At 31.0% G+C, this 57,671-nt stretch carries 64 protein-coding genes (1 of these 64 running past the window's edge); 11 read left to right on the top strand and 53 right to left on the bottom strand.

What is annotated here, in order from left to right:
* The 8 genes from L3B98_RS00320 to argF form a co-directional block, all read left to right on the top strand.
* Positions 1-322, top strand: partial view of a DUF4363 family protein gene (locus L3B98_RS00320; protein WP_015390905.1) — the 3' portion only. The gene continues 59 nt to the left of window position 1, outside the view; 322 of the gene's 381 nt are visible here — the last part of the coding sequence; the start codon falls outside the window, past its left edge; the stop codon is at positions 320-322.
* 287 nt (positions 323-609) lie between these two features.
* Positions 610-1,833 carry an argininosuccinate synthase gene (locus L3B98_RS00315; protein WP_015390904.1) on the top strand — a complete coding sequence of 408 codons (1,224 nt, stop codon included), beginning with the start codon at positions 610-612 and terminating at the stop codon, positions 1,831-1,833.
* Positions 1,833-3,227, top strand: a complete 1,395-nt coding sequence (gene argH / locus L3B98_RS00310) for an argininosuccinate lyase (RefSeq protein WP_238915118.1) — start codon at positions 1,833-1,835, stop codon at positions 3,225-3,227. The genes L3B98_RS00315 and argH overlap by 1 nt, the downstream gene beginning before the upstream one ends.
* A gap of 309 nt (positions 3,228-3,536) precedes the next feature.
* Positions 3,537-4,571, top strand: a complete 1,035-nt coding sequence (argC, locus tag L3B98_RS00305; protein ID WP_238915117.1) for an N-acetyl-gamma-glutamyl-phosphate reductase — start codon at positions 3,537-3,539, stop codon at positions 4,569-4,571.
* A 36-nt stretch (positions 4,572-4,607) separates the two neighbouring features.
* Positions 4,608-5,831, top strand: a complete 1,224-nt coding sequence (argJ, locus tag L3B98_RS00300; protein WP_238915116.1) for a bifunctional glutamate N-acetyltransferase/amino-acid acetyltransferase ArgJ — start codon at positions 4,608-4,610, stop codon at positions 5,829-5,831.
* 114 nt (positions 5,832-5,945) lie between these two features.
* Positions 5,946-6,800, top strand: a complete 855-nt coding sequence (argB, locus tag L3B98_RS00295; protein ID WP_077360600.1) for an acetylglutamate kinase — start codon at positions 5,946-5,948, stop codon at positions 6,798-6,800.
* Positions 6,801-7,000: 200 nt separating this feature from the next.
* Positions 7,001-8,185: an aspartate aminotransferase family protein gene (locus tag L3B98_RS00290; protein WP_238915115.1), complete on the top strand. Its 1,185-nt coding sequence runs from the start codon at positions 7,001-7,003 to the stop codon at positions 8,183-8,185.
* A gap of 22 nt (positions 8,186-8,207) precedes the next feature.
* Positions 8,208-9,128, top strand: coding sequence for an ornithine carbamoyltransferase (gene argF, locus L3B98_RS00285; protein WP_238915114.1), 921 nt, complete (start codon positions 8,208-8,210; stop codon positions 9,126-9,128).
* A gap of 427 nt (positions 9,129-9,555) precedes the next feature.
* Here argF and L3B98_RS00280 read toward each other — a convergent pair whose 3' ends face one another.
* The 53 genes from L3B98_RS00280 to L3B98_RS00020 form a co-directional block, all read right to left on the bottom strand.
* Entirely contained in the window at positions 9,556-10,590 is a 1,035-nt protein-coding gene (locus tag L3B98_RS00280) for a GH25 family lysozyme (RefSeq protein WP_238915113.1), read from the bottom strand.
* Between the two features lie 191 nt (positions 10,591-10,781).
* Complete coding sequence (locus L3B98_RS00275) at positions 10,782-11,192, bottom strand: hypothetical protein (RefSeq protein WP_238915112.1); 411 nt, start codon at positions 11,190-11,192, stop codon at positions 10,782-10,784.
* A 90-nt stretch (positions 11,193-11,282) separates the two neighbouring features.
* A complete protein-coding gene (locus L3B98_RS00270; protein ID WP_077360590.1) occupies positions 11,283-11,513 on the bottom strand; it encodes a hemolysin XhlA family protein in 231 nt (76 codons plus the stop codon).
* Between the two features lie 149 nt (positions 11,514-11,662).
* Positions 11,663-12,898 (bottom strand): hypothetical protein, encoded by a 1,236-nt coding sequence (locus L3B98_RS00265; protein ID WP_238915111.1) that lies wholly within the window; start codon positions 12,896-12,898, stop codon positions 11,663-11,665.
* 26 nt (positions 12,899-12,924) lie between these two features.
* Complete coding sequence (locus tag L3B98_RS00260) at positions 12,925-13,626, bottom strand: hypothetical protein (RefSeq protein ID WP_238915110.1); 702 nt, start codon at positions 13,624-13,626, stop codon at positions 12,925-12,927.
* On the bottom strand, positions 13,626-13,868 hold the full coding sequence (locus L3B98_RS00255) for a hypothetical protein (RefSeq protein ID WP_238915109.1): 243 nt from the start codon (positions 13,866-13,868) through the stop codon (positions 13,626-13,628). Before L3B98_RS00255 ends, L3B98_RS00260 begins: the two co-directional genes overlap by 1 nt.
* 477 nt (positions 13,869-14,345) lie before the next feature.
* Complete coding sequence (locus L3B98_RS00250) at positions 14,346-14,492, bottom strand: hypothetical protein (protein WP_238915108.1); 147 nt, start codon at positions 14,490-14,492, stop codon at positions 14,346-14,348.
* Between the two features lies 1 nt (position 14,493).
* Positions 14,494-14,772 carry a hypothetical protein gene (locus L3B98_RS00245; protein WP_238915107.1) on the bottom strand — a complete coding sequence of 93 codons (279 nt, stop codon included), beginning with the start codon at positions 14,770-14,772 and terminating at the stop codon, positions 14,494-14,496.
* Positions 14,773-14,805: 33 nt separating this feature from the next.
* Positions 14,806-15,963 (bottom strand): hypothetical protein, encoded by a 1,158-nt coding sequence (locus L3B98_RS00240; protein ID WP_238915106.1) that lies wholly within the window; start codon positions 15,961-15,963, stop codon positions 14,806-14,808.
* Between the two features lie 15 nt (positions 15,964-15,978).
* On the bottom strand, positions 15,979-16,581 hold the full coding sequence (locus L3B98_RS00235; protein WP_238915105.1) for a YmfQ family protein: 603 nt from the start codon (positions 16,579-16,581) through the stop codon (positions 15,979-15,981).
* Positions 16,582-17,625 (bottom strand): baseplate J/gp47 family protein, encoded by a 1,044-nt coding sequence (locus L3B98_RS00230; RefSeq protein WP_238915104.1) that lies wholly within the window; start codon positions 17,623-17,625, stop codon positions 16,582-16,584. It lies immediately after the preceding gene.
* Positions 17,625-18,035 (bottom strand): DUF2634 domain-containing protein, encoded by a 411-nt coding sequence (locus L3B98_RS00225; protein ID WP_238915103.1) that lies wholly within the window; start codon positions 18,033-18,035, stop codon positions 17,625-17,627. The genes L3B98_RS00230 and L3B98_RS00225 overlap by 1 nt, the downstream gene beginning before the upstream one ends.
* Positions 18,035-18,355: a DUF2577 domain-containing protein gene (locus L3B98_RS00220; protein WP_238915102.1), complete on the bottom strand. Its 321-nt coding sequence runs from the start codon at positions 18,353-18,355 to the stop codon at positions 18,035-18,037. The genes L3B98_RS00225 and L3B98_RS00220 overlap by 1 nt, the downstream gene beginning before the upstream one ends.
* Before the next feature lie 2 nt (positions 18,356-18,357).
* Positions 18,358-19,329, bottom strand: a complete 972-nt coding sequence (locus L3B98_RS00215; protein WP_238915101.1) for a hypothetical protein — start codon at positions 19,327-19,329, stop codon at positions 18,358-18,360.
* An 11-nt stretch (positions 19,330-19,340) separates the two neighbouring features.
* Positions 19,341-20,018 carry a LysM peptidoglycan-binding domain-containing protein gene (locus L3B98_RS00210; protein WP_238915100.1) on the bottom strand — a complete coding sequence of 226 codons (678 nt, stop codon included), beginning with the start codon at positions 20,016-20,018 and terminating at the stop codon, positions 19,341-19,343.
* The gene (locus tag L3B98_RS00205; protein WP_238915099.1) at positions 20,018-22,015 is read right to left on the bottom strand and encodes a tail length tape measure protein; all 1,998 of its coding nucleotides are present in this window, start codon (positions 22,013-22,015) and stop codon (positions 20,018-20,020) included. The genes L3B98_RS00210 and L3B98_RS00205 overlap by 1 nt, the downstream gene beginning before the upstream one ends.
* A 222-nt stretch (positions 22,016-22,237) precedes the next feature.
* On the bottom strand, positions 22,238-22,654 hold the full coding sequence (locus L3B98_RS00200; protein WP_015390884.1) for a phage XkdN-like protein: 417 nt from the start codon (positions 22,652-22,654) through the stop codon (positions 22,238-22,240).
* Positions 22,655-22,776: 122 nt separating this feature from the next.
* On the bottom strand, positions 22,777-23,244 hold the full coding sequence (locus L3B98_RS00195; protein ID WP_015390883.1) for a phage tail tube protein: 468 nt from the start codon (positions 23,242-23,244) through the stop codon (positions 22,777-22,779).
* A gap of 22 nt (positions 23,245-23,266) precedes the next feature.
* Positions 23,267-24,574: a phage tail sheath family protein gene (locus L3B98_RS00190; protein ID WP_238915098.1), complete on the bottom strand. Its 1,308-nt coding sequence runs from the start codon at positions 24,572-24,574 to the stop codon at positions 23,267-23,269.
* Entirely contained in the window at positions 24,575-24,730 is a 156-nt protein-coding gene (locus L3B98_RS00185; protein ID WP_238915647.1) for a hypothetical protein, read from the bottom strand.
* A complete protein-coding gene (locus L3B98_RS00180; RefSeq protein WP_238915097.1) occupies positions 24,720-25,121 on the bottom strand; it encodes a DUF6838 family protein in 402 nt (133 codons plus the stop codon). The genes L3B98_RS00185 and L3B98_RS00180 overlap by 11 nt, the downstream gene beginning before the upstream one ends.
* A 376-nt stretch (positions 25,122-25,497) precedes the next feature.
* Entirely contained in the window at positions 25,498-25,668 is a 171-nt protein-coding gene (locus L3B98_RS00175; protein ID WP_238915096.1) for a hypothetical protein, read from the bottom strand.
* Positions 25,669-25,749: 81 nt separating this feature from the next.
* Positions 25,750-25,968, bottom strand: coding sequence for a hypothetical protein (locus tag L3B98_RS00170; protein WP_238915095.1), 219 nt, complete (start codon positions 25,966-25,968; stop codon positions 25,750-25,752).
* Between the two features lie 29 nt (positions 25,969-25,997).
* Positions 25,998-26,258 carry a hypothetical protein gene (locus tag L3B98_RS00165; RefSeq protein WP_238915094.1) on the bottom strand — a complete coding sequence of 87 codons (261 nt, stop codon included), beginning with the start codon at positions 26,256-26,258 and terminating at the stop codon, positions 25,998-26,000.
* Between the two features lie 12 nt (positions 26,259-26,270).
* Complete coding sequence (locus tag L3B98_RS00160) at positions 26,271-29,432, bottom strand: phage tail protein (RefSeq protein WP_238915093.1); 3,162 nt, start codon at positions 29,430-29,432, stop codon at positions 26,271-26,273.
* Complete coding sequence (locus L3B98_RS00155; RefSeq protein ID WP_238915092.1) at positions 29,432-30,067, bottom strand: putative phage tail protein; 636 nt, start codon at positions 30,065-30,067, stop codon at positions 29,432-29,434. Before L3B98_RS00155 ends, L3B98_RS00160 begins: the two co-directional genes overlap by 1 nt.
* On the bottom strand, positions 30,060-31,148 hold the full coding sequence (locus tag L3B98_RS00150; protein WP_238915091.1) for a baseplate J/gp47 family protein: 1,089 nt from the start codon (positions 31,146-31,148) through the stop codon (positions 30,060-30,062). The genes L3B98_RS00155 and L3B98_RS00150 overlap by 8 nt, the downstream gene beginning before the upstream one ends.
* Positions 31,141-31,581: a DUF2634 domain-containing protein gene (locus tag L3B98_RS00145; protein ID WP_238915090.1), complete on the bottom strand. Its 441-nt coding sequence runs from the start codon at positions 31,579-31,581 to the stop codon at positions 31,141-31,143. Before L3B98_RS00145 ends, L3B98_RS00150 begins: the two co-directional genes overlap by 8 nt.
* A gap of 2 nt (positions 31,582-31,583) precedes the next feature.
* The gene (locus tag L3B98_RS00140; RefSeq protein ID WP_238915089.1) at positions 31,584-31,946 is read right to left on the bottom strand and encodes a DUF2577 domain-containing protein; all 363 of its coding nucleotides are present in this window, start codon (positions 31,944-31,946) and stop codon (positions 31,584-31,586) included.
* Positions 31,946-32,950, bottom strand: coding sequence for a terminase (locus tag L3B98_RS00135; RefSeq protein ID WP_238915088.1), 1,005 nt, complete (start codon positions 32,948-32,950; stop codon positions 31,946-31,948). Before L3B98_RS00135 ends, L3B98_RS00140 begins: the two co-directional genes overlap by 1 nt.
* 45 nt (positions 32,951-32,995) lie before the next feature.
* On the bottom strand, positions 32,996-33,475 hold the full coding sequence (locus L3B98_RS00130) for a hypothetical protein (RefSeq protein ID WP_238915087.1): 480 nt from the start codon (positions 33,473-33,475) through the stop codon (positions 32,996-32,998).
* A 13-nt stretch (positions 33,476-33,488) separates the two neighbouring features.
* The gene (locus L3B98_RS00125) at positions 33,489-33,854 is read right to left on the bottom strand and encodes a hypothetical protein (RefSeq protein WP_238915086.1); all 366 of its coding nucleotides are present in this window, start codon (positions 33,852-33,854) and stop codon (positions 33,489-33,491) included.
* 289 nt (positions 33,855-34,143) lie between these two features.
* Complete coding sequence (locus L3B98_RS00120) at positions 34,144-36,249, bottom strand: hypothetical protein (RefSeq protein ID WP_238915085.1); 2,106 nt, start codon at positions 36,247-36,249, stop codon at positions 34,144-34,146.
* A gap of 175 nt (positions 36,250-36,424) precedes the next feature.
* A complete protein-coding gene (locus tag L3B98_RS00115) occupies positions 36,425-36,829 on the bottom strand; it encodes an XkdN-like protein (protein WP_077360548.1) in 405 nt (134 codons plus the stop codon).
* Positions 36,830-36,934: 105 nt separating this feature from the next.
* Complete coding sequence (locus tag L3B98_RS00110; RefSeq protein WP_015390867.1) at positions 36,935-37,366, bottom strand: phage tail tube protein; 432 nt, start codon at positions 37,364-37,366, stop codon at positions 36,935-36,937.
* Positions 37,367-37,378: 12 nt separating this feature from the next.
* Positions 37,379-38,500, bottom strand: a complete 1,122-nt coding sequence (locus L3B98_RS00105) for a phage tail sheath subtilisin-like domain-containing protein (protein ID WP_238915084.1) — start codon at positions 38,498-38,500, stop codon at positions 37,379-37,381.
* 13 nt (positions 38,501-38,513) lie between these two features.
* A complete protein-coding gene (locus L3B98_RS00100; protein ID WP_238915083.1) occupies positions 38,514-38,948 on the bottom strand; it encodes a DUF6838 family protein in 435 nt (144 codons plus the stop codon).
* 548 nt (positions 38,949-39,496) lie between these two features.
* A complete protein-coding gene (locus L3B98_RS00095) occupies positions 39,497-40,447 on the bottom strand; it encodes an Ig-like domain-containing protein (RefSeq protein WP_238915082.1) in 951 nt (316 codons plus the stop codon).
* A 351-nt stretch (positions 40,448-40,798) separates the two neighbouring features.
* Positions 40,799-42,190, bottom strand: coding sequence for an Ig-like domain-containing protein (locus L3B98_RS00090; RefSeq protein ID WP_238915081.1), 1,392 nt, complete (start codon positions 42,188-42,190; stop codon positions 40,799-40,801).
* A 225-nt stretch (positions 42,191-42,415) separates the two neighbouring features.
* On the bottom strand, positions 42,416-42,544 hold the full coding sequence (locus L3B98_RS00085; protein WP_238915080.1) for an XkdX family protein: 129 nt from the start codon (positions 42,542-42,544) through the stop codon (positions 42,416-42,418).
* A 17-nt stretch (positions 42,545-42,561) separates the two neighbouring features.
* Positions 42,562-42,834 carry a hypothetical protein gene (locus L3B98_RS00080; protein ID WP_238915079.1) on the bottom strand — a complete coding sequence of 91 codons (273 nt, stop codon included), beginning with the start codon at positions 42,832-42,834 and terminating at the stop codon, positions 42,562-42,564.
* Between the two features lie 16 nt (positions 42,835-42,850).
* Entirely contained in the window at positions 42,851-44,893 is a 2,043-nt protein-coding gene (locus L3B98_RS00075; protein ID WP_238915078.1) for a pyocin knob domain-containing protein, read from the bottom strand.
* Positions 44,894-44,935: 42 nt separating this feature from the next.
* Positions 44,936-45,130: a hypothetical protein gene (locus L3B98_RS00070; protein ID WP_238915077.1), complete on the bottom strand. Its 195-nt coding sequence runs from the start codon at positions 45,128-45,130 to the stop codon at positions 44,936-44,938.
* Positions 45,127-47,322 (bottom strand): phage tail spike protein, encoded by a 2,196-nt coding sequence (locus tag L3B98_RS00065; RefSeq protein WP_238915076.1) that lies wholly within the window; start codon positions 47,320-47,322, stop codon positions 45,127-45,129. The genes L3B98_RS00070 and L3B98_RS00065 overlap by 4 nt, the downstream gene beginning before the upstream one ends.
* Positions 47,322-47,990, bottom strand: coding sequence for a phage tail protein (locus L3B98_RS00060; protein WP_238915075.1), 669 nt, complete (start codon positions 47,988-47,990; stop codon positions 47,322-47,324). Before L3B98_RS00060 ends, L3B98_RS00065 begins: the two co-directional genes overlap by 1 nt.
* A gap of 13 nt (positions 47,991-48,003) precedes the next feature.
* A complete protein-coding gene (locus L3B98_RS00055) occupies positions 48,004-49,926 on the bottom strand; it encodes a phage tail tape measure protein (protein ID WP_238915074.1) in 1,923 nt (640 codons plus the stop codon).
* Positions 49,927-49,964: 38 nt separating this feature from the next.
* Positions 49,965-50,573, bottom strand: coding sequence for a bacteriophage Gp15 family protein (locus L3B98_RS00050; RefSeq protein ID WP_238915073.1), 609 nt, complete (start codon positions 50,571-50,573; stop codon positions 49,965-49,967).
* Complete coding sequence (locus L3B98_RS00045) at positions 50,573-50,932, bottom strand: DUF6673 family protein (RefSeq protein ID WP_077360526.1); 360 nt, start codon at positions 50,930-50,932, stop codon at positions 50,573-50,575. Before L3B98_RS00045 ends, L3B98_RS00050 begins: the two co-directional genes overlap by 1 nt.
* A 213-nt stretch (positions 50,933-51,145) precedes the next feature.
* On the bottom strand, positions 51,146-51,628 hold the full coding sequence (locus tag L3B98_RS00040) for a hypothetical protein (protein ID WP_077360524.1): 483 nt from the start codon (positions 51,626-51,628) through the stop codon (positions 51,146-51,148).
* 412 nt (positions 51,629-52,040) lie between these two features.
* The gene (locus L3B98_RS00035; protein ID WP_077360522.1) at positions 52,041-52,454 is read right to left on the bottom strand and encodes a sigma-70 family RNA polymerase sigma factor; all 414 of its coding nucleotides are present in this window, start codon (positions 52,452-52,454) and stop codon (positions 52,041-52,043) included.
* Positions 52,455-52,504: 50 nt separating this feature from the next.
* The gene (locus L3B98_RS00030; RefSeq protein WP_077360520.1) at positions 52,505-52,858 is read right to left on the bottom strand and encodes a hypothetical protein; all 354 of its coding nucleotides are present in this window, start codon (positions 52,856-52,858) and stop codon (positions 52,505-52,507) included.
* A gap of 48 nt (positions 52,859-52,906) precedes the next feature.
* A complete protein-coding gene (locus L3B98_RS00025) occupies positions 52,907-53,089 on the bottom strand; it encodes a DUF1540 domain-containing protein (protein WP_015390851.1) in 183 nt (60 codons plus the stop codon).
* A 191-nt stretch (positions 53,090-53,280) separates the two neighbouring features.
* Complete coding sequence (locus tag L3B98_RS00020) at positions 53,281-53,487, bottom strand: helix-turn-helix transcriptional regulator (protein ID WP_077360518.1); 207 nt, start codon at positions 53,485-53,487, stop codon at positions 53,281-53,283.
* Between the two features lie 326 nt (positions 53,488-53,813).
* On the opposite strand from L3B98_RS00020, the gene L3B98_RS00015 reads away from it, so the two are divergent.
* The 3 genes from L3B98_RS00015 to L3B98_RS00005 all read left to right on the top strand — a co-directional run bounded on the left by L3B98_RS00015 (position 53,814) and on the right by L3B98_RS00005 (position 57,150).
* Positions 53,814-54,167: a helix-turn-helix transcriptional regulator gene (locus L3B98_RS00015; protein WP_015390849.1), complete on the top strand. Its 354-nt coding sequence runs from the start codon at positions 53,814-53,816 to the stop codon at positions 54,165-54,167.
* Entirely contained in the window at positions 54,148-54,810 is a 663-nt protein-coding gene (locus L3B98_RS00010; RefSeq protein WP_238915072.1) for an ImmA/IrrE family metallo-endopeptidase, read from the top strand. The genes L3B98_RS00015 and L3B98_RS00010 overlap by 20 nt, the downstream gene beginning before the upstream one ends.
* 516 nt (positions 54,811-55,326) lie before the next feature.
* Entirely contained in the window at positions 55,327-57,150 is a 1,824-nt protein-coding gene (locus tag L3B98_RS00005) for a methyl-accepting chemotaxis protein (RefSeq protein ID WP_238915071.1), read from the top strand.
* Positions 57,151-57,671: the final 521 nt, after the last annotated feature.

Below are 57,671 nucleotides of genomic sequence, written 5' to 3'. Positions count from 1 at the left end.
TTTAAATAGCTCCATTCTTGCTTTATGTGATGATATAAAACTTGAAACTGAAAATATAGAATTAGAAATTACAGCTGGAGAATATGAAGAAGCCTATGATAAATCTCTTCAATTATTAAATCTAATCGGAGAAAAAAATCTATTAACATCTATTTATCTTAGCCATCAAGAGTTCGATAATTTATTAAATGAAGCAGTAAAATTATCTACATACCTAGTTCATGGCGATGAAATTGAGGCTCACGCCTCTTTACATTTACTCAAACACAATACAGAGCATCTAAAGAAATTGCAAATACCAAGTCTGGAAAATATTCTTTAAATTAATAATTCACTTTGCTTGTCCTTTTTATATAATTATGCATATCACTTGCATAGTTATACATAATAATTTTTCATGCATAAAATCATAGTTTTATGCATCCTTTCTATTCTTTTTCTGTATATTATTTAAAATTTCATGAATAATATTATATTTTTCCCTTGATTATTATTCATTACAATTGTATAATTATAAACAGAGACAAGTTAGAAATTTCTTTTATATATCTTCCATTATTAAGTATATGAATGAATTAAATACATTTTATCATTGAGGAGGGCTATTAAATGGCAAAGTATAACAAAGTAGTATTAGCATATTCAGGAGGTTTAGATACATCAATCATTATTCCATGGCTTAAGGAGAATTACGGATGTGAAGTAATTGCTGTATGTGGTAATGTTGGTCAAAAAGATGAACTAGATGGTTTAGAAGAAAAAGCAATAAAAACAGGAGCATCAAAATTATATATAGAAGATTTAACTCAAGAATTTGTTGATGATTATATCTTCCCTACTATTCAAGCTGGTGCTATCTACGAAGGTAAATATCTTCTTGGTACATCCTTTGCAAGACCATTGATCGGAAAAAGATTAGTTGAAATAGCTAAAAAAGAAGGCGCAGATGCAATTTGTCACGGATGTACTGGTAAAGGAAATGACCAAGTAAGATTTGAAATGGCTGTTAAAGCTTTTGCACCTGAAATGGCAATAATTGCTCCATGGAGAATTTGGGACATCAAATCAAGAGAAGATGAAATAGATTATGCAGAAGCAAAAAATATTCCATTAAAAATCAATCGTGAAACAAACTACAGCAAAGATAAAAACATCTGGCATTTAAGTCATGAAGGTTTAGATTTAGAATTTCCTGAAAATGAGCCTCAATATGATAAGATTTTAGAACTTTGTAAGACTTTAGAAGCTGCACCAAATGAAGCTACTTATATTACATTAACTTTTGAAAAAGGTATTGCAGTTGCTTTAAATGGCAAAAAGATGAACAGCGTTGAATTATTAGATGAATTAAATAAAATAGGCGGAGAAAACGCTATTGGTATTACTGACATGGTAGAAAACAGACTTGTTGGTATGAAATCAAGAGGAGTATACGAAACTCCAGGTGGAACTATTCTTTACAAGGCTCATAAAGATTTAGAAGAACTTTGCTTAGATAAAGAAACAGCTCATTATAAAGAACAAATAGCATTAAAATTTGCTGATTTAGTTTATAATGGCCAATGGTTTACTCCACTTAGAGAAGCATTATATGAATTTGTTAAAAAGACTCAAGAAACAGTTACAGGAGAAATCAAATTAAAATTGTATAAAGGAAACCTTGTAAATGCTGGTATGACTTCTCCTTACTCATTATATAGCGAAGAATATGCAACTTTTGGAGAAGATGGCGTATATGATCAAAAAGATTCAGCTGGATTCATAAATCTATTTGGTCTACCAACAGTGGTAAATGCTAAAATGAAAGAAAAAATAAAGAAAGAGGAGATATAATGAAGCTTTGGGGCGGACGATTTAAAAAAGGTACAGATAAATTAGTTAATGATTTCAATTCTTCTATTAATGTAGATTCAAGAATGTTTAAAGAAGATATCGAAGGAAGTCTCGCTCATGCATCAATGCTTGGAAACCAAAACATAATTTCCAAGGAGGCTAGTGATAGAATTACTTCTGGCCTTCTTGAAATACTAAAGAGAATGGAAAATGGAGTTATTGAAGTGGATGAAACTTCAGAGGATATTCATAGTTTCATTGAAGGTACTTTAACCTATTACATTGGAGAATATGGAAAAATGCTTCACACTGGAAGAAGCAGAAATGACCAAGTTACCTTAGATTTAAGATTACATTTAAAGAAAGCAATTGTAGGAATAAATGAGGATATATTAGCTTTAGAAGAAGTTCTTCTAGAAAAAGCTAAAGAAAATATAGATACAATAATGCCTGGATATACGCATATGCAAAAGGCTCAGCCAATTACCTTTGCTCATCATCTTTTAGCTTATGCTGAAATGTTTAAAAGAGATATAGGAAGATTATCCGACTGTTATAAACGTGTTGATGAAATGCCTCTAGGCTCTGGAGCCTTAGCTACTTCTACTTACCCAATAGATAGAGAAGCTGTAGCCCGTGATCTTGGTTTTTCAAAGGTTACCTTAAACAGTTTAGATTCTGTTTCTGATAGAGATTACGTTATTGAAACACTTTCGTGTCTTTCAATGATAATGATGCATTTATCAAGATTTTCAGAAGAAGTTATTCTTTGGTGCACAAATGAGTTTAGTTTTGTTGAACTTGATGATGCTTACAGTACTGGTAGCAGCATTATGCCACAAAAGAAAAATCCTGATGTGGCTGAATTAGTTAGAGGTAAAACTGGAAGAGTTTACGGGGACCTTATGACATTACTTACTGTAATGAAAGGAATCCCTCTTGCTTATAATAAAGATATGCAAGAAGATAAAGAAGCTCTTTTCGATGGAATAGATACTGTTACTCTTTCACTTAAAACTTTCTGTGGAATGATTAAAACTATGAAGGTAAAGAAAGAAAACATGAGAAAAGGTGCAGGCCTTGGCTTTACAAACGCTACAGATGTAGCTGATTACCTAGTTAAAAAAGGAATGGCATTTAGAAATGCACATGAAGTAGTTGGAGAAATAGTTCTAACCTGCATAAAAGAAAATAAAATGATTGAAGAATTATCTCTCGAAGAACTTAAAGTCTTCTCTCCTATTTTCGAAGAAGATATTTATCATGCTATAGATTTATTAACTTGTGTAGAAGAACGTAAAGTTATCGGTGGACCTTCTACAGAATCAGTTAAAATGCAAATCACAGCACTTGAAACTTTTATCGAAACAACAAAAGCAATGATCAATGCTTAATTATGAATTAATTATTTTTTATTTATGAACAGAGAACAATTAATTATAATTTATTGATCAACAGATAACTCAGAAAACAATTATTTATTGTAAAAAAACTCAGCGGTTAACAGTTAAGGAAAGATGCTTGTTTCTATAGCTTTTTCCATAGCTGTTAACTGTAATTATTAGTAATAAGCAACAAACTACAAACAATAAAAGCAATAATATTAATAAATTCAGAAATACCAACAGCCTACAACCAGCTTCACTACTCAACTGTGAACTGTAAATTGTTAACTGTAAACTGAACAAACGGGGGTTAAATATATGACTAAGATCGGAATTATTGGTGCTACAGGATATGTTGGCGCCGAACTTTTAAGATTATTACTATCTCATCCTAAAGTTGAAATTGCTGCTTTAAGCTCAGTTTCCTTTGAAGGACAAGAGATTAGTAATGTATATAAAAACTTTTTAAATAAAACAAATTTAGTTTGTGAAACTGCAGAAGATGTTATAAAAAAATCTGATGTAATTTTCACAGCTTTACCTCATGGCTTAAGTGAGGATATTGCCAAAAAAGCAATTGACAGCAATAAGATTTGTATTGATATGGGTGCTGATTTTAGATTATCTAACGAAGAAGAATATGAGCTATGGTATGGTAAAAAATTCACTCAGCCAGAAATTCATGCAAACAGTATTTATGGTCTTCCAGAATTAAATAGAGCAAAAATTAAAGAATGTTCTTTAATTGCTAACCCTGGCTGTTATCCAACAACTATTGAACTTGGATTAATGCCACTGCTTAAAAATTCTTTAATAAAATTAGATAATATCATTTGTGATTCTAAATCTGGAACTACTGGTGCTGGAAGAGGTTTAACCTTAAATACTCATTTCCCAGAAGAAAATGAGACCTTTGCACCTTATAAAGTTGGAGCTCATAGACATACTCCTGAAATTGAAGAAACTTTATCTGCTATGGCAAAGGAAAAAGTAAATGTGACTTTTACACCTCACTTACTTCCAATTAACAGGGGTATTCTTTCTACCATCTACTGCTCTACTAAAGATACTGTTAATCTTGACGAAATTCATAAACTATATGTAGCTGCTTATAAAGATGAACCTTTTGTTAATGTTTTACCACTTGGGGAAATCGCTTCAATAAAAAATGTACGATTAACAAATGATTGTCATATATCACTACATTTAAATCACAGAAAAGATCAAATAATTGTTGTAAGTACAATAGATAACATGGTTAAAGGAGCTGCCGGACAAGCAATTCAAAACATGAATATAATTCTTGGGTTTGAAGAAACAGATGGCTTAAATCTCATAGCTCCAGCCTTTTAACTATAACTACAAATTGATTTAGAGGGGGTTATAAATTTGGATATAACATATATAAATGGTGGAGTTACTGCTCCTAAAGGATTCTTAGCTTCTGGAATACATTGTGGCTTAAAGCCAGGTAGTCTAAAAAAAGATTTGGCTTTAATTTATTCCGAAGTGCCAGCAGCTGCTGCTGGGATGTATACTAAAAATAAAGTTAAAGGTGCTCCAATTTATATTACAAAAGAGCATTTAACTAACAAGAAATCACAAGCAATAATAATAAATAGTGGTAATGCAAATACTTGTACTGGTGATGATGGATTACAAAAAGCTAAAAAAATGGCTTCACTGCAAGCGAAGGAATTAAAATTAAAAACTGATGATGTTTTAGTTGCATCTACTGGGGTAATTGGGGTTCCATTAAATATAGATGCTATAAAAAATGGCATTCCACTACTTACGGAAAATTTATCAATGGAAGGCTCTAACGATGCATCAGAAGCTATTATGACTACTGATACTTTCCAAAAACAATTAGCTTTGGAATTTTATATTGGAGATAAAAAAATAACAATTGGGGCAATGGCAAAGGGTTCTGGAATGATTGAACCCAACATGGGAACAATGCTTTCTTTCATTACTACTGATTTATCTATTTCTCCAGAATTATTGCATGAAGCCTTAAAAGCAACAGTTAATGTGACTTACAATAGAGTAAGCGTTGATGGAGATACAAGCACTAATGATATGGTATTAATATTAGCTAATGGCTCAGCTGAAAATCCAACTATAACTGCAAAGGATGAAAATTATGATGCCTTCTTAAATGCACTTACTGACTTAAGTACAATTATGGCTAAAAATATTGCTAAAGATGGAGAAGGTGCTACTAAATTATTAGAATGTCAAATCTTAGGCGCAAAAAGTGAAAAGGATGCAGTTGTTTTAGGAAAAAGCGTTATTAACTCAAGTTTAGTTAAAACAGCAATGTTTGGAAGCGATGCAAATTGGGGAAGAATTTTATGTGCACTTGGCTATGCAGACATTGATTTTGATACAGAAAAAGTAGATGTTACTTTTGAAAGCTCTGCTGGAACTATAAAAGTTTGCGAAGCAGGAAGTTCTCTACCTTTTGATGAAGACATAGCAAAAAAAGTCTTAAACGAAAAAGAAATTGTTATAAAAGTCAATTTATTTTTAGGTAATCATAGCGCTTACGTTTGGGGTTGTGATTTAAGTTATGAATATGTAAAAATAAATGGAGACTACAGAAGCTAGTGCAGTTAGGAGTTAACAGTTATGAGTTTATTGATGAAATTCCTTCGGAATTTCTCCCAAACTCATAACTCAAAACTCATGACTCTTAACTGAACCAAGATTGGGGGATTTAAATTGGATCATACTGAAAGAGCTGAGATATTAGTTAAAGCTTTGCCTTATATTCAGCAATACTATGGAAAAACAATCGTTGTAAAATATGGTGGAAATGCAATGATAAGCGAAGAACTTCGTGAAACCGTAATAAATGACATCATATTAATGAAATGTGTTGGAATTCAACCAGTTGTTGTACACGGTGGAGGACCTGATATCTCAGATTTATTAAATAGATTAAATCACAAAAGTGAATTTATTAATGGCTTAAGATATACTGATGATACTACTATTGAAGTAGTTCAAATGGTCTTAGGTGGAAAAGTTAATAAAGACTTAGTTTCTTTAATAGGAAAGTTCGGTGGGAAAGCTATTGGTTTATGTGGAATGGATGGCTCTCTTATAAAAGCTAAAAAAATGGAGTCTGATAATGATTTAGGTTATGTTGGTGAAATAACCCAAGTTAATACAGAAATCCTTAAAACTACTATAAACTCGGGATATATACCTGTTGTTGGTAGTGTAGCTTTAGGCGAAACTGATAACAAGGCCTACAATATAAATGCTGATACTTGTGCAGCAAAAATTGCATCTGCTTTGAAAGCTGAAAGATTAATACTTCTTACTGACGTACCTGGAGTAATGAAAGATCCAAAAGATATTTCTTCTCTAATCAGCACATTAAGACTTCACCAAATACCTAAATTATGCCTAGAAGGTGTAATTAAAGGCGGGATGATTCCTAAAATTGATTGTTGTGTTGAGGCAATTAGAATGGGCGTTGAAAAAGCAACTATTCTTGATGGCCGGGTACCTCACTCTCTCCTTCTAGAATTATTCTCACCAGAAGGCATCGGAACAATAATCTACTAAAATGGCTGATAGTTGTAATTCAAAAGAATTTCCTAATTTCACTTTTAATTAAGAATTTTCTCAAAAACTGTTAACTATTAACTATTTTAAGTTCCGTATTGCAGCATAGCTGCTCTCTTTATAGGTGCATACCTGAACTGACAACTGTTAACTCATAACTCTTAACTCATAACTCATAACTGAACAAAAGGGGTGTTTTTATGTCATATAATTTCAATGAAGCAAAAGAACATATTGTAAATAGTTACGGAAGATTAGAGCCTGTAATAAGTCATGGCGAAGGTGTTTATCTTTATGATACAAATAACAATAAATATTTAGATTTCACTAGTGGAATTGGTGTTAGCAGCTTAGGCTATGGCCATGAAAAATGGGTTAAAACTACAAGTAAACAATTAAAAACCCTTGCTCATGCCTCAAATATATTTTACACAGAGCCAAGTGTTAAACTTGCACAAGAATTAACAGATAAAGCTAACATGAGCAAAGTATTTTTTGCAAACTCTGGTGCCGAAGCTAATGAAGGTGCTATTAAGTTAGCAAGAAAATATAGTTATGATAAATATGGTGCTAATAGAAGCAAAGTTCTTACCTTAATTCAATCTTTCCATGGTAGAACTATCACAACCTTAAAAGCAACTGGACAGGAAAAGTTTCATAAGTACTTCTTCCCTTTTACTGAAGGTTTTGATTACGTAAAAGCAAATGACATCCAAGATTTCAAAGATAAACTTTCAGACGATGTTTGTGCAATAATGCTTGAAGCTATTCAAGGAGAAGGCGGAGTTATTCCTTTAGATAAGGATTTTGTTCAAGAATTAGTTGAGATTTGCAAGGAAAAAGACGTTCTTGTAATCTTTGATGAAGTTCAATGTGGTATAGGAAGAACTGGTAAAATGTTTGGTTATAATAATTTTAGTGTCGAAGCTGACATAGTTACCGTTGCTAAAGGACTTGGAGCAGGGCTTCCTATTGGTGGAATTCTTTGTTCAACTAAAGTTGCAGACGTATTTAAACCAGGTGATCACGGATCAACTTTTGGTGCAAATCCTGTAGCTTGTGCTGGTGCATTAGTTGTTTTAGATGAAATTTGCAATGAAAAGTATTTAGAAAAAATAGCTAAAAGAGGCGCTTATGTAAAGGAAATTATAGAAGAAGCCAATAATCCTCAAATTGAAGCAGTTCGTGGTTTTGGATTAATGATTGGAATAAAGGTAAAATGTGAACCTGCATTAGTTCAAAAAGAAGCTATTAAAAAAGGTCTTTTAGTTTTAACAGCTGGAAAAGATGCAGTAAGACTTCTTCCACCACTTGTAATCACTAAAAAAGAATTAAAAGCTGGTATTGATATAATATTAGAAATTTTATCTAACTTAGAAAGTTAGTTTATTGTTCGGAGGCATTTATATGAAAAGAGATTTATTAAAAATAGATGATCTATCTAAAGAAGAAATTTTAGATATTCTAAACTTAGCTGATCAATTAAAGTATGAGCAAAAGCATGGTATAGATCATCCTCACTTAAAGGGAAAAAGCTTAGGAATGATATTCGAAAAAGCATCTACTAGAACTAGAGTATCTTTTGAAGTTGGTATGTATCAATTAGGTGGAAATTCGTTATTTTTAACTGATAAAGATTTACAAATTGGACGTGGCGAACCTATTGAAGATACTGCACGAGTGCTTTCAAGGTTCATTCAAGGTATAATGATAAGAACTTTCTCCCATGAAAAAGCTGAAAAATTGGCCAAATATTCATCAATTCCAATCATCAATGGTTTAACTGATGCTGAACATCCATGTCAAGTATTGGCTGATTTGATGACAATAAGAGAAAATAAAAATATCCTAGAGGGCTTAAAGGTTGCCTATATTGGTGATGGTAATAACATGGCAAACTCTTTAATGATTGGCTGTTTAAAAATTGGAATGAATTTTTCAATCGCCTCTCCTGAAGCTTATACAGTCTCCGAAACATATTTAAATAGGGCTAAGGAACTTGCTTTAAAAGAAGGAGTTACTTTTATAAATACTTCCTCTCCTCTAGAAGCAGCCAAAGATGCTGATGTATTAATCACAGATGTTTGGGCTAGCATGGGACATGAAAAGGAAATTGAAGAAAGAGCTAAAGCTTTTAAAGGGTTCCAAATTAATAAAGAATTATTAGCAGTAGCCGACAGTAACGTAATGGTACTCCATTGCCTACCAGCCCATAGAGGTGAAGAAATTACAGCTGAGGTTTTAGAAGAACATGCAGATTCTATTTTTGACGAATCTGAAAATAGATTACATGCACAAAAAGCTGTACTTGTTAAGTTAATGAAATAATAATAGCAAATAGTACAAACTTATTTTTGAAATTTATCTTATAGATATCCAAAGCGAGAATTAGAATTATGCAGCAATTACTAAATCAGATACATTTATCTTCCACAGGACTAGTGAAATTTTCGCTGGAAGGTTCTAAGTGGAAGGTTGCACCCATTTCTGCATGTTCCTAAAGTAAATTTATGACAAGCAGAAATGAAACAACCTTCCACTAATAACCATCATCAGCTCAATTTCACATGCCTGCTTCCAGAAAAATGTATCAGATTTCTAGTGTAGTGTTGTAATTTTAATTTCTCAAGAGTATATACATATTCCATTTATAAGTTTGAGTATTAATTTGGATATCTATAAAAATAAAGCAAATTAAACTATGCTAAGAATTTTCCTTAGATATTTTAATTTGCTTTTTCTTTAAACTTATATTCTAAGATAGTTTAGTTGCAACACCATTGCTTGAAAAGCTGTAGCCATAAAGTTCACAATCATGAGCCATCATACCATTGGAATACATTAAATAATCTTTACCATCATCATGTATCCAGCCTGTCTGCATAGCTCCAGTGTGATCTAAATAGTACCATTCACCATCTATTTTTTGCCAGCCAGTTTGCATAGCTCCACTTTCATTGAAATAGTACCATTTATTTTCTAAAAGCACCCAGCCTGTTTTCATAGCGCCATCCTCACTGTTGCCCATATAATACCAGTTGATTCCATCTTTCTTCCAATCATAAATCATCCATCCATCCGAATCAAATACATACCATTTACCATTAATCTTTTCCCAGCCGCTCTTGGTATAACTTCCATCTGAATGTTTATACCACCACTTGCCAGTAGGTGCATCTTCTAACCATACACCAGGATTTATTTGATCACTAATTAATGCAGCCTCTGTAAATACATTTATATCACATTTAGAAGCCACCCCATTAATAATGCCTAATTCAGTATATTGATGCCCTATTCTGTTGGCAAAAAAATTATCTGGCAGATTCCAAGGATCATTATTATAATTAGCTTCCCAGAAAGGCATATTTTCAATAGTATCACTAATGTCACTTATATAAGTTAAAAAACTTGTATAGCTATAGATTCCTAATTTCAAAGGACTAATCTGATTAAAAGTACTAATAAATCTAATAACATAATCAGATAAAGCTTCAAAATTTGTCTCTATATCCATCATAGGAACCAAGTCCCATTCATAAGCTTTTATTTTGTTATAGAAATTAGCTGCCTGTGTTTCAGGTGAGCTTGTGCCAACTAAGAAGTGATAGGCTCCAACCTTTAAACCATTATTTTTGCATTCAGTATAAAACTCTTCCATAGTGAGGTCCTGAAAAGTTGTGCCTTCTGTAGCTTTTACATAAACATACTCAACTCCGTCATTTGCTACTTCATTAAAGTTTATTTCCCCATTGTTATTAGATATATCTATTCCTTTTATATTTTTCATTATAATCCACCCCTTTATAAATATATACGTTGTAAAAATACTTATTTATTGCCAATTTCAAAAATCACATTATAATTTGGGCTATAATTGAGAATTGAGTAGTGAGAACTGATAATTTCAATATATAATATGAAAAGTATTTACATATGTTTATCTAAAATTTGAGTTTACAAAGAAAATTTTTCTTTAAGTTAAACTACTGGAAGCGCTGATTTAACATTGTTTAATTCACTTAAAAGATTTTCATTTTGTGCTTTTAAATTAGAATTTTCTTCAGTTAGTTGTTTTATAATTTCTGAATTTTTTATTACCTCTTCCTTGCCTTGATTAATTTCTCCCGCTATAGCTTGTCTTAAATTATCAACATCTTCTTGACTTAATTCTGGGAATTTTTTCAATATAGCTTCATTAAACAAGTCTACCTTTGATTTCAATTTTTCTTCTACAATTGTACTAATTCTAAAATTTTCATCTATCATATACCATATTTGTTTAGCAACCTTGATGTAACTTTCATTCTTTAAAATTAAAGTCTCCACTCCTGCTTTTTCAAACCTAGCTTCTGCTAACTTTATTAAAATTGCTATTAATGCTTTTATCATCTTAAATCCATCCTCTCTAAATTTTGTTATCAGATAAAGAAATGCTACAATCACAGCTCTTTATCTGATAACATTTAAGCTTCTATATTTTTATTTCATCAATTTTTCAATAGAATAAATAAAAAAGCCTACAAACGTTGTTGCTCCAAGTCCAATAAGACCTTTTAGCACACTCGTTAAGGCTTTTAAATTATCACATAAGTTTTTTATTTCTATTTTGAAACTAGCACTATCCTGCTCTAATTTATCTATTCTACAACCATGATTATTTAAGCGATTATCATGAGTTTCTAATTTATCTTTCATTAATTCTTCATTCATAGGCAAAGCCTCCTTTCCTTACGGTTTTAAAATGTGAATTTGTACATAAAAATTGGCAATAAAAAAGCACTTATTTGTGCTAATTTATTGCTTATATTCTTTATATGATGATTATTCTACAAATAATGTTTTCATATCATTTCTCTTATTTAAGAATAACACCTATAATTATATGTTACATCTGCATTTGAATTTGACTTAAAAGTAATGTTACCATAACCATCGTAACTTATAAGTTCTGATGTTATTGGAACAGTTGAATTATTTGTTGACCCATAAGCAGGGTAATTATGGTCTCTCCCGTCACTAGATGACAAATAGTTTGACCCCCCAAATACATTATATAATCCCAAACTAGTCTGTTCGATAATAATAGTCCCTTGGGAAGAACTATATGTACTACCGCTACTCCATGAAAAGCCATAAGATATAACAATAACATTTGGCTTCCATCCAATATTTACAACTGAACTTTGTGCTGATTTTGCAACTTTTAAACTTCCAGATGCGTGTATTGATTGATTTGCACTTCCAGCTACTCCAAATATATTTTTACCAGCTACAATATTTTGTGCCAACAAATCAGGCATATCCTGGCTAAGCCATGAAGTGCCATCATAATAACCTCTAGGGGGCAAAAAATGCACTTTTGCATACGTATTACCGTTTGTGTTCGGTGCCCAATAAGCAACATTATTTGGAGGTGTACCACCTGGTATTGCTGGGATGTTACCTATAACCTTATTCCCATTTATATAAGCACTTACTCCATTTAATATTTGTCCTGCTGATGCATTAGCATCTGCTGTATCTACAACACTTGATTTACCCTGTACACCATTAATATTTACACCACTTTTTATATTGCCACTTACTAAGTTACCTAAATCTAATGTTCCAACTAATCCAGTATCATTGTCATTACTAAATTTCTTTCCAGCTAGTACATTGGCAGCTACCGCATCACCTTCTGCACTAGCTTTGATAAAAAAACAGTCACCTGCTTTGTTATACCAAATTGTATATGCCTTTCCTGAAATTAAATTTGGTGCTACAGTTGTATTAGGTTTATATAATGGTTTTCCATTTATTTTGGTTGCAGCTCCAGCATTATTAGCACTTGCAATAAAAGTTTTAGAATAACCATCAGTTAACGGCTGCATTGAAAGAGTTATTACATTAGCTGTCCCACCAGCTAATTTAAATGATAAATCTTGAACTTGTGAATTAGTTATTTCTAAATCTGATTGTTTAGCAAAATCTATATTACTTATACCATCACCAATAAAAAATTCTTTTGTATCAGTTGTAAATGCTGGTTCTCCAACATCTAAAAGTGGTAAATTTGCTTTTAATCCTCTTTTTATCTGTATTTTATTTGCCATTTTCTTCTCCTCCTATACGTTTTTAATTAAAATGTTCCACCATCTATATTATTTATAGCGGCTACTATTGAAATATCAGTTGACCCATCAAAGCTAGCTGCTCCAACTACATCCCCAGTTAAGGCTATTATTCTTGCAGTTTCTAATTTTGTAGCTGTTCCAGCATTTCCAGATACACTAGTCTTATTTACTATGGCATTAGTCACAAATTCTGTAGTTGCAATTTGTTTTGTATTAGTTCCATCAGCTGCAGTTGTAGCTAATGGAATACCAGTGAAAACTGGATTAGTAAACATTGTTTCCTTTGATTCATTTGTTACATTTCCAAGACCTACATCAACGGCAGTAATGTTTGTTCCATCAATAACATTTCCTTTTTCATCAACTTTAACCTTTGTATAAATTCCAGCTGTTACACCTGAAGCTTTTTCTGAAGTCACTATTGTCACATCGTTACTTCCATCAAACAAAACACTTCCTGTCACATCTCCAGTTAAAGAAATAGTTCTTGCTGTTTTTAACTTATCTGTACTCTCTGAATTTGATGGTATATCTTGGTTAATTAAAACTTTATCAGAACCATTCCCTATATATAGTTTTCCCGAATCTAATACAAAGGCCGGCTCACCAGCTTCTAAGGTTAATCCTTTTAAATTTATATTATTTCCTCTTTTAATTTTTAATGTTTGTGCCATTTTTACATCACTCTCTTTCTTTTTAAATATCATTAAAATGTTCCACAATCAATAGGATTGATTTCTTTCTCTAAATTTAATAGCGAAAAATCAATTCCATTTAATCTGCTTCCTAAATCTGCATAAGTTCCTCTTGCAGTTTCAACTTCTGCCCTTAGCTCCTTATCCCTAATATCTCCTAACACTGAACCTCTTAAATTTTCATTTTGGCTGATTAAAACTAAATCAGCAGGATCTGGAACTACTTGTGTTAAATCTTTAATTTTCACTTCCATTTTCTTACCTCCCAAAACATTTATATATTTTATAAAAAGAACTCATTTATAAGTTCTTTTTATTTTTAATTAATAAGTTTTTCTATCTTTCATACTTCTCACTTAGAATTTTAATTTTTTATATCTAAACAAAAAGTATCTAGCTTATATATGCCAGATACTTTTTAAGTGGGTATTGAGAATTTTAATGCATAAAAAATAACAAATTAGAAATAACTTTAATTCCAATTTGTTATTTTTTTATAAGAAGAATTTATCTTTTGTTCCCACTTACTATTATAAGACTTATAAATATCAGTTTCTTATACAATTTATCTAATTTTCATATACTTTTCTTATAATTAATTACTTATAATATATAGTTACTTCGTTATTTAATAGTTTTTATTTATCCGTAGCAAGGTAGCTTTTTGTCACCATTTTCTCCTATGATGCACTATTAGTTGTATTAGAATCCTTAGTTGTATCAGTTGTTTGCTATTTGGTTTCTGTCAATTGCATTAACTTTGTATATTCATCTTGTGAGATTACATTAAATGCAAAGAATACACCTAACTTCTTTTCTACATCATCCTTAGTTTCATAAAATTTGTTATTAATAAGATTTTCCATAATTGAACTCATTTTACTTACCTCCATTTTCTTTTAATAATATTTGTTCTTGTAAATTTGCTAATTGTGCTTGAGTTTCTAACAATTGATCTTGTGTTTTTTCTAAATCTGTTTTAGGTATATCTTCAAATATCGGTGCATGGGGAGTGGCACTAATATCTACACCAGTTATTATTTTACCTTTCGGAATTTCAATTTCAATAAATTGTAATGCACCTTCTGGAGTTCTATAACTACCAGTTATTTGTACATAAATAAATCCTGTGTCGTCATAAATTAATAATGTTTTCATTTAAATCACATTCCCTTCCTAAAATATAATTCATTAAGAAATAGCTATCCAATATGCAGTGCCACTACCGTAAAGAGGCAAGCGGAACCCTGTGCTTGTTACACTTATTGGTGTCACATTTCCTTTTACAGCATACTCTCCATGTGAAAGTAATACAACGGGTTTATAAAGTCCGTTATTACTATAATTATCATATATCGTTGATCCTATATAATATACAGTACCATTTTGAACTGCGGTAGAAATTATATAAATAAAAGATGGAGTAAAAGTTAAGCCGCTTACAGTACATGAAGACAGTTTTATGCTTGTAGAACCACCACCAACAGTTGGATAGTACCACGCCTCTTGACCATCATAAGCGGGCGCTACACCGCTTGCAATTTGCCTAGCACTACCCCATAATCCAAATATACTTTTACCACTTACAATATTTGCCGGATTATAGTTTCCATCATCCACATATGAAGCAACTGAGCCATCATAATACCCTGCTTGTGGCCTTACATATATTCTACCAGCACCAGTTCCAGCTATGCTGTTTGCAGGACTATCTACTCCACTGTGATTAGGCATATTGCCTGTAATCTTATTCCCATTTATATAAGCACTTACTCCATTTAATATTTGTCCTGCTGATGCATTAGAATCTGCTGTATCTACAACGCTTGATTTTCCACTAACACCATTAATTGTTACACCACTTTTTATATTTCCACTTACTAAATTACTTAAATCTAAAGTTCCTACTAATCCAGTATCATTGTCATTACTAAATTTCTTTCCTGCTAGTACATTGGTAGCAACTGCATCACCTTCAGCACTAGCTTTGATAAAAAAACAATCACCTGCTTGGTTATACCAAACTGTATATGCCTTCCCAGCTATTAAATTAGGTGCTGTTGTTGTTCCTGGTTTATATAATTTCTTTCCATTTATAGTTGTTGCAGCTCCACTATTATTTGCACTTGCTATAAAAGTAATTGGATATCCATTCACTAATGTTCCTTTGATTGTTACAGTTAATGTAGTTCCTGTTCCACCAGCAGTTTGGTACACAATATCTGACAATTGCGTATCATGTGCTTTTAGTGCATTATCTATAATATCTGCATTACTATTAAAATCATCAATATTTACTACATCAGTTCCATCTGGCTTTTTCAACTTATAATTATTTGTTAATTGCATTTATATTCTCCTCCCCTATTCATATATTTTAAGCTCTTCCCAATTTTTTGTTTTTATATTGTTCCAAGTTAGCTTTTTTTCCATTATGAAATTCCAAATTGTATAGGTATATTTAAAGTTATAGGTGAGATGTGCTGGCTTAATATCTTCTAGCATATTCATAAACGCTTGCATATTTTGTGGGATACCTTTAACCCCAACAAACTGTATAATAAATAAGTAATTTTCATTGTCCTCAATTATACTTACTTCTCCACCACTAAAGGCTTCTGCTGCATTTTTTAGCATTGCTTTTGTAGTTGTACCCTGTCCACGTTTTTTAGCCTTAAGAATTTCTCTTCTTTGCTCATAACTTAAACTTAGGTTGGTTTCTATGCCATATTCATCTTCCCAAAAAATAAGTCCCCAAGTAGCAGTATCAATAAAGCACTGTTTTAATAAATCACTAATATAATAATTGAGATCACCTAATTCTTTACCTTGTACATCATATAAAGCCTTCATTTCATGAATTTGACATACAAAAGGTGGTACATATTTTGTTAGATCTAGAGAATATTTTTCTAAATCTTCAGAAGTTGGAGCAAGTTCAAAATAATTAACTTCACTTATTTTCACCTATATCACCCCTAAATTTACAGTACCTAAAACTGCAATATCTTCGTTATCTAAGGCTATATTAGCTAACTCTCCATTTACTTTTAAATTTTTGTAATCTATAACCCCTGCAGTACTAAGAAGAATATTCCCAATCTTAGCTATGCTTATATATTCTGTATCAAAAGCAATACTTTTGAGATATTCTGTAAGCAGGTTGCTAAATTCTGCTTGAACATTTGCTAAATTTACTCCTTTTATTATGCTTACATCAGCAGTAATATTTATAGGCTTTTCAATTGCACTTACAACAGTCACGTTAGCTCCAATAGGTCGTAACTCTTCTATATAAGTATCTGTCTTTTCTACAAGCTCACTTGAAGCCGCTTTTTTATCTGAATCTGCTATTACAACTTTTACTGTCCCTGGTCCATCTGCAAGTGGAAATACCTTAGCTGCTCCTACTCCGTCAACTGCCAACGCCCAATTCAAATAATGATATTTATTTCCACTTGTAGCTGGTGTCTTTATTTTTAACATAAGCCTATTAAATAATTTTTCATTATCTTCAACTTCTATACCTGACTCTAAGCTTTCATTAAGTTTAGCTGTTCCAAGCCCCTCAACATATTCAATTGGCAATAAAGTTCCTGTTGGATAATTTCCTACAGCCCCTAGAGTTTCACATTTCATTTTATATTTGCCTTTATCAATTTTTTCTATTGCTTCATAATTGATCTTATCTATAGAAAACCTTGAATTTAGTGGTATATCCATTAAATTGCCATCTGCATCTGTAAAAATTCCAAGCTTTACTGCATATGTCGCTGGCTTTCTTGTAAGTCCATATTCCATTGCTTTTAAATCCAAATATTCTTCAGGCATATCTTTAGAAGCGAAGCTATAGCTTAGAAATCTATCCATATCACTTCTTATTTTTGCTACTTCCTGTGCAGCTGGAGCTAAGGCATTATAAATTAAACTGCTGTCTTTTCTTTTATCTATGTTCTTGGGTATGCTTTCCAGCATTCTGTTTAATATATCTTCTTCCTTTACTTCAAACATCAGCCTGCCTCCTTTTCTATCTCTATATCCCCATAAATAGAAAAAACAGTGAATTTTACTAATACACTGTCTTCACTATAGGAAAATTCAAAATTACCAACGTCCTTAACTCTATCATCTTGGAGTATGGCTTCTGAAATTCTCCTCTTTAATTCACTTTTTGCTATATCTCTATCTAATTCAGATATGATATTAAGTTCACTTCCATAACTATTGGAATAAATCAAATAATTATATCTTTCTGTGTTTAATATAAAATATATTGTTTGTTCTAAGGCCTCCTTGCCATCGCAAAATCCAACTATTTTATTATCTTTAATTTTGTAGGTTTTACTAGGCATCTCAGCTTCATCTTTAATTTCTAGATTATCTATAATGGCACCTTGTGGCAGTATACTTACATAACTCATTATTTCACCACCTTATCAAGTATTAAATACCTTGCTCCACTTTCGATTTTTAATAATATTACCGTATCATTTATTTTTAAGCCTTCTCTTATGACCAATTTATCTAATTCAGAGGTTCCATCAGCAACTTTGCTATTTTTTAAAGTCACCTCATATCTGGTTAAACTTTCAGGCACAACAAAGAACTCTTTTGGTAGTATTTTTTTCTGGCTTATTTTTATAGTAATGTTTTCAGCATCTGTGACTGTTCCAAATTCAATATCTAATGGATTACTTGCATTTATGGCATTAACACTTGCTTGTTTTATCAATTCTAACATTTTTACACCACCTTCAAATCAAAATCCATTGTATGCTCATTTTTAGAAAACTTGTGAGTAGCTTCTTCAATTAAATAATACTGAGCTATGTTCCTTTTCTTAATAATCACATAGACTCCAGCACCACCTCTAAGCTTTAAATCTAAGTTTGTTTCTGTTCCTAGAACATCTTTAAGTTTAAGCTTTTTAGTTTCTTTATTTTTGAGCTTTAAATTTCCCATAACCATTTCTTCTATTTGAGCTTTATTTAACTTGCTATCAACCTTCTTAAAAAGTTGTAATTTACCCCAATTAGCAATATTTTGAGAATCCTGTCCAATATACACATCTCTTCCTTTAGTTTCTTCATTATCTCTAACAAATTTTATGCAGTTATAGCTTTCTTCAATTGAACTTTCCCAATCATAATTTCCTAAATTGCTATCATCTGCTATTACAACTTCTTGCCTCATATTGTTGATATCTCTGAGATTTAAATATCCATAATCATCATATAAAACAAACATTTTCGTATTAGAAACTATAGTCTTATCTAAAGCACTATAAATAATATCTAAATACTTCTTATCATCTTCTACAAACGTTGGAATTACATATCCAGTATCCTCAATAGTTCCAATCTTTAATTGAAGCTTTTCAAAGATCCCAGTAATTATTTCACTTGCCTTTTTGTTAACTCCAACACAAACATCATTATACATAAGATATTTAATTTGATCGTAAGCTGTGATTTTAATTTCTGGGCTATCATCACCACTATTTTTAAATACATAACCATAAAATACATTAGTGCCATTTACTTTAAAGCTTATTATGTTGCCATTGCTAATTTTAACCTGGCTATCTTCCAGCAATTTAATATCTAAACTTGAAGGACTGCCTTTTCTTTTAGTCTTCCAAGCAACCTCTTCTACTAATTCAGAGATATCAAATACATTTCCATTTTTATCATCAATTATTAAATTTATCTGCATATACTCCTCCTTTATGGAAGGTTTAATACCTGTCCAACATAAATTATATCTGGATTTGAAATATTATTTAAAGTTGCTATTTCTCCATATCTATTTCCATCACTTAAAAACCTTTTAGCTATATGCCAGAGAGTATCACCTTCAATTACAGTGTAAGTTTTGGGCTGAGGAGGATTGCTTTCTCTAGTGGCAGCTTGAGAAACAGTTGCTGTTACTGCAGTCACATCTTTCTTGATATCAATTTTTTTAGCTGCATAATTCTTATATTTTTTTAATTCTAAAGTGTAATATATATCCCCAACTTCTCCTCCATGTTCCTCATATTTAAAATTTTCTATTGAGAAAAGATTATTTATCTCTGTAGAAGAATTAAATACTGAATCTAAGGTACTACCTGTAAATATAAATCGTACTTTACAACATTTTTTTCGCCATTCTTGTATTTTTTTTATATATACACTTGGAGCATATAATTTTTCAGAACTTACATAAGGACCTCTATTCAAAGGAAAATAGCTATCAAAAGAAATCTTAGTAAGTTTAGGTAAATTTATTATATTTACTTCCCCTAGATTCACTATGTTATAACTCTTATTATCTCCACCTTCATCAATTTGAATTTTCTCTGGAAGTACAGGGAGTAAAAAGCCTTCCTCATCACCGTTAATTTCTAAATACATCTTATACACTATGCATACACCCCTTCTGCACTATTAGCTAACTCATTTTCCATATAATTTTCTATATGAGATATTATTTTATTAATATCTGCTTCTTCTTTTATGTCTCCAGTAGTGATTTGTACCGTTGGTGTCAAGGTTACAAAGTTTTGAATACTATCCTGCTCTGCTAAATCTCTTAGCATTTCTAAATGCTCATTTGAAATATCTATTGAATTATCCATATTCTTAAGACTATCAGCACACTTTGCTGAATTGTCTGTTAAAGCACTATTATTTCCAAGATTGTTACTTGTAAGGCCACTATCTCCAAGACTATTCATTGGAAGCTCACCTTTACCTTGATTTTTATTGAAATTATTTATTATATCATTATCGCCTAAACCAACCTTAAGTTCTGACATACTAGCTCCAAATTTAGAACCACCATTGTACCCATATTGAGCTTCATTTCCTAAATCCTTCATCTGCATTTTAGGAATAATAGTATAATCATCTGGTGGAGGAGGCATATTAATTTTAAAATTCTTTATTTCAAAATCACCTAATAAATCTTTCAAGAAAGGTATAGATTTAGCTTTATCTACGATATAATCTAATGCTCCACCAACAAATGACACAATTGAATTCCAAATGTTTGCAAATAACATTTCAACTGAATATAGTGGATGCTTAAATACATTTGCAAAAAATTCAACAAAGCTTGCAATTACATTCCATGTCATTGCAATTTCATTATATATATATCCAAAGGCTATCATGAAAGCTGCGCCTATAAAACCACATACTTGTTCACAAGTAACTCCAGATTGAATTAGTGCATATATAAGTAACGAAATTAATCCAATTATTAGCAATATAGGCCAATTTGCTATAAGCCATGCTGCAGCACAGGTTATCGCAGTACTTATTAAATATATGCCTAATGCAATTAATATTGATTCAATTATTGGCCAGTTTTGGATTGCCAAATTGTAAATAAATATTATAGCATCTGATACAGCTGTAAGTGCTGTTGAAAGTGCAGCAAAAAACGGCTGAAATGATCCATTTGCAAAAGCTTGATTTATCATTGCCATTACTGGAGTAAATGCTTCTAAAATTCCCTGTCCTGCTTGTCCTACCCCTGCATCAAGGTTTGATTTTAAATTATCAAATTGAGCTGTAGGTGAACTATTAAAAGTATTGAGCATGTCTGAGTCAAGACCTTTTTTGTCTAGTAATTTATCAAACTTAGCTGTAAAATCATCCATGTCCTTACTTGCTTTTAATATTCCTATATCATCATCATTAAACCCAAAATTCTCTTTAAGTGAATCTCCTTTTCCAGACATCATATCCTTGATTGCACTTCCTGCATCACCAAGTCCCTTAGAGGTATTACCTATTGATAATCTTTCTGATAAATTATTCAATTGATCAAGGCTATCTGTATTTTTAGTAATTCCTATAAAGTTTCTCGCATTATCCTGTAGATCTTGAAATGCAAATCCTGAATTATTAGCTTCTTTTTGTAAATGATTAAAATATGCTTTTCCAGCTTCTTTGTTTCCAAGCATTCCTTGCATTGAAATAATTTGATTTTGCATTTTTACTGCTTCATCAATAGTTGTACTTATTCCATTTTTAATAAGTTTCATTCCTAAATCAGTATTAAAGCCCTCTTTAAGCTTTCCAGCAAGTTCTTTAAATATATTTGTAGTTTTACTTGTTTTTTGACTTAAATTTTCTTCTTCCTTAGCTGCTTCATTTATTGATATTTGTAAGGTATTTGTTAAGGATATTTGCTGACTAATAATATTGGTTGTGCTAGACTCCTTATTTAAAAGCTCTGATTGCAGTCCACACATTTCCTTTAAGGTTCCTTCTATTCTACTAAAACTATTATTTAATTTATCTACACCACTTATTAACTGATCTACTTTATTATTGAAGCTATCCATTAGTCCTATGTTTACTGTAAGATTAGATGTCATGGATATTGCTGTCATTTCTATTGATCCCATACTTTCACCTCTTTTCTTTTTTTAATCCTAGTTATCCTTTTTAGTTTTATCTTTTACTTTTTATTCTTTTAGCTTCTTTATTTTCTTTTTCAACATGTAAATCTATTGATGCATAAACAAAAGCTTTTTCCTGTCTAGATAACTTCATTAATTCATGAGGAAGTATTTTCAGCTTGTGGAGGGCATAATGAGCATAGGCTGCTTCACCATCTCCCCCCTTAATTAGTTTTTTGCTTCTTCAACTAATTCACTTGTGCTCTTATCGTAGCCATTTACTTCACTTACAATGGTTGACCATTCTGAGAATTCTCCATCCTTCATTTTCGCTTTCATTGCATCCAAAAGTTCCACTGCTCCCATAACTCCCCATGAAGCTTGTAATTTTGAATTTTTTAAATCAGGGCAAGTTGTTGTTTCAATTATTAAATCTGAAATATAGTTGTCTTGATCTGTTTCAATTATCCTTTGGCCCTTCACAAGTTTAACTTTTCTATTCTTCTTTCTTAATTTATCTCCTAAATCAGCTGATATAGGTTTAAATTTCATTAATTTTTTCTTGCCTCCTAAAGTCACTTCTCTTTCTGTTTCTCTTGTTTCTTCAAAGCTTTCCATTAAAAATTCTTCAAAATTGTTACTCATAATAGCATCTTCCTCTCTTATATTTAGATTTAATGGTCGAGATCTAATTATTAATTTCTAAGAATTTAGCCTCGACCATTTACAATTACTTATTAAAATTTTATGTTTAACTGCCTAATTTCTTATGAAACAACAGGCTTTCCAAACTTATCTAATAAATCAACATCTTCAAAAGTGAAGGCCATTTCTTCTTCTAACACCTCATCATCCACATTAAACATTGCCATGCTCACCTTATCAAAATTGCATTTCTTTAATACAACGGTTTGTTTTCCAATTGTTGAAGATTTATCTTCATTTGTAACTGTTAAATCAAAATATACATCCTTACCAGTTTTAATATAGTTGATCATCATTTCTCTAAATAATGATGTCACATAATAAACCGTTAAGGTTCCTGTTCCTTTCCAGCCTGTTGCCTTATTTTGCTCAACTCTGCTACCTAAAGTCTTTCCTGTCTTTTTAGTTTTTTCTGCTGTTGATTCTAACTTTTTAGCATAAAATAATTCTTCATTTCTGCCATTCACAGTTATAAATCCCTTTGCTTCTGTTCCACTTAAAGTATCACTATAATTTAAAAAATTACTCATTTATATTACCTCCACTTTCTTCTTATACATATACTGTCATATAAATTTTTTCCATAGCATCAACTGGTTGTGCATTAATCTTAACTAAAACCGAATCTTTTGATGCTCCTATAGCTACGTCGATATCATCTATTGTTACATTTTCCAATGCACCTTCACTTTCTAAGGTTTCTAGAATTTTAAGTACATCTTTTTTAAATAGATTTCTTCCATCTTCATTATTGCTTGTCTTACCAATATAAACCTCTTCCCATCTTGTTTTAATCCTGTTATTAATTCCATCTAAAACTCGAATAACTCTATTCTTTCTAAAATCAGACTTTTTACCATCACTAAAAGTTTTTAAGGTATTAATATCTTGTTCCACTAAAATCTTTTCACCATTTTTAATAAAAACTATTTCCCCATCTTGAATAGCAGTAATTATTTCTCTGTCTGAATATTTGCAATCAACATTAATTGCTCCTTCATATTCAGCATAAGTATTTGAAGCTGCATATCCAGCACTTGCAGTTAAAGCTGCTACATATGAAGTAGCTTCTATATTTGATACATGAACATTATTTTTAATATAAACACCATTTTTAACTGATATTATTCCTTCATAATCAGCTTCCTTATAATCTGGTAAAACAGCTTGTATCTTTCTTCCATCTTCTTCTCTTAATCTTCTTACAAACTCTTTAGTAACTGCTTTTATAGAAGAATCACTAACTGGCATTGCAAGAACATTAAATTCATGCAATTCTAATTCTTTTAAGAAGTCTGCATAATCTTCACCTGTAGCTGTTTTATTTTCCCCTCCTGCAAGCTTAAGTCCAGCTGATACAGTAAGATCTCCTTTTCCAGAAAAATCAACAAAACTATTTGAAACGAGGTCTGCTGCAGTTTTTACTTTTTGAGCTTCTACCTTTATATCTCCTAAAAATGTAATTACATCAAAATATCCTGCATCATCAATATTACTTTGAATTACAACTCTAATATCGTTTCCTACAGTCCCACTAAATTTAGAGGTAATAACAAAGTCTCCTGCTGTGCAAGTTGCTTTAACACCTCCATTAATTCTATAAAGTAATACTTTATTTGCTTTCTTTAAGGCTTCTCTAAGCATTAAAAGACAAGCGTCCTCTTCTTGAATTCCTAAAACTTCAAATAAATCTGTGTTGTTATCTATTTCAATAATCTCTTTTTCAGGTCCAAAAGGTAATACTATTGGTAATCCAACAATACCTCTTTCACTAGCAACTGTTTCATCATATTTACCCTTAAAATTTATATAAGCCCCTGCTCTTACTTTATTTTGTTTTATCCATGTTCCTCCAGCCATTTATTTAGCCTCCTTATTATTAAAATTATTAATTATTTCTCTTACCTCATCAATGCTATATTCTCTATCCTCTAATAAGGCATTTAGAATATCCTTTTGATTAATTGTAAATTGTTTAGATGCTACGATTTGTTCTTTAGAAAACTTATTTTCCAAGTACATCTACCTCCAATTGTTTCATGCTATTTTCTTCAGTATTCTTTATTAAACTGATATCTAATTGAAATTTGAAATATAATACCCCATCTTTTACCTCATGATTCATATTAAGTGCTCTTAATTTTCTTTCTCCCTTTTCTACTATTTCTAGAAGTTCATATAGTTCGTCAGCCTTGTTTAAATATTCTTCATTAATATTGTCCTTATCACTTACATAACTAATCTCAAAAGCTATATTTCTTTTGTATCTTCTATTAAGCTCCTTAGCTTCACTTGAATTTGATATTTTAATAAAAAAATAAGGCTTATTAAAGCTTTCTTCCTTGCCTTCACTATATACATTACTTTCTTGAAAATTGTTTTTGATAATATTTTTAATTGCTAACAATAAATCATTTATATTACCACCTCCTCACTCAAATAAGTTTTAAAAATGTTCCTTAAATATAAGAGCATTTAAAAAATTAATCACAAAAAAGACATCTATATTTCTATAAATGTCTTTTAACAAAAGGGTATTAACTTCTTAGGAGAAAATTATCTTTCCTTCCCACTTACTATTATAAGGCTTATAAATATCAATTTCTTATACAATTTCTCTAATTTTCCTATACTTTTCTTATAATTAATCTCTTATAATATATATTCACTTCTTTATTAGGAATTTCAATTTAAGGTCACCACTTACCTTAATTTTTCAATTTCTTCTTTAGAAAAAAATAAGGCAGATTAAACTTTAATGCCTAATCCACCTTTAAAGATAATTATTGAGCTCGTAAAAACTTCTCATAGTTTTCTATTTTGTCCTCTCTATTGGTATTCCTTAACCAACTGTTATAATTTAATATAATCTCTTCAATCTTTTTAATGTTAACTTTGTTTTGCTTTTTGTTTTTAAGTTCTGCATAGAGATTAATTTTAATTAGGTTTCCCAATTCTCTCACCCACCTTTCTTAATACCATAATACACTACAAATGTTACATTTATATAATAATAATCTTAAGATAACATTAAATTAACTAATTTTTGTTTCAGAGCTATCAGTTGTACTATCTGATGATTTAATCAAATTTGTAAACTCTTCATACTGATCTGCTGCAATTTTATCTCCAGCTAAAAATATATCCATAGTTTCTTTTATAGTTGCAAAATTTTGTTCTGCTTTATCCTTTACTAATTCACTTTCAATCCTATTCTTTAAAATTTTCCCTAAAAGTTCCTGCATTTTTGTCATTAATATCACTCCATTTCATATATACAATTTTATTTTATAGTTTCAGCCATTTCTTTTTCTAATAAATAATTTTCTAAAGCTTCTATTCTTTCTCTATCAGTTGACATACTTGCTACTGGCTCTACTAAAGGTACTGGTTTACCATTAGGATAAGCAGCTTCAAATTCTTTAAATAAACTTAATTCATATTCAGTTGCATTTTCTCTTGGAATACATTTAATAGAATTATCATCATTTGTAATTATAAGAACATCATCTTTTAAATCTGTTTTCTCTAAATTTAAATTCATATTTCTGCCCCCCTAAATTCTTCCTCGACAGTCCGCCGTTATATTAATGTTTGAAAATTGTATACCGTAATTCTTAGCATTTGTTATTATATTTGAATCATGTGTTATATAAGATACTTTGACCAAATTATCGAATAGTAGTATACCTTCTAAACTAAATTTTGCTGTAATATCACCGCCAATTCCAGTACTATATATACTTACACCATCTAATGATATTATTGGTTTAGTTTTCTTCCTAGTAATTGGGATATAGGCACATATAACTACTTCATATGGTGTTATATATGGTGTGGGTACAAACCATTTAAGACTCTGTTTTTCATATATACTTAAATCCACAACTTGGTCAAGGATACTATCTTTATTCTGCTTATTATTTACTTCATCTTGCACTTTATTTAACACACTTATTATGTCATATACATAGCTACAAGCTAGTGTCCCTATTTGTGGGGATTGTGTTGCTAGAATCTTATAATCTACTGTGTAGGTTGCTGAGGTGTCAAAGTTGGCTACTGAGGTATAAGCGCTAATTTTACCATTGGTGTTTATACCACTACCAAATGCCCATACCGTATCAAATATCAAATTTTTATATACTGAATTTATGTTTTCAATTGGATTTTGATTTCGCACCCCTGAACCAATTGCATATTTGGGTTGATTAATGTAATAATAACCATTTCCAGGATTTATAGGATTGACCACTTCCCCAAAAACTATACCAGAATCCAAATATAAATAGTTCTCACCTACATCAAATTTAGGAACATCGCCATGAATATGTGTATTAACATCAGTAAGTGGTTCTGGATTTTGTAATTTGTAGTGTAGTTGGTATCCTTCATAACCTGGTGCCACATTGTTTTTGCAGTAGTTTAATATACTAGTGTCTTGTTTCACTATATAATCACCTGCTGTCCATGACGTTCCTTGATGAAGCGTTATATTATTTCCACTCATAGCATCTATAGCAGTAGAATCATAAATTAAACCAGTATTTGAATTATATAATGCAACAGCATCACCAACCGCAAATTTTGAGGCATTTGCAACTGCTACAACTGCTCCACTACCACTTGATGATATAGTTGAAAAAATATGTGCTGGGCATGGTGTTTTATCAACTACAGACTCCCAACACGTATATCTAACACTATCTTGATAGATAGCCTTCCACCCATTCATAAACGCTTTAACCTCATCATTATTTGGATTGATGCTTTCAGCCCAACCTGTGTCTGAGTCTGGTGCAGTAATACCTACTCCAGTATGATTTACACAATCATTTATGGTATAAGTATCATATTTAGTTGTAAGTATTTTCCCATCATATTTTACGCCTATTACTTTAGACATATCATTATTATCTATAGGTCTAACAATATAAGGCGGATTGCTCATAACTAGCCTTTTACCTCCCGTAAAATCATCTAAGAATTGCCAATCATAATCTTTGCCATAAAGAGTTTTATGCTTCCAGTTTATTTGTCCAGTTACTTCTCCATTCTCTAATACTAAAGAATCTCCATTAGCAAATTTCCCTTCCACAATGCATCTTTCTATTCTACAAGATTTATATACATTCGGTGCTGTTGTCCCTTCTACTAGCATAATAGAGTCATAATCTGCATAACCAGGAGAAAGTACTTCTAGCAATACTGCTAGTTCTGTACACGAGCCAGTATTAAAAAAATTCCCATTGAGAGCAAACATGGCTGAGAACTCCATATTGAAAACACCTAGTTTGGCTGTAGTTGTTCCATCTGTAGCCACATTCCCAGATAAATAGTAATTAGTATTAGGTTTAACACTACATTTCTGATAGTACCATACTGTACCACTAGTGCTATTCACTCTCATTTTTCCATTAGTTATAGATAAGCTTGCTCGGTCACCTGCATTATTTATCCACCAAGCAATTCCTTCTTCACCATTACCATTTCTTATGAGGTTATCATGTCTAACCTCAATATAAGGGTTTTGTAAACATGAATAAGAATCAACGTATGGATATTTGTCTAATAATGCTGAAGCTCCTTGAGCATATTCATCAGCAGTAACCTCAGTTAGCATTATCCCATCCACATATGCATACTGACCAACTGCTCCAAATACCTCTACTCCAAACATTGATGGAGTACTTAAATCTGATGGCTTAACTACTATTCCAATTCTAGTAAATGATGATGTTGAAGTTATTGTTTGGGAAGGTAAGTAATTTACAGGATTAGCAGCCACACTGTTCTTTAATATATTAATGCCTCCCGTAGCATTGCCATTCTTTACATATGCGCTTATTAGATAGTACTTTGAAACGTCTATATTTAGACTACTTAAAGTCTTGCTAATCAATCCACTTGGTAATGATGCTACAGTTAGTTTAATTCCATTGCTACCAAAAACTTTATTAGTTGAATCTAAAGAAGGAGTCACTTGGTATGTTTGCCACTTACTCACATCCTCACAATTACCATCCTTCCCAAGTAAATTAATAACTGTCTTACCTTGTATAGTGAACTTAGGTGACACACTTGTTTCCCCAACATTCTTAATTACATTATTCATTCCATATCCTATGGCTGGAGTTACTACAGTTTTATTAGAAATTTTATTAGCCAATTCTGATATCTGTTCAGAAAGCTTGCTATCTAATTCCTTTATTTCTTCTGCTGTTTGAGCATTTGATGCATCCATTTTAGCTTGAAGTATATCAATATCCTTTCTAGTAGCTACAATCACTGTAGGATCAATCTTTAAGGTAACACTTGACACATTACTAACTTCCAATACAATCTTTATGCATAAATCTTTTATGCTTCCTTCAGAAACCACTGGTTTATAGGTTTCTGATAATTTACTTATGGCAATCAAATCGCCATCCTCATCAAAAATACCAGCTTCCCTAATGAAGAACCCTCCAATAGTTGCTGGTATCAAGGTTTCTGCTACTATCCAATTTGGATTATTTTCATCTACCGAAATTGAGCTTACATTTCCTGACCATACCTCTCTTACTAAAGATGTCTGACTTTCTGTTGGCTCATAATACGATCCATTTCCATCTCCTACTTTTAAGGTTTTAAAATTAACTTTGCTGCCTAGAACTGCTGAATTTGCTAATTTTGCTTTTCCAGTTGCAGTTAATATTGTATAAAAATTTTCTGACATTATTTTCTCCCCTTTCTTGGATATATTGTCATACTTTCTGAAGATTTATTTTGACTTATTCCAACTTCTAATTTCGTATTTGCATTTATTGTTCTTGCAATCCAGGGATAAACTACTATGACTTCTCCTGTTGTTGCTGCCAATCTATAATAAGTTTCTGCTTTGGAAAGTGATGTTAATTTGTATTTTGTTCCTAGATGAGCTGGTTTTACAATATCTATATTGTCATACATACTTTCTAATTCATAAGGAAATCCTGCACTACTTAACAGATTTATTTCAAAATAATAATCTGAGTTATGTTGAATCACTTCAACTTCTGAAGCAAAGCTTCTACAGATTTGCTTTATTACTTCAACTGTAGTTGTTCCCTTATTTCTAAGTTTGGCTAAAATTCTTGCTCTTCTTTCTTCAATAGTTTTAGCAGTATTGGTTTGTATTCCAATTCTTTTTTCCCAAAGGTTTAAGCCCCATTCTGTTGCAGTTTGAGGTAATATTTGCAAAAGTAAATCTGAAAGCTCTATACCCAATTTATCAAACACTTCTCCATAAGAATTAAATATTTCATTAAAAACATTACTGTTTTGTATTTCATAAGGAACATAGCTTTTTAACATTTCTGCATTTTTACTCATAATCAATGCCTCCCAAAGCTGCCTTATTCTCATCTAAAGTAGTTATATTTTTAGTATCATCATTTATCTTAATTGACGTTATGTCATTTACTCCTTCTGTCATGACTATTACAGCTTCCACAGCATTTATTTTTACTGTTCCACCTGCTGGTACCTTTTTCAAATAATCTTCAAGAGCTTTTTTAATATTAAGCTTAACATCATCTAAATTATATTTATCTTCTATGACAAGCCCTGAAATCTTAACTTTTATATCTATAGGCATAACAGAAACAACCGTTACAGTAGCCCCTATAGGAGCTTTACCAATTCCAAGTCCATCTTGTGGATCAATATAAGCTTTTACTTTTTGAATTATAGTATCGTCTAATTGAGCACCATTTTCCCCAGCAACTATTACTTTCACAGTTCCATTTCCATTCCATAGTGCTTTTACCTTAGCATATTCAACGCCTGAAACTTCCATTGCCCATTTTTCATAGTCATAAATATTTCCACTGCTGCTTTCTTCTCTTTCCTTCGTTATAATTCTTTTCAATAATTCTTCACTAGTTTCAGTATCAGTTCCACTAGTAGTTGGTTCCAAATTACTAACACCTGTTACACCATTGATTTTAATAGGAATTTGGACTATAGAATTTGATGGTACATTGTACTTAGCTCCTAATTCCATTGCCTTAATCTCTAGGGTACATTTTCCATCAGTAATTTTTCCTTGAGAAGTAACCTTATATTTCAAGCCTTCAACCGTTTGAACAATACTATTTTCATAAACCATTGAACCTTCTAAACCTATAAAAGTCACTTTACCGACAGAATAAAACCCTTGCTTACGTTCTAAACCATGCCTTGCTGCATCTTCATCTATAAATTTATCGTAATCCTTAGCTGGTATTTCTGGTGCTGGCTCTCCAAATACTAATTTCAAAATTGTATCTAATGTGGAATAACATTCGGCTAACCTCTTTGCTGCTGGTGCTATAGCATCGTATACAAAATATCCTTCGCTTTTAGATATTCCAGAATCAATAGCATTAAGCATTTGTGTTCTCAAAGCTTCTTCAGTATTATTTTCATACATCAATTCTCACCTCCCCACAATCAATTACTGCTGTAAATGAAATATTTAATAAATCCTTTTCTTTACTGACTTTAAAATTTTTTATGTTCAAAATATGTTCATTTTCCTTTAAGCATTCCAAAGTCAATCTCTTTGCTTCACTTTCAATAAGGCTTTTGCTTAGCCCTTTACCTACTAGTTTTTCAATTTCTTGTCCATAAGTGCTGCTATAAATTGGATAGGTTAATCTACTTGTCTTTAATGCTTTCCATATCCAAATCTTTAAAGCTTCTATTCCTTCTACAATTTGAAATTTTCCATCCTTAAGCTTAAAATCATTTTTATCAAAATCCCAAGCATATTCTTTGGGCATTGTTACTTCTATTTGCTTATCTGAAAAGGAAGCAATTACTGTTGATAAATTTAAATTTGCTTTTGGTAATACACTGTTCATATTTATAATCTCACCACCTTACAAAGAACTACCCAGGTTTGATTATCTGCTGTAGGAAGCACTGCAACCTCATCTCCTACTTTTAATATTTTATGAAATTGCATTTCTTGCTTCCCTATATTAATATTTTGAAGCTGTCCCCCACAGGAAACACCTCCACTAGCAGCACTGCTTATGCTTATTTCCTGCTTATAATCCACTAAGCTTTCTGATATTACAATGTCATCCTTATAGAGCTGCAAATCATTAGTTTGAATTATTATTTCAGGTGGAGGAGCTATAATTTTACCTATATTAATAGTTGGTGAATTACTTTCTGCACCTTTAGTTTTCATTAAATTAAGCATTTTTACATAAGGGTCCATTAGCTATCAACCTCCTGTAAATCCATTTTGTTACTTAAACTCACTGTAAGCTTCATAGTATATTTTCCAGTTCCACATTCCCAAGTATGAGCATCAGCATTAATGTATACTGTTGCATTATTAAGCAAACCTAGATACCAGATCTTAGTTTTAACTGCATAGCCTGTTAAGCAACTATAATTTCCAAGAGCTTCAAGTTCAATTTCTTCATCAAAAGCATATAATTTATTTTGAGCTACATTATATGGATCCTTATCATCTTCTATTGAATAAGAGTCTTGAAAAATTCCATAACTGCTAACAAGGCTTGAGTTTTCTACTTTATCCACATAATTATTATTAGCATCAAAAATTACAACTCTGTTTACCATATTCTCTAAAGAATCCTTATAAGTCATATCAATCAAATTATTGTTGTAAGTATCATCCTTACTTGATTGAATAACATAATTTGAAATGATCTGCCCTTTTTCAATTATGCTTAACTTATCTGCTCTCATTATGGGAATATATTGTTTTCCATTTTGCTTACTAGCTTCACTATAGCATTCCATAATTATGTTATAGTAAGTCTTATTTGGACAAAGCCTATTTATAGGCATTCCAGTTGCGATTATCTCCCCTGGCGTTATATTAACTTCTTCACAAGCTTTAGTTGCAACGCCTTCTGGAGGCATATTCTTAATACTCATACTAGTTGAGGACTTCATAAGAAATCTCATATAATCATAACAAGTAAAGGACTCCTCCTGACTAGAACTTGTTAAAGTTCTATCTACAACTTCTCCTCTAAAAATTTCTCCATAATCTTCTTCAATAATACTAATTAAGGTTCCAGGTCCTATTTGAACTCTTGGTTGATTATTATCTGTTAAAGAATAAGCCATAGTAAAGGTGCATTTTCTTGCTGGTTGATCAACTGAGGCTGATAGTTCAACACTTTTACATACTGCTGTTATTTCTGTTAAATCCCAGCCATCGTATAAGCTATATATCCTAATCATAATTTTCACCTAACATTTCAGATCTATTTTCATTTAACCTAAGCATCATGAATTTCCCCCTAATATGTTATTTGAATTAGTAAAGCTAAAACTTGCCCCCCATTGCCCAACAATTTTTTCATTTAGCTTTAAAACCTTATATTGCTTTAGTTCCAAAGTAAAATATATATCTCCTGTTCCATCTTTTTCACCATATTCAAAGGATTCTATAGAAAATAAATCATTAATTCCTGTATCTGTAAGAATTACCCTTATAGGCTTCTTGCTCTTTCTCCAAGTTTCTATTTGAACTACACATTCAATAGGTGCAGGAATATCAGAATATGCGCAAAAATAATATTCCCGAGCAGGAAAAAAGCTTTCAAAAGATATTTCTGAAAGCTTTGATTCTCCTAAAATATTTAATTCTCCAACAGATTCAACATTAATTACTGTATTATTATTACCTACTTTGAGTGAATAACTAGAAGGGGACACAGGCAGCTGTAACCATTCATTATCTTGATTAAGCCAAAATTCTATCATTTCTAATTACCTCCTAACCCATTCCAAGTGCTGTTTGACTTAACTTATTTGCTAGGGCTGTTGCAATTTTATCTATATCGCCCTCTTCTCTGATTATTATAGAATCAGCAAGTTTAGCTATAGTTATTGCAAAACCATTTTGTGCACTATTGTCCTTGGTTGTATTTGTACTTCCTTTAGTACCTAAACTGCCGGATTTACTTCCACCAGATAAGCTACCATTCATATTAGTTTTTATTCCAACTGAAAGATCTTTGACAGGCTCAGTTACTAGATGAGTGTTAACCTTAATTCCATGTCCCATACCCTTCATAAAATCTGGCATCCAACTTTCATAATCTGTTACATTCGCACCCTCTCTTTCGAGATACTTTAACACTATTTAAATAGTGGGATTAGACTATATCATACTCTTAAAATTAAGAGCCAATGCACTTCGCAATAAGGAATTTCACCTTAAAGCTACTCTCTTTCGAGATAGTCGTTACACCTTCCTATTCCTAGGCTTGGCACGTGATTGTCATATTTTGTGTAATAAAAAAGCCACTATACCTATTCTAAATTGAATCTTATTATACCAAAACTTAGATTTCCCACGTTAGCAAGTTAATTAAAACTCACACCTTGCATTTGCAAGTTCACATTGTTTTTCGAAGAACCTCGCGATTCTAAGCCGCTAATTCTAACGGTCCTTGATCTGGGACTGAGAAGTGAAGGAATGATCTTATTTTGTCTGCTACACCTTTAACTGCATCTTCAATGTAGGTTACTCCTCCTTTTATTCCATCAACAATACCCATTATCATATCTTTTCCCCAATTAATTGCTGTTTTTGCTATATCTTTAAATACTGTACTAATTGCACTTATAACATTTTTAACAATATCAACGGCTCCATTAAATACCGTTGAAACTGTTTCTTTTATAGTATTCCAAGCACCTGACCAGTTTCCATTTATTATTTGCATAACAGCTTTAATTACTCCTGTAATTACAGCTAATACTGTTGTAATAACAAGCTTTATATGATTAAAGACAGCACCTACTACCACTTTTATTGTTTGTCCATGTGCATTCCAAAAAGACATTACTACATTTAAAACTGTTGTAATCACAGTTTTAATAGCTGTCATAACTGTTGTAATAGTTTGCTTTATAAGTGGCCAGTTAGCTGTTACAAAGCTGATTAGTTTCCCAAAAATTTGAATAGCAAAGGTTAGCACTGGTTTTAATATAGAATTCCAAACTGATTGAATTCCTTTAAATACATTTTGGATTATACTCTTTATTTTAGGCATATTAGCTTGAATAAAGGCTACTATTGCTTTAACTACTGCTATTATTTTATTAATTGTCTGTGTCACAATATTTCCAACCTTAGGTCCAAATAAATTAGTAAATAAAGCTCCTATTCCTTGAGCAGCGCTTCCTGTTTTCTTAAAGGTGTCTATTGCAGCTTTTACAGCACCTGAAATTTTATTAAATACTCCCATAACTATATCTCTTATTCCACCAAAATTTGTGGCAAAGGCAACTGCGAGTAGTCCAACTACTCCAGTTACTATTTGAAGAGGTAATGGCAATTTAGTAAAGATTCCAAATATAGATGAAAAGCTCTTTGAAACTACACCTTTAATTTTTCCAAAACTTCCAGCTAGACCTTGTAATGGTGCTGTTACAGAAGGAATTAATGAACCAACTTTGCCCATTGATTGTTTAGCTACATTTATTACACTAGAGACTTTACCGCCAATTCCAGCCGATTTTGCAGTATTTGATCCTTTAGCGCTACTTAATTTAGGAATTTTTTGAGCTACTTTGGAAGCCCGTTTCCCTATACCACCAGTAGCTTTTTTGACCAAATCATTATTTTTAAAGGTTGTATACAAATCTGATACCGTACTTTTTACATTTTTAATCTCATCTTTTGCATTAATAAAATTAGTTGCTAAGTCTTCAACTGTTTTTGATGCATTGGATATTGATTTAACTACCTCTGTAGCTTTCTGTCCAATATTTTCAATAGATCTTTCTCCATTAGTATTTGTAAGTGTTTGCATTAAATCAAAAACGGAAGTTTTTACATTTCCTACTGCATCTTTTGTATCATTAAAGCTGCTTTTAACTTTACTTACTGATTCTGATGCCTTAGTTATTGCTTGTACACTTTCTGTTGCTTTTGAAGCCACTGGTGCTAGACCTTCTATTGCCTTTTTAGTTTTCTGAACTCCATCAACAGCCTTTCCTATTACTTGTCCACCTTTATTTAAGACTACTGAGGCTTTACCTCCCTTTGATTTAGGAAGTTTTTGAGCTACTTTGGAAGCCTGTTTTCCTATAAAAACAATAGATTTTTTACCCAAATCTGTACTTGCAAAGGCCTTATACAAATTCGTTGCACTGTTTTTTACATTTTCAATCTCAGCTTTTGTATTATTAAAATTAGTTTTCATATCTTTAACTGTTTTTGATACATTAGATATTGATTTAACTACATCATTAGCTTTATCTCCAATATTTTCAAAGGATCTTTCCCCACTATTATCTGTACATGCTTGTATAAAATTAGAAACAGCTGAGGTTGTATTTCCTATTGCGTCTCTTGTATTTTTAACACTACTTTCAAGTTTATCTACTGATTCTGCTGCTTTAGAAATTGCTTTCACACTTTCTGATGCTTTTGAAGCTACAGGTGATAAACTATCAATTGCCTTTTGAGCTTTTTGAGCTCCATCAACAACTTTTAATAATGCTGAATCTAGTTCAAACGCCATTAATCATCACCTCCTGGATACAAGGCTTCCATTTGTTTCATTTTCTCTTCAATTTCTTGTTCAATAAAAGCACTGATGATAATTTTTTCTCCAAATCCCCTATTAATTGTTTCTGCTGGCCACTTATCATGAAGTTTCCAGCAGTAATATAAGAGATTTACAGTTTCATCAGTGCTTATGAGTTTTTTATATCTTCTTTTTTGTTAGTAGATTCTACTCCTGAAATTTCACTTACAGTATCAGCTAAAATATCAACTTCACCAGGTAAGAAGATCTTATTCATAAGTTCCTTTGGAGTTGGAGCTTTAAAGTGCTTCATAAGTTCTTCTGATCTAAGTTCTGGTACTCCTGCAAGAACTGTTTCTATCTTAGCTTGAGCTGTAGCAAAACCTTGAATATTTCCTTTCTTATCTACTTGTAACACTCTTTCTTGAATTTCATTGTATCTCTCCATAGAAATTGCATTACAAGTAAAGGTAATTTCCTTATTTCCTAGCTTAGCAAGCTTAAGCTTTACTTCCTTTGATGGAATTTCTATTTTACCTGCATCTATTTTTAATAATTGTTCAACTAAATTCATAACTTTCATCTCCATTTTCTAAAATTAATTTAAATCAAAAAACCTCACTATTTAGTAAGGTTTTTTGTGCTTTTGATATTACAAATTTTTAGGACCTCAAAATTTTTATTGAGGTTCAATCATATCTAAGAAATCATAGCCTGAAAAAGTGAATGGAAGTGATTCTTCAACATTCTTTTTAACTTCCCAGTCTGCTATTGTTAACTCATCAAAAGTAACATCCTTAAGTACAACTCTTTCTGCTCCTAAAGCATCTGGATCAGCCAATTTTGATATTATAGTACATACTGTTTGCTTTCCTTGTTTAATATTATCCTTCATTAAAATTGCCATTCTTGATGATACATGATGCAATTTCAAGGTTCCTTTTCCTTCTATCCCTGTCACTTTGCTTCTCTTCCATAAATCCCTTGTAAAATTAACATCTACCTTTGTTAAGGTAACCTTTGCTTGAAGAGCTGATACTTCTGAAACATACTCTCCATTAATCCATACTTCTCCCCATGTTCCGTTTATAACTTGTTTTGCTTGTGGCATTATAACCGCCTCCTATATATATATTTGAAATTTAATATCTTCAATTGCATCTAAAATAACAGCTTGTCCTTTAAGAAATACTTGAGAACCTGTGTTACTTTCTTTTATTTCTTGATCTTTCATACTTGATAAATCTGTTCCTTGACTCTTTAAATAAACCTTTTGAGCCTCTAAATCAATTTCAGCTTTATTTTGTCCTTCAATGCTGCTATCAAGTAAGCCATCTAATTCTAAGCCTTCAAAATATCCATTAATAGCTGTAATAAGTAAACACTTATGATCATAGTCATTTGGATATTTACCAATATAACTATCTTCAGCTGTTGTCTTAATATCATCATGAATTAAATCCATAATGTCTACGATTTTAATTTTCTTAAAATCATCACCTTTGTTTTCAATTGTAGTAACAAAGCTGTTTACTGCTCTATCAATTTTTACTTTCTTTCCATCATTAAATAAGATTAATTTTCCAGCATCAACAGCTGCATCTCTTTCTTCTTTCTTTAAATGTGGCACATCAATTACTTCTGCAAGTGGTGCAAAAGTAGCACTAATAGTTAGTGGTGTGCCAGCAAGCATCCCTGCAATTCTTGAGCAATATTCAGCTGCTGTATAAGTTTTATTTGCAGTTTTAATATCATCAGTACAGAAATTAATTACTCCTTCATTGTCTGCTGGACAATGTGGAAGCACTGCTTTCACTTTAATATCCTTAGTACTTCTTAGTTGCTTTATCCAAGTAGCAAAATCTGTTGCTCTTGAAGTAGTATTTGCTTCTGTATCAGGCTTACCATCCACAGTTAGGCCAATTCCTGGAACCACTACATAATCCCATTTAATAGTTTCTAAGTAGCTTTGAGCTTCTGAATAATCAGTTGCATCTGCTTTTTCTATATAAGCAATGACTTGTTTAGGTGGATTTTGATAACCTATCATTGCAAGTTTAATTTGTTCTTTGCTAAAATCTGATAATCCTTCTGGAATTTCATCTATAGTTTCCATTTTAATTGGATTACTATAAGTTGCTGGCATAGTGTCTTTTAAAATAAGTACCACTATCCCTCTTTCTCCTCTTTTAATTGCAGTAATACCTGCTTGCTTAAATACAATTTGTATTGATGGTTCTCCCATTTTTTATTCCTCCTTAAAAATTAAATTTAACTTTTTCTGCTTTTGGGCTTTCAGGAGTATTAAAGTTTCTGTCTTGTGTAAAGTCTATTTTAAGCTTTAGGTGAAGTTCTGTATTCTTCGTTCTACCTCTTAGCTTTCTTATCTTTGCAGCTCTATCTGAAACCTTTATATACCCACTACTAAAAATTTCTCGCATTTTATCAAAAACTTCATTTTGTGATACCAAGTCCACATTCATAAGTTCATCTAGTGGCGGAAAATAAATTATCTTTATAGTTATTACATTCAAATAACTATTTCTATTTAAATCCTTTTGCCTACTAGTAATATAGCGAATAAAAAAAGAAGGTCTTATAAAATCCTTCTCTGTCTTTGATAAATATACTTTTGTACTTGGAAAGTTTTCAACTAACATATTGTTAATTGAATTTACTAATTCATTAATCATGAATCGCCCCCTATAATTCCAATATTATTTTTGTTGTTAGTATATATTGCAATTATCAATGTTCAATCCTCGCTGATCAATAAATGTTGATTTCCTTCGGAAATCTTTAAGTATTGAACAATTACTTTTATAATATATACACATTTTAATCTGAACTTTAATTTTAAAATGTTAGTTGCTATGTGAGTTAAAGCTCAGCAAAAACATCACCTCCTTTTATAAGTCTCACTAAATCTTAAGAATTATAAAGAAAAAGCACTTATAGTATGTTATTCATCCAATAAGTACTTTAAAAGGAATTTATCTTTTCTTCCCACTTACTATTATAAGGCTTCTAAATATCAATTTCTTATACATATCCTCTAACTTTTCTATAATTTACTTATACTTTTCCAATAAAATGTTCTTTAGGGTTGCTATAAAGTAATATTGCAAATCCTAATACACATTTTCCAATTACATGGCAATATAAAAGACACCTACATTTCTCTGCAAGTGTCTTGTATCAACTTTAGTATTTAATTTCATATCAGCCATATTATTCTCTATTAATTATTTTTATCAATACTACTCTTATCAAATTTATAAACTGATGAACTTGTTTCATTATTTTCTTCGGCTTCATACCACTGAATAAAATCTTTAACTTGTGAATTTGGAACACTATACCTATTTCCATCAGTCATTTCAAAAAATATATCATCCCCATTGACCACATTTACAGCACATGTTGCACTCGCTTTAGTTCCATCAATTTTAGTTGCCGTTGCAGTAACAGTCGCTTGTCCTTCTTTTATACCCGTAACTTTACCAGTTGAATCTACTGTTGCTATACTTGTATCACTCGAATTCCATGTTGCTTCTCCTAAATATCCTACTGGATTTAATGTTGCTGTTAATTTCTTTGAATTATTAACTACTAATTTCATTGATGATTTATCTAATGATAAGAATCTCTCCATCATTTCGATACCTTCTATACGAGGTGCATATCCACCACTATTCATCACTACAATTCTATAATATGTATAAGCAGTTGTAGGTATAGTTGAGCATATAAATGTCTTTCTTTCACTATCTTTAAATACTAAATTTCTTCGAGTATCCAATGTTACTTCTTCACCATTAAATAAGCCAGTATTAGATGCTTGCAAACTAAAACTTCTTGGATACATATAATTAAAGCCACTAAGATTATGGATTGTATATTTTTCGATTCTTCTAGGGCTAGGGAATTCATATTCTATCCAACCGCTATCTACAGTATCCCCTATCCATGCATTATTATCATTTTGAGTAAAAGCGGAATAGGCGTGACTATTTAGCAAATCTTTAGAACTTGAACTTACAGCACCAGACGGAGCTACATAGCTTGTCATTCTAGGGATTTCGTTATCTGTATACACAATATCTTCTGCAAAAGTGATATTACTATGACCAAATATAATTATTATAGCTACTATAAACATTATACTAAAATTTTTAAAATATTTTTTCATTTATCATTTCTCCCCTATATTATATAATTTTAACAATGAACAAACGCGTTTATAACCATTCTAATATCATATATGGTAATTTTAAACAAAAATAGTAATACAAATTATACTATATATAATATATTAAGTAAATTTTTACCTTCATTCGTATAGTGTCTTTTAAAGTTATTACTATCTAAACACTAATGCATGTAATTAAAAAATAATTTTTTGCTGCCTAGTTATTATCTTCATTTCTTATTAAATTAATTAATCCTGTCTTCCAATTATGCAGAAATAGTAAAAGGTACCTGCATTGTGATATGCTCCCTTTATAAACTTTATATTTAATTATCTTTCCATAAAATCAATTTATGCTATTACTGTTGCAGGTACTTTGATTGTAACAGTCCCTGCAGGTGGAATATCTCCAACATTAACTATAATATATTTAGATGTTGATCTTGAATCAACACTTCCTTGAGTGGTTGTTACTCCACCAACATTAAAGTCAATATGATTAGGAGGTAGATCATTTACTACTACAGCTTTAGCTGTCTTTGCACCAGTATTAGTAATTACAAGAGTATATGTGAAATTATCTCCTACCCATACGTCTTGTACATCTGCTGTTTTTACTACACTCAATGTAGTATCAGCAGTTCCATGAAATATAATAGTAACATCTCCACCAGCATTGTTTGTGTTATCACCTTTTGCATGAGCAATATTAGTTATATACTCTGAACCTGCTTGTGCTGGATCATTTCCCTTTGGTACTACAGTTACTAAACATGATGCACTTAAATTGCTTCCATCTAATGTTGTAGCTGTTATTGTTGCTGTCCCTGCTCCTATAGCTATCACTTTTCCATTTGAATCTACTGTTGCAACAGATATATCAGATGAACTCCATTTAACACTTATACCAGCTGGAGTTGTTGTTTCAATTAAAGTTTCTGAATCATCTATTGTTAAATTTGTAGTTGACTTATTTAAGGAAATCGACTTATTTTCCTTATTCACAGTTACGGTACATGTTGCAGTTAAACCATCAGCAGTTGTAGCTGTAATTGTACAAGTTCCTACACTCTTTCCTATAACTTCACCTGTAGCTGAATTTACTATTGCTATTGAAGAATCATTAGATTTCCATGTTACTTGTACTCCTGCTGGAGTCGTTGTTGCTATTAATTGCCCTGATTCTCCTAATTTTAAATTCATTGATGATTTATCTAATGAAATTGTTTCAGCATATGGTAATAAATAACCAGTATCATCTATGTCTATACAATCTATGCCCCAATAACCACCAACATTTGATTTTATTATTACGTTATGATTCCCTTCCTGTAGATCAAGTTTTTGAAAATATATTGTTTGATATTGAGGTGAATTTCTGTACATAGATGTCGTGTAGTTAACTCCATCAATTATAATGCTCATATTATTAGACCAATCATAATTTAAAACATCAATTAATCTTAATTTAGTTCCTACAAATGAAAAAGACATTGTATCTATTGATCTAGACCTATTATCATTGCTTTTATAATCGGCACCATCCCCAACAACTCCAAAAGTGCGTCCATATACAAACTTGCTATCAGTTCCATCAATTCTCTTCCATCCATTTTCAGGTGATATTAATTGTTGGCCAACTGTAGCTGCATTAGCACATTTTCCACCATATATCATTCCAATTCCAATAATAGCTAAAGCCATCATAAGCATAATACTAAATTTTTTAAAGTAATTTTTCATTTATCATTTCTCCTTTAACTTTTAATTGTTTAATCACATCTTCATTTTAAATAATTAATTCTAAATTTACTTTTTCAGTTAATAATCAAGCCCCCCTTTTATTCAACAACACATTAATCCAATAACAAAAAGTACCTAGCCTATGGGGCAAACTAGATACTTTTTTAAACTGTATTTGATTTTTAAAAGGATTTTATCTTTTCTTCCCACTTACTATCTTTTCTATTATGCAGCAACACTAGCAAGTATTTCTATTTTTTGCTCTGCTGTAATCCAACTTTTACTTACGGCAACATCTAACATTATATCTGTAACCATTTTTTCTTTATATAAATATAATAATCTTTCATACATATTAATCACCTCCTAAATTACTTGTTAATTAAGTTATTAATTTGTGTTTGCATATTTAAATTATCTACAATAAGATTATTTATTAATTCTGCTTGTTTTTCAGCTTCTGTTGGTTTTGGTGTTGGTGGATTTAAATGCTCTTTATATACTTCATCAGCTGTTTTTATTATATTATAATTAAACTCTTGTACGCCATTAGCATTACTGACTATTAATTCTGCTTTAGGAGTATAAATAACTCCATCTATTTCTTTCCACATTTCTTTATATTCTTGCTCTGAAACTGTCATTGTTTTTTCCTCCTTATTAGTTTGCAACGTAAAATGATATACCTGTAAGAGATACCCAAGAATTTGAACTTGCTGTTATTATATAAATAGACCCATCCGGATAAGTATCAATACGCCCAACAGTTGTATTATTTGAATTCATAGTCGCACTTAATGATATAGCTGGTGGACGCCATCCTGCTGGCAATTGAGCACATACCGTTCCTATTGTCCCATTCTTTATTAAACCACTCAAAGTAACAACATTACCTATCCTTGTAGCTCTAGGGGTATCAAATCCTGCTGAGTAGGCAACCCAACCATTTAGAAGTGTTAAATCTACTGTTTCAGTTGTGGCTACTCTCTTCCAAGGTGTCCATATTGTTGTATTTCCTCCATCATATGAGTATCTTATAAATGTCTCTCCTGTTTGACCAATCCAAAATTGTTGAACCCATCTTGTATGTGCTATATACGATACATACACTGTTGCCCATTGTTTAATCGGATAATTAGCTGTAAGATATTCTAATTGAATATGATAGACTCCTGGTTCAACAACATTATTCATATCTGTATTTATTCCTTGTCTATTGTAAGTTTTTAATAATCCATTCCATTCTCCCCATGCAGCACCATTAGAAAATCTTTGAAATGTTCTACCTACATTTGCACCAAAATAACAATTCAACACTTGAGTTCCATATCCATTCTTAGTTACCCCATTAGGAATGTATGTTATCTGATAATATTGTTCTGCTCCATCATTCGGGGTTCCCCACGCTGTCCCATCAGTTTTAAAGCTCCCTGTATAACCTTTTAAATAGTTAGCATTTTGAAAAACTTCTTTAGGTAACGTGCCATAATATTCTGTTAGATTATCCACCTTTTTTCCACCTAACATTTCTGAATTTAATCCAATTTGCAATGTTCCATCTTTATCTGATTTATTTTTATTTAGATCTGACAACTGCAAATCAATCTTATCTAATCTACCATCTAAATCACTCTCCCCACCTCTAGCAGTTTCAACCTCTGCCTTAAGGTTTGTCACATTTTTAGATAATGCTGTAATATCTCCAAAACTTTCCATAGCCGTTATATTTGCTTCTGCTCTTACATTTTCAGCATCTAAATCAGTTTTAGTACTATTTGCTGTTGTATTTATATCAGTTAAATCTTTCTTAGTCACAGTAGCTTTGTCATTTACAGTAGTTAAATCTGCTTTGGTTACATTTGCTGTTGTATTTAATTTATCCAGATCTGCCTTTGTTGCTAATGCATTTGCATTACTTTTATCTAAATCAGTTTTAGTACTATTCGCTGTTGAATTGCTTGCATCCAAGTTACTTTTAGTCGTATTAGCTGTTGTGTTACTTGCATCCAATGCAGTTTTATTAGCTGCTGCATTGGAATTTGATGTGTCTAAAGCTGTTTTTGTAGCTAGTGCATTATTATTGCTTGTATCTAAATTACTTTTAGTTGTATTAGCAGTAGTATTTAAACCATCTAATGCTGTTTTTAAAGTATTTCCTGCTGAGATTGTTGTATTTAAGTTTGTATTACTTGTATTAGCATTATTTGTCGTTGCAGCTAAGGCTGTATTAGCATCTATTGCTTTATTTATATTTTCAAAGAAACTAGCTGCTTTATCTAATTTATTTTCTAATTCGTCCATAAGTGTATAAGTTGCTGTACTTATAGTTCTTTCATTTTCTAGTACACTAGGGATTACTTTTAAAGTTAAATTAAATGTAGCTTTCTTTTCACCTGTTTTTGTATTTATAAATTGTAATTCTATTTTGGTCGTTCCACTTGTAGTTGTAAGTTGTTCGTCAGGTATTATTGTTACAACATTTTTATTTATTGTATATTGAGTATCTTGAATAAGCAGCATATTATCAGCTTTCATTGCTTTTAATCTAACCTTGTAATTAGTTAAATCTGCTTGTAATCCACCATCAAATATATTAAAAATCAAATGAAGTACATCTAGCTGTTTACAATTTGCATATACACTTAAATTTTGTTTTAAATCTAAATTTGTCTCTAAAGCATGTATATCACTCATTTTTTTCATTCCTTTCTAAATAAAAATAGCGCCTACTTTTTTAGTAAGCACTTATTCCTCAAATCTTTTATTTATTGTACTTTCTATGACTGTTATGGCTTTTAATACATTTTCATCTAGCACAGCAAAACTTTCTTTTAAATTAGATTTAGTAACATTTCCTTGTTCATCAACTTCGCTAAATGTATAAGCTATCTTTTTTCCTACATCACTATTTATAACAGCGAACCCAGTTAATATTTTCATTTTAAATCCTTCCCTTCTAACAATATATTTTCAGTATTAATTACCTCATCTTTTAGCAAACTTTCTACCTTTATAAGATTCTCAACATCATCTTTTAAATTTATTTTCTCTTCAAGCCTTACATTTTCATAACCTTTTCTTTTTGCTTTTATTTCCCATGCAAACTTTGTTTCATTTTCTCCATATACTATAAAATAATTTGGATATCTATCAATTTTAGAAATACCGCCATTATAAATTTGAGTAAAAACTTGATAACTTATATCAGTATTAACACATTCCTTAAATATATCTTCAAAAACAATGATGCATTCACCATTTCTTATAACGCCTTCACCAATATCTCCAAAATAATATTCTGCTGTCTCATAAGCTGTGATTCTTCTTTTCCCATAGTTTAAGGTATTTTGAAGACAAGGTTTGCTACCCTCTACATCTAAGTCTCCTCCAACCCATAAATCTTTATTCACATCTAAGTCCTGATTAAAAAGTGAGTACTTGCTAACATTTAAATTACTACCAATATAAAGATCATCGGGAATAAATAATGCCGTTTTTCTAGAATGTGCTTCTATCCTTCCTGTATAACCATTTTCATTGGATATCTCCAAGCCTGTACTATCAATTAAACAATAAGTGTCTTCATCATTTCCTGAAACTTCAAACCCTCTTACTGCTCTAGCATAACCTCGCTTACTTACATTAAAAACTGTTTCTCCATCATGTCTAATTCTAAACTTACCATCATTAATGGTTATTCCATCGCCATTAATTTGAGTATAACCATCAGAAGCACCACTAAAAGCAACTTTAAAAGCATCTTTATTTAATTCCCACGAACCTTGAGTATTTCCGCCTTGTACTACAGCATTTATTTTATTTGCATTTTGTGTTATGCTTGATTGCAAGTTATTTTTAGTATCTAAAGCTTCCTGTCTTATTTGACTAGCAGTTTGGTTTATAGAAGTTTGTAACTGATTTTTGCTATTTGCTGCTTCTGTTCTTAAAGTATCTTCTGTTAATTTTATTTGAGTAGACAAAGTATTTTGCATACTTTCTACTCTCAAAGTTACTTCTTGTTTAGCAGTTTCAATTTGTTTAACTGTAGTGTTTATAAGATCTGCTATATCTTGTTTTGCGAATCCAATTTCTAACTTAATATATTTATCTGACAATACATCATAAATAGTTTTATTTATCCTTCCAACCAAATCTAAATTTAATAACCTATGCTTTATTTCTACTAAATCACCTAAACTCGTGTTTTCTAAAATAGCATATTCTTTATACTCTTCTGTCTTCCCAAGCGTCACCAAATCAACTGAATAATTAAAATTAATTTGATCAAATTTTTCTTCGGCAAACATCTTGCTACAAGTTTCCCTTATAATTTTATAAGCTTCTGCTTCTGCTACCTCATTTGAAGCTTTTTCACCTTTACCATCCCAAATTTTTAATTTTAATTCTATTTCTTTAAAATATTTTTTCTCATAATTATTTACCTTTGGAGATTCTACATAATATTCTGGAAGTCTTAAGTCTCCCACCTTTGGTATTAGAACAGTTACTAAGTCTGTATCATCTATAGTTTCTTTTATAGAAGCTATATTTTTACCATATGAAATAGTAAATCCGTCATTTGAACCTCTGCTGTCAACTATATCTATTGCATTATTGTTTATGATAAATTCTCCACCATATTCACCTAAAATACTATTTTCTTTACCTATTAAAGCTTCTAATGCAGAACCTTCTTTAACATCAACTATTACATTACTAATTGCATTATTATCTAGATTTCCAACAGTAAAATTATTTTTTTCCAAAGTATTAGCTAAAATATACTGTATAGCTTCCTTTCTTGTTTTACCTGCAATTGTCATTTTCCTTACTCTATTTGCTCTTAAATCTGCAATAAGTTTAGTTTCTGCATAAACTATTACTTTACTTGAGGTCTTTTCAACTTTTCTTATTCTAAACTGCTGTTCAGATCTAGTATCTTTCATAGGACAAGTAATTATATTACCTCTTACTATATAATTACTGATTCCTTTAGTATCTTGAAGAGGATACTCCAAGTCCAAAGTAAATTCACCATTGATTATTTCTGTTATTTGACATTTAGTACACTCACTTAAAATCCATTGATTACCTTTAAAATTCTTTTCTGCACTCTCCCACAGTCTAATCATCATATCACTCTCCAATTTGGAGTCACCTCTATTTTTGTAACATTTCCACTCCAAAAAATAATGTTTTTACCCGGATCAAAATATGGGAAATCACCCTCCATTAATTTTCCTTTACCATCTAATACTTCTTCTATTTCAGAGGCTATTGTTATTGAATCATATAAATTAGATAAAGTAAAAACTCTACCATTTATATTTATAGTAATGTTTCCACTACCATAAATAGTTATAATAGGTAAAGCTTTATGATTTCCAAAATTATTTAATATTGTTCCATTGGAATTTATAATATTTTTATTTCTTCCACTTATAAAATACTTAGATGGCTGACATCTAAATTGTATCAGAAAATTATACATTTGATTTTTTATTATCTGTTCAAGAGGAATTTGATTACTGATTCTTGCTTTATAATAAAAGCCTTCTTCATTACTAAAAGTTACTTCTCCATTGCCTCTAAGCCAACTACAGATAGAATATGGATCATCACCAAAATAATCTGCTTCAACTTTTTTAGTTTCACCACTATAGCCTTTGAATTCTGTTAAAAATCCATCTCTGCCCTCTATTGTAATTTCCTTTGTATTTTCAGCACTTAAAGAAACAGGTGGTAAAGATATTACCTTAACACCCATATCATCAGAGCTTATTCCATTCCATATAAACATTTTACCACCCTTTCTATACTAATTTTCTCTTACTTAAAAATGCAATTTCTTGTGCTAATTCTTGTACACTCTGCTTATCTGTTCCATTAAAGTTTTCTATATTTACATTTATTCCATTATCATTATTGTTAGTTATTCCTTGTGTATTAGCTCCTGCTTCCTTATTAGCTGATGCCACAATTCCTGCAGTAGTTCTTGCAGTTTCAAAACCTACACTAGCCTTTAATCTATCAGTTAAATTTGATACATTATAATCCAACTGATCTTCCAAATTCGGTGTTTCAAGTTCAATACCAACACCAATACCTTTTATTATATTTTTACCTATTTGATCTCTGAAAACTCTTGAAGGTGAATGTATATCTAAATTATCTTTAAAACCTTGTACAAAACTATCACAAAGACCTCCAATCCACCCAGTCATACTATCCCATGCATTTTCAATCCCCTGTTTTATACCATCAACTATATTACTTCCTATTGAAATCATTTGGCTTGGAAGATTAGAAATTGTATTAACAATTCCTGTAACCACATTTCCTACTGCTGCTGTTGCTGTGCTTAGCATATTTCCTCCCCAAGTTACTAAATTGCTTAAGGTTGAATCTAGCCAAGTCATCACTTGTGTTGGTAGTTGCATAAAAAAGTTAACTATTGAGGTTATTATACTTTCTGCTGTAGTCGTTGCTGCTGTCAGCATGCTACTCCCCCAAGTTGATAAATTTGTCAAGGTTGCATCTAACCAAGCCATTATTTGAGTTGGAAGCTGCATGAAAAAATTAATTATTGAAGTTAACATACTTTCTGCTGCTGTTGTTGCTGCTATCAGCATATTACTTCCCCAAGCTATTAAATTGGTCAAGGTTGTATCTAACCAAGTAGCTATTTGAGTTGGAAGCTGAGCAAAAAAATTAACTACCCCCTCTATCCAAAGAGGCACATTAGTTGATAGATATTCCCAAGTGCTTACACACCAGTTCACTATAATTGCTAATACTTCTCCTAAGCCATATGCCATTTGATTAGGTAATTCTGCAAGGAATGCTCCTATAGATTCTATCCATGCTGGTATTGCTTCTGTGAAAAAAACTACAATAAGATTCCAACCATCGCTACACGATTGAGCTACACTTTGCCATAACTCTCCAAAAAATGCGGGTAAAGTTTCTGTAAAAAAAGCTACTACTGAATTCCATCCATCACTACATAGCTGATATACAGTTTCCCACAAGGTTCCAAAAAATTCTGGAACTGTTTCTGTAAAAAATTCAACTAGACTGTTAAAAGCTTCTGGAATTGTTTCTGTGAAAATTAAGCAAATACTATCCCATACTGTAGCTGCCGCTTCTGAAATTGCAGTCCATGAACCTATTATAAATTCTCTAAAACCATCACTTGTGTTCCACAAATAAATTATTCCTGCTATCAGTCCAGCTATTCCGGCTATTATAATCCCAACAATATTAGCATCCATTGCTACATTCAGCAACCATTGCGCTACTGTTAATCCTTCTTCTGCCTCCTTAGCTTTATTAAATGCCTCAACCATCCCCTGAACTAATTCTACTGCTTTGAAAACTTCAAGTGCAGTCCCAATTCCAATGATTCCAGCTGAAACCAAATCACTATTACTAAGAAGCCAGCTAAGCCCATCTACAAGTGCAGGTAACGAATCTTTAACCACAGCATCTACACGTTCTGCAAAACCTCCTAAATTTTCAGCTATTGCTTGAACTTTTGAAGATATTTCATCAGAGCCTAAAGCCTCCTTTAAAGCATTTGCCATGTCATCTAAGCTCGGTAAGACCTTCTCTGCTATGGGAGTCACAAAAGTTTCCTCCAGTGTACCTTTTACCTTATCCTCCAGATCCTTAAGTCCTTTTTCAAAACTACTTGTATCAATAGACGTATCAATTTTAATCGAATTTTCTGCCATTTATTCACCACCTTTCCTAAGACATAAAATAAAAACTCTTATAATATTCCTCTTAAATCCCCATTTCCCATCAAAGCTTCTTCTATAGCATTAATTTTTTCTATTTCATTTTTGGATTTTGGAATTTCATAAAGTTTTTTCATTTTTCTATAATATTCTTTTTGTTCTTTAGACATTTTATTATCTATGGTCATTGCTCTATAACCCATTATTTTAACTATCTCATTATCTTCCTTAAGGGCTTTAAACATAGCCTTAAATTTCCACCAATGAAGCTCCTCTACATCCTGAAGATCCAAAGCGTATTGATCTAAAAAAGCACTATAAATATATTCATCATCATACTCAAAGGAATAAACTTTTTCACTCTTGCCAGTACTACTTTGAGATTTCTGACTTTTTATATCCTTGCCTCCTTGATAAAACCATAATGCCTTATCAATTGCTTCATTAATATTCTTATCAATATCTTTAGGAATAACAGGATAGTAGAGTTCTAACGTTTTAATAATCTTCTCCTTATCACTAAGTACTTCATCCTGTATCATCATTTCAAAAAGAATAGAAGTGCGGAAATCAAAATTTATTTCATATTCTGTGCCTGATATCTCTACTGACTTTGGCAATAGGTCAATTAAAATGTTCATTATTTTACCTTAGTTCTACGTTTAGCTCTATCCGAAGAGTATTTAGATGAAATAGTATTTAATTCTTCTTCTGATTGTTTTATCTGCTCAGAAATTCCATTTTTCAATTCATCAAATGCCTTCAAGCAAATTAATAAGTTGACCTTCTCTCCAAAAATCTTTTTCGCTGTACCTTCTCCAAAAAGTTCATTAAAACAATTAAAGACAGCATTGCATTGTTTCCTAATTGCAGCAGAAAGCTTAAGGCCTTTTGAGTCTTGAGCTTCCTTTATAACTTTATCAATTGTTTTTTCATACTTTTCAGAACTATCTGCATCAAATATATCCAATTGTCCTATTTCTACATTATTAATAATCATCTAAATTCCTCCTCAAATATCTCTTAAGGCAAATGAAAAAAATAACAAGTCTACAAATACCATTTTTATTTTTAATCAAGTGATCTATTAATATGGTATATAAACTTGCTATTTTTGAAGATGCCTAAATAAATTCTAATTATATTTATTTTTCTTAATCTTATTCTAAAGTTGTATTAAAATAAATTATTACTATAGTATTTAAAATTTATTCTATACAGCTGGAATAAACTTCTTTGTAGTAACATCAAAAGTCCCAAATTTTATATCTCCAATACCAAGTAAATTACCTGTTGCTCCCATTTGTCCATCATTATTATCAAAACTTGCAACTTCTATTGCCACTCTAAATTTTCTAGCTTCGTATTGACCTTCTGTAGTCCCCTTTTTGTCCAAGTCAACAATAATATAGTCAGTTTCACACTCTGCTCCAACCAACTGTTTTTCACCAACATTACAAATAAAATCAACTGCTTTTTCATCTCTTATTTGATCTGTAACATATGCTGTACTCCAATCATATCCAACTATACTTTTAGTTGCTGATTTATCATTTACATATTTCTTAGATGCTGTTTGAGCTGCTGGAGTTTCATTTAAATCCGTAAATCCAGCACCCATTAATACATATTCTTCTGTATCCTTCCCTACATTTAGATAATTTGCAAAACTCTTTCTTTGTTTAATTGTTCCCATTATATTTTCCTCCTAAATAATTAATTGTTAATTCATTTTTGGGTTAATAATCAAGAATCCTCTTCATTCAACAACACATTAATCCCCATAACAAAAAGTACCTAGCCTATGGGGTAAACTAGATACTTTTTTAAACTGTATTTGATTTATAAAAGGGATTTATCTTTTCTTCCCACTTACTATTATAAGACTTCTAAATATCAATTTCTTATACACATCCTCTAGCATTTCTATAATTTTCTTATAATTTATCTATAATAGTGATTTATCGCAAGTAATCATATGGAGATTCATGTAGTCAAAAACATTATATAAATGAATTTAACTAATGTTCAAAGTTATAACTTCTTAAAATTAAACAAAAAAATATAGGCAGAAATATCCACCTATATTGATTAATAATTTATTCAATTTAACAGATATACTTTTCCATTTTCCCAGCTGCTTGTTTCTCTAACTGCTTGATTCTTTGATATGATAAATTCAATTTATCCTGAACAACATAATACTTTCTATGTTCTATATGCACAACACTTATTATTTCTTTTTCCTCCTCTGTCAATATAGTTATTGCATTATCGATCCTTTGCAATTCTCTTTTTTTAGCTGCCTTTTCCCTATATAATTCCTCTTTCTTTTCCATAAGTATCTCAGCCTGCTGTTCCACGCTAGAGGTGAACTTATTAGTCTTTCCTGTTTTTTCACCCATACCTTGTCCACTTACACCAAGTATTTCTTCTTCTAATTCTTGAACTCTTATATCTATATATCCTATATCTGCTAGAATTTCTTTGTATCTTCTTATTCTATCTAATGTGTTATTCATATATACCCCTCCCAACAAATAAACCATTCTTTTAACGATTAATCTCTAAATTAATTAACCTTCCAATTGTTTAATTCAGTTCTAATCCATATTAACTTACTTCTTAACACCTCAATTTCCATTCTTAAATTTTCTAAACCATTCTTGCAGGAATAATAAGCACTTTCTGCTATATCCCTTTGTAATCTTAATTCTGCGACCTCTTCATTACCCTTTACCAATTCCATTATTAATGTAGCAGGATATTTTTCTGATTTAAGCTTCAATATTTCAACAGCTTGCTTTATTCTATAAGCTTTTTCTGCTTTTGCTCTCCTTAAGCCTAACGTCTTTAACTCTGTGCTTCCCTTATCTAATGCAACAATGCATAAATTTAAACTTTCAATTATTCCTTGTGAATTCATTACGTGTACCTCCAAATATACATTTTTCTTATCTATTAAAATATCTACTTACATGCTTACTGGTTTAAGCATCCAATTAACATAATACTTATAAGTATCACATCTCATTTCATCCAATTCTTCTTTTTCCTCTTCTGAATACCAAGTAAAGTTTTTAATTTCTATTGCTTCTGCTTTACACATTCCCTCATTATAGTTAACACAAGTTTTTGCTCCACACTTAACTAACAATTTAAATTCCTCCCTCTATTCGATATAAATAATGTTCATCTTCCCACCACTACAATCTCTATAGAAAGTTAATATAATTTCATATTTCCAATTTATTTATTATGTTATCCTTTAAAATTTCATTGCCTCTATTTTTTATTTTAATCCAATTAGTCATACTGATTATTATAAGTATATTATTTGATTGTGCCTTAGCCTGTTATCTTTAGATCCTTGAATATCTCATCTGTTGTGCAACTATAAGTAATTGAAAGTCTCTTTATTAATTGCGAAGAAGGAGTTAACCTTCCTTGTTCTAATTTGTAAAAGGTACTTTTACTTATTTTTAATAGTTCTATAACTTCATCAACTTCAAGACCTGCATTTAATCTTCTTAATCTTATTGGCGTTAATTTCATTTTTCCACTTCCTAACAATCGTATTCTAAAATATAGATATGAATTTTAATTCTTGAGTTTGTATTAGAATATTACTTTTTTTATATACATATTGTGATTTTAAGTCTTAACTCCAATCTTTCAAAATATATTTTTAACTTAATCTCCTTTGCTTCATCATATATATATTTTATCATAATAACCGATATTTGCAAACACTTGTTCTCGTACGTAAAGTGATAAATTTTCAAATTATGGAGCTAGTCCTCTTATTTTCTTTATTTTTCTTAAAATTTCCATTGATTTTATCGGCAATTATGATAAAATTATCATAAGAGGTGATTAAAATGTTAGGTGATAAAGTAAAATTTCTCAGAAAACAAATGAATATCACACAACAAAAATTAGCTGAAACTATTGGAGTAAGTCAATCAACTATAGGAATGATTGAGGGCAACAAACAAGGTGCTAGTAATGATACTTTAATAAAGCTTGCTAATGTATTAAATACTACTGTCGACTATTTATTGGGTAATTCAGTAGAGGAGATAACTTCTACTACTTCAGATGATGAGAATGAAATGAATTATGATAATGATATTAGAAGAATCGAAAGAGCTAGAAAGAAAATGGATGCAAAAAATAAAGAAAAAATGATGCAAATTTTAAGGACTGCTTTCGATGAATACTTTGACGATTAGATATAGATACATTAAAAATATAGTAAATGATATTTATATTAAATTAAATATCAAAGAATTTCCTATCGATGTATTAGATATAATAAATTCTTTTGATAATATAAAAATAGTTTCTTATCATCAATTCATGACTGATCATAATTTAACTACAGAAGAAACTTTTGAATTATTAACTTCATATGATGGTTGTACTGATTATTTTAAGCCACTAGATAGATATATAATTTACTATAATGACTTAAATGACAAATCTCCAAGCAGAATTAGATGGACTCTATCTCACGAATTAGGCCATATTTTATGTGGACATTATTCAGATAACACAAGGATATTTTCTGAAAATATGGATGAAGACGAATATAATTTTAAAGAAGCTGAAGCTAATCATTTTACAGCACTTTTATTATCTAATCCAATAATATTAGATAAATTAAAAGTACGACGTTCATCGGATATTGAAACTTATTGCTCCATATCTTATCAAGCAGCTAAATACAGATATAAAAATTATAAGAAATGGTGTAAGTATAAGATTTTAACTAGTTCTGATAGAGCCATTCTTAGAAACTTTCAAAATTATTTACATATGCAGGAACAAGAATATAATGAATATATTAATTTTATAAATTCCTTTACAAATTAATGTATTTTTTAATCAAATTAGCCTGTAATCATACTGGCGCACTAAAAATAGGAGTTGCTAAAATCTCTCCTATTTTCTCATTATATTATTCAGAGAAGCAAATTTTGTTACAACTTTTCAAAAGCATACAAAAATGAATACTTTTACTTTAGAAGTATGCCTTACTAAAGTAAAAGTACACTTTAAATATCTCAACTCTTTTTTATTTTAAGTCTCTAAACATATAATTTACTACAGCAATTCAAACGACAAATTTCACCCAATATTCAAACATAAATAATCCTATATTGCCATAATTAGTTATTAATTTTATTGATTCGACTTGTGCAGTATGATATCATAATTATAAAGCTAAATATTTTATCGAAACACAAATATAATTATAATTTAAAATATATAGATGAATTTACTAATCTATTTATATATTTTATCATTACATTTTTTTCTAATATAAATTTTTCCACAATTTTAAGTAATTATTTAATCTGTATTGAAAATATGAGAGGGGAAATAAGAATGAGATGGTATTATAATTTGAAAATTTCTGTAAAATTGTTAATTGGGTTTATTATTGTGGCTATTATTGCAGGTTTGGTAGGAGTAATTGGTGTTACAAATATTAAAAAAATACAAGCTCTTGACAGTGAGATGTATACGAGACACACTAGCACTCTTGATGACTTAGCAATAGTATTAAAAGATTATCAGGCAGAACGTGTTATTTTAAGAGATTTATTTATTTTAAAAGACAATACTGAAAAACAAAAGAAATTGACTCAATTTAATACAATAAAAGATGAAATCAAGATAAGTATGGCCAATTTTGAAAAAGGAATAAAAGACGATACTGTCAGAGAAAATTTTAATAACTTAGATAAAGCTCTTACTGATTTTTATGCTTATTATGAAAAAGAAGTAAATCTCATTAATTCAAATCAATTAGAACAAGCAAGTTCAAATCTATATACTGAAGGAATAAATATAGCAAATGCTGTGAACACAGCTTCTGAAAATCTTTTAAAATTAAAAGTAGAGCTTGCTAAACAAAGTGCAGATAACAATGAAGCAACTGCAAATTCTACAACTATGACAATGATTTTAATAATATCTTTGTGTACAGTTATATCCATCATCCTTGGTATTTTCATATCCCGTATAATAAGTAAACCAGTTAGTAAAATGGCTGAAGCCGCTGAAAAGCTTGCTTTAGGTGATGTCAATGTGAACATAGACTTCAATTCCAAAGATGAAATTGGCAGCCTTGCAAAATCATTTACGAAAATGATCACCACAGTTCGCGAACAAGCTATAGCTGCTGAAAAAATAGCTGCTGGAGATCTAACTACCGTGGTTACTATTAAATCAGAAAATGATTTACTAGGCAAAAAATTATCTGAAATGATTGAAAAAAATAATGAAATCTTGATAAACATAAGAAATGCTGCTGAGCAAGCAGCTTTAGGAGCTAAACAAGTCTCTGATTCAAGTATTGAACTTTCACATGGAGCTACTGAGCAGGCAAGCTCAATTGAGGAATTGACTGCATCCGTTGAGGAAATATCTTCACAAACAAAATTAAATGCTGAAAATTCTAATCAAGCTAATGAGCTAGCTGAATCAGCTAAATCAAATGCAGTACAAGGTAGTTTGCAAATGAATGAGATGCTTAAGGCTATGGAAGAAATAAATGATGCTTCTGGTAATATTTCAAAGATTATTAAAGTAATTGATGAAATAGCATTTCAAACTAATATCCTAGCACTTAACGCTGCTGTTGAAGCGGCAAGAGCTGGTCAACATGGTAAAGGTTTTGCAGTTGTAGCTGAAGAGGTTCGAAATCTTGCTGCACGTTCTGCAAAAGCTGCTAAAGAGACAACTGATATGATTGAGAGTTCAATAAAGAAAGCTGAAGGTGGCACAAAAATTGCTCAAGATACTGCTGATGCTCTTAGTAAAATAGTAGATAATATAGAAAAAGTAGCTAATCTTGTAAGTGATATTGCTGTTGCCTCAAATGAGCAAGCTTCTGGAATAAGTCAAATTAACCAAGGAATAATACAAGTATCTCAGGTTGTCCAAGCTAATTCAGCTACTTCCGAAGAAAGTGCAGCAGCAAGTGAAGAACTTTCTTCTCAAGCTGAACTCCTTAAAGAAATGGTTGGAAAATTTAATTTAAAAGATAGCTATAAGTCTTATAACAATACAAATGCATTAAATCCAGAAATATTAAAGATGCTTGAGGAAATGGCTGAAAAAAACACTAGTAAATCAACCAATGAAAATCCTAGAACTAAAAAGACAAAAATTATATTAAGTGATACAGACTTTGGAAAATATTGATAGCCTTCGTGAAGCAGCTATACAACTAATTAATTTAGTTGTAAAGATATCCAAATCAGAATTAGACTTATGCAACAATTACCGAAGTCAGATACATTTATCTTCCACAGGACTAGTGAAATTTTCGCTGGAAGGTTCTAAGTGGAAGGTTGCACCCATTTCTGCATGTTCCTAAAGTAAATTTATGACAAGCAGAAAATGAAACAACCTTCCACTAATAACCATCATCAGCTCAATTTCACATGCCTGCTTCCAGAAAAATGTATCTAATTTCTAGTGTAGTGTTATGATTATAATTTCTCAATTATGTGTGTATATTCCATTTATAAGTTTGATTATTAATTTGGATATCTATATAACAGATTCTTGACTTTTATTCTATGAATGTTTTTCTTTTACTAATATGCATAAATAAAAAAAGATAGTTATTACAACTATCTTTTTATCTTACCTCGCAACGTCCTACTCTGCCACACAGTCTCCCATGCAGTACCATCGGCGCTATAGACCTTAACTTTCCT

The sequence above is a fragment of the Clostridium sp. YIM B02555 genome (genome assembly GCF_022320955.1).
Lineage (GTDB): Bacteria > Bacillota > Clostridia > Clostridiales > Clostridiaceae > Clostridium > Clostridium saccharoperbutylacetonicum.
Note: the sequence above shows the minus strand (reverse complement) of the source record. Positions and strands in the feature narration are given on the sequence as shown.

What these genes read in the sequence shown, in the direction of transcription:
- L3B98_RS00275 (WP_238915112.1), bottom strand. Translation starts at nt 11,192, where the DNA reads ATGATAAAAGCATTAATAGCAATTTTAATAAAGTTAGCAGAAGCTAGG.
- L3B98_RS00020 (WP_077360518.1), bottom strand. Translation starts at nt 53,487, where the DNA reads ATGAAATTAACGCCAATAAGATTAAGAAGATTAAATGCAGGTCTTGAA.
- L3B98_RS00190 (WP_238915098.1), bottom strand. Translation starts at nt 24,574, where the DNA reads ATGGCTGGAGGAACATGGATAAAACAAAATAAAGTAAGAGCAGGGGCT.
- L3B98_RS00270 (WP_077360590.1), bottom strand. Translation starts at nt 11,513, where the DNA reads ATGAATGAAGAATTAATGAAAGATAAATTAGAAACTCATGATAATCGC.
- L3B98_RS00065 (WP_238915076.1), bottom strand. Translation starts at nt 47,322, where the DNA reads ATGATTAGACTGTGGGAGAGTGCAGAAAAGAATTTTAAAGGTAATCAA.
- L3B98_RS00230 (WP_238915104.1), bottom strand. Translation starts at nt 17,625, where the DNA reads ATGTTTGAAGTAAAGGAAGAAGATATATTAAACAGAATGCTGGAAAGC.
- L3B98_RS00155 (WP_238915092.1), bottom strand. Translation starts at nt 30,067, where the DNA reads ATGAGTAAAAATGCAGAAATGTTAAAAAGCTATGTTCCTTATGAAATA.
- argC (WP_238915117.1), top strand. Translation starts at nt 3,537, where the DNA reads ATGACTAAGATCGGAATTATTGGTGCTACAGGATATGTTGGCGCCGAA.
- L3B98_RS00240 (WP_238915106.1), bottom strand. Translation starts at nt 15,963, where the DNA reads ATGCAATTAACAAATAATTATAAGTTGAAAAAGCCAGATGGAACTGAT.
- L3B98_RS00165 (WP_238915094.1), bottom strand. Translation starts at nt 26,258, where the DNA reads ATGAATTTAAATTTAGAGAAAACAGATTTAAAAGATGATGTTCTTATA.
- L3B98_RS00060 (WP_238915075.1), bottom strand. Translation starts at nt 47,990, where the DNA reads ATGTTTATATGGAATGGAATAAGCTCTGATGATATGGGTGTTAAGGTA.
- L3B98_RS00145 (WP_238915090.1), bottom strand. Translation starts at nt 31,581, where the DNA reads ATGAACAGTGTATTACCAAAAGCAAATTTAAATTTATCAACAGTAATT.
- L3B98_RS00170 (WP_238915095.1), bottom strand. Translation starts at nt 25,968, where the DNA reads ATGACAAAAATGCAGGAACTTTTAGGGAAAATTTTAAAGAATAGGATT.
- L3B98_RS00195 (WP_015390883.1), bottom strand. Translation starts at nt 23,244, where the DNA reads ATGAGTAATTTTTTAAATTATAGTGATACTTTAAGTGGAACAGAAGCA.
- L3B98_RS00315 (WP_015390904.1), top strand. Translation starts at nt 610, where the DNA reads ATGGCAAAGTATAACAAAGTAGTATTAGCATATTCAGGAGGTTTAGAT.
- L3B98_RS00200 (WP_015390884.1), bottom strand. Translation starts at nt 22,654, where the DNA reads ATGAGTAACAATTTTGAAGAATTTTTAATGGAAAGCTTTGAAGAAACA.
- L3B98_RS00095 (WP_238915082.1), bottom strand. Translation starts at nt 40,447, where the DNA reads ATGAAAAAATATTTTAAAAATTTTAGTATAATGTTTATAGTAGCTATA.
- L3B98_RS00045 (WP_077360526.1), bottom strand. Translation starts at nt 50,932, where the DNA reads ATGATTATTAATAATGTAGAAATAGGACAATTGGATATATTTGATGCA.
- L3B98_RS00085 (WP_238915080.1), bottom strand. Translation starts at nt 42,544, where the DNA reads ATGTATGAAAGATTATTATATTTATATAAAGAAAAAATGGTTACAGAT.
- L3B98_RS00120 (WP_238915085.1), bottom strand. Translation starts at nt 36,249, where the DNA reads ATGGCGTTTGAACTAGATTCAGCATTATTAAAAGTTGTTGATGGAGCT.
- L3B98_RS00220 (WP_238915102.1), bottom strand. Translation starts at nt 18,355, where the DNA reads ATGTTAGAATTGATAAAACAAGCAAGTGTTAATGCCATAAATGCAAGT.
- L3B98_RS00250 (WP_238915108.1), bottom strand. Translation starts at nt 14,492, where the DNA reads ATGAGTTCAATTATGGAAAATCTTATTAATAACAAATTTTATGAAACT.
- L3B98_RS00090 (WP_238915081.1), bottom strand. Translation starts at nt 42,190, where the DNA reads ATGAAAAATTACTTTAAAAAATTTAGTATTATGCTTATGATGGCTTTA.
- L3B98_RS00105 (WP_238915084.1), bottom strand. Translation starts at nt 38,500, where the DNA reads ATGGGAGAACCATCAATACAAATTGTATTTAAGCAAGCAGGTATTACT.
- L3B98_RS00050 (WP_238915073.1), bottom strand. Translation starts at nt 50,573, where the DNA reads ATGAACATTTTAATTGACCTATTGCCAAAGTCAGTAGAGATATCAGGC.
- L3B98_RS00135 (WP_238915088.1), bottom strand. Translation starts at nt 32,950, where the DNA reads ATGATTAGGATATATAGCTTATACGATGGCTGGGATTTAACAGAAATA.
- L3B98_RS00075 (WP_238915078.1), bottom strand. Translation starts at nt 44,893, where the DNA reads ATGAAAAAAATGAGTGATATACATGCTTTAGAGACAAATTTAGATTTA.
- L3B98_RS00100 (WP_238915083.1), bottom strand. Translation starts at nt 38,948, where the DNA reads ATGATTAATGAATTAGTAAATTCAATTAACAATATGTTAGTTGAAAAC.
- L3B98_RS00260 (WP_238915110.1), bottom strand. Translation starts at nt 13,626, where the DNA reads ATGATATTTAAAAAGAAAGAGAGTGATGTAAAAATGGCACAAACATTA.
- L3B98_RS00265 (WP_238915111.1), bottom strand. Translation starts at nt 12,898, where the DNA reads ATGGCAAATAAAATACAGATAAAAAGAGGATTAAAAGCAAATTTACCA.
- L3B98_RS00030 (WP_077360520.1), bottom strand. Translation starts at nt 52,858, where the DNA reads ATGAATTCACAAGGAATAATTGAAAGTTTAAATTTATGCATTGTTGCA.
- L3B98_RS00290 (WP_238915115.1), top strand. Translation starts at nt 7,001, where the DNA reads ATGTCATATAATTTCAATGAAGCAAAAGAACATATTGTAAATAGTTAC.
- L3B98_RS00280 (WP_238915113.1), bottom strand. Translation starts at nt 10,590, where the DNA reads ATGAAAAATATAAAAGGAATAGATATATCTAATAACAATGGGGAAATA.
- L3B98_RS00215 (WP_238915101.1), bottom strand. Translation starts at nt 19,329, where the DNA reads ATGCAGATAAATTTAATAATTGATGATAAAAATGGAAATGTATTTGAT.
- L3B98_RS00225 (WP_238915103.1), bottom strand. Translation starts at nt 18,035, where the DNA reads ATGAGTTATGTAAGTATACTGCCACAAGGTGCCATTATAGATAATCTA.
- L3B98_RS00110 (WP_015390867.1), bottom strand. Translation starts at nt 37,366, where the DNA reads ATGCCACAAGCAAAACAAGTTATAAACGGAACATGGGGAGAAGTATGG.
- L3B98_RS00150 (WP_238915091.1), bottom strand. Translation starts at nt 31,148, where the DNA reads ATGTATGAAAATAATACTGAAGAAGCTTTGAGAACACAAATGCTTAAT.
- L3B98_RS00010 (WP_238915072.1), top strand. Translation starts at nt 54,148, where the DNA reads ATGAATACTTTGACGATTAGATATAGATACATTAAAAATATAGTAAAT.
- L3B98_RS00005 (WP_238915071.1), top strand. Translation starts at nt 55,327, where the DNA reads ATGAGATGGTATTATAATTTGAAAATTTCTGTAAAATTGTTAATTGGG.
- L3B98_RS00255 (WP_238915109.1), bottom strand. Translation starts at nt 13,868, where the DNA reads ATGGAAGTGAAAATTAAAGATTTAACACAAGTAGTTCCAGATCCTGCT.
- L3B98_RS00080 (WP_238915079.1), bottom strand. Translation starts at nt 42,834, where the DNA reads ATGACAGTTTCAGAGCAAGAATATAAAGAAATGTGGAAAGAAATAGAT.
- L3B98_RS00205 (WP_238915099.1), bottom strand. Translation starts at nt 22,015, where the DNA reads ATGGGATCAATAGAAATGACAGCAATATCCATGACATCTAATCTTACA.
- L3B98_RS00140 (WP_238915089.1), bottom strand. Translation starts at nt 31,946, where the DNA reads ATGGACCCTTATGTAAAAATGCTTAATTTAATGAAAACTAAAGGTGCA.
- L3B98_RS00040 (WP_077360524.1), bottom strand. Translation starts at nt 51,628, where the DNA reads ATGGGAACAATTAAACAAAGAAAGAGTTTTGCAAATTATCTAAATGTA.
- L3B98_RS00115 (WP_077360548.1), bottom strand. Translation starts at nt 36,829, where the DNA reads ATGAATTTAGTTGAACAATTATTAAAAATAGATGCAGGTAAAATAGAA.
- L3B98_RS00015 (WP_015390849.1), top strand. Translation starts at nt 53,814, where the DNA reads ATGTTAGGTGATAAAGTAAAATTTCTCAGAAAACAAATGAATATCACA.
- L3B98_RS00130 (WP_238915087.1), bottom strand. Translation starts at nt 33,475, where the DNA reads ATGATAGAATTTTGGCTTAATCAAGATAATGAATGGTTACAGCTGCCT.
- L3B98_RS00245 (WP_238915107.1), bottom strand. Translation starts at nt 14,772, where the DNA reads ATGAAAACATTATTAATTTATGACGACACAGGATTTATTTATGTACAA.
- L3B98_RS00035 (WP_077360522.1), bottom strand. Translation starts at nt 52,454, where the DNA reads ATGAATAACACATTAGATAGAATAAGAAGATACAAAGAAATTCTAGCA.
- L3B98_RS00070 (WP_238915077.1), bottom strand. Translation starts at nt 45,130, where the DNA reads ATGAAAATATTAACTGGGTTCGCTGTTATAAATAGTGATGTAGGAAAA.
- argH (WP_238915118.1), top strand. Translation starts at nt 1,833, where the DNA reads ATGAAGCTTTGGGGCGGACGATTTAAAAAAGGTACAGATAAATTAGTT.
- L3B98_RS00160 (WP_238915093.1), bottom strand. Translation starts at nt 29,432, where the DNA reads ATGTCAGAAAATTTTTATACAATATTAACTGCAACTGGAAAAGCAAAA.
- argF (WP_238915114.1), top strand. Translation starts at nt 8,208, where the DNA reads ATGAAAAGAGATTTATTAAAAATAGATGATCTATCTAAAGAAGAAATT.
- L3B98_RS00055 (WP_238915074.1), bottom strand. Translation starts at nt 49,926, where the DNA reads ATGGCAGAAAATTCGATTAAAATTGATACGTCTATTGATACAAGTAGT.